Annotated in this window: 57 protein-coding genes (1 of these 57 cut by a window edge); 42 read left to right on the plus strand and 15 right to left on the minus strand. The window is 31.6% G+C overall.

Features of this window, described 5'->3' with window-relative positions; translation table 11 throughout:
- Positions 1-441: 441 nt before the first annotated feature.
- The 15 genes from IJ22_RS26315 to IJ22_RS09250 form a co-directional block, all read right to left on the minus strand.
- Positions 442-609, minus strand: a complete 168-nt coding sequence (locus tag IJ22_RS26315; protein WP_160327365.1) for a hypothetical protein — start codon at positions 607-609, stop codon at positions 442-444.
- Between the two features lie 73 nt (positions 610-682).
- Positions 683-1,000, minus strand: coding sequence for a hypothetical protein (locus tag IJ22_RS09185; protein ID WP_062408580.1), 318 nt, complete (start codon positions 998-1,000; stop codon positions 683-685).
- A gap of 311 nt (positions 1,001-1,311) precedes the next feature.
- The gene (locus IJ22_RS09190; protein WP_062408581.1) at positions 1,312-1,512 is read right to left on the minus strand and encodes a hypothetical protein; all 201 of its coding nucleotides are present in this window, start codon (positions 1,510-1,512) and stop codon (positions 1,312-1,314) included.
- Positions 1,513-1,578: 66 nt separating this feature from the next.
- Positions 1,579-1,947 (minus strand): hypothetical protein, encoded by a 369-nt coding sequence (locus IJ22_RS09195; RefSeq protein WP_062408582.1) that lies wholly within the window; start codon positions 1,945-1,947, stop codon positions 1,579-1,581.
- Between the two features lie 113 nt (positions 1,948-2,060).
- Positions 2,061-2,387: a hypothetical protein gene (locus IJ22_RS09200; protein WP_062408583.1), complete on the minus strand. Its 327-nt coding sequence runs from the start codon at positions 2,385-2,387 to the stop codon at positions 2,061-2,063.
- A gap of 176 nt (positions 2,388-2,563) precedes the next feature.
- Complete coding sequence (locus IJ22_RS09205; protein WP_062408584.1) at positions 2,564-3,100, minus strand: hypothetical protein; 537 nt, start codon at positions 3,098-3,100, stop codon at positions 2,564-2,566.
- 301 nt (positions 3,101-3,401) lie between these two features.
- Positions 3,402-3,824, minus strand: coding sequence for a helix-turn-helix domain-containing protein (locus tag IJ22_RS25680; RefSeq protein ID WP_082660746.1), 423 nt, complete (start codon positions 3,822-3,824; stop codon positions 3,402-3,404).
- A 38-nt stretch (positions 3,825-3,862) separates the two neighbouring features.
- Complete coding sequence (locus IJ22_RS09220) at positions 3,863-4,138, minus strand: DUF4258 domain-containing protein (RefSeq protein ID WP_062408586.1); 276 nt, start codon at positions 4,136-4,138, stop codon at positions 3,863-3,865.
- Between the two features lie 308 nt (positions 4,139-4,446).
- Positions 4,447-4,887, minus strand: coding sequence for a hypothetical protein (locus IJ22_RS09225; RefSeq protein WP_062408587.1), 441 nt, complete (start codon positions 4,885-4,887; stop codon positions 4,447-4,449).
- A gap of 75 nt (positions 4,888-4,962) precedes the next feature.
- Complete coding sequence (locus tag IJ22_RS09230; protein WP_062408588.1) at positions 4,963-6,120, minus strand: hypothetical protein; 1,158 nt, start codon at positions 6,118-6,120, stop codon at positions 4,963-4,965.
- Positions 6,121-6,793: 673 nt separating this feature from the next.
- Positions 6,794-6,979, minus strand: a complete 186-nt coding sequence (locus IJ22_RS09235; RefSeq protein ID WP_062408589.1) for a hypothetical protein — start codon at positions 6,977-6,979, stop codon at positions 6,794-6,796.
- Positions 6,980-8,250: 1,271 nt separating this feature from the next.
- On the minus strand, positions 8,251-10,176 hold the full coding sequence (locus tag IJ22_RS09240; protein ID WP_062408590.1) for a hypothetical protein: 1,926 nt from the start codon (positions 10,174-10,176) through the stop codon (positions 8,251-8,253).
- Between the two features lie 43 nt (positions 10,177-10,219).
- Positions 10,220-12,565 carry an AAA family ATPase gene (locus IJ22_RS09245; RefSeq protein ID WP_062408591.1) on the minus strand — a complete coding sequence of 782 codons (2,346 nt, stop codon included), beginning with the start codon at positions 12,563-12,565 and terminating at the stop codon, positions 10,220-10,222.
- Positions 12,566-12,589: 24 nt separating this feature from the next.
- The gene (locus tag IJ22_RS25685) at positions 12,590-12,745 is read right to left on the minus strand and encodes a helix-turn-helix domain-containing protein (protein ID WP_160327366.1); all 156 of its coding nucleotides are present in this window, start codon (positions 12,743-12,745) and stop codon (positions 12,590-12,592) included.
- Positions 12,746-13,009: 264 nt separating this feature from the next.
- Positions 13,010-14,059, minus strand: coding sequence for a tyrosine-type recombinase/integrase (locus tag IJ22_RS09250; protein ID WP_062408592.1), 1,050 nt, complete (start codon positions 14,057-14,059; stop codon positions 13,010-13,012).
- Positions 14,060-14,302: 243 nt separating this feature from the next.
- Between IJ22_RS09250 and IJ22_RS09255 the strand changes: the two genes are divergently transcribed.
- The 42 genes from IJ22_RS09255 to IJ22_RS09440 form a co-directional block, all read left to right on the plus strand.
- On the plus strand, positions 14,303-14,524 hold the full coding sequence (locus IJ22_RS09255) for a hypothetical protein (protein WP_062408593.1): 222 nt from the start codon (positions 14,303-14,305) through the stop codon (positions 14,522-14,524).
- Positions 14,525-14,551: 27 nt separating this feature from the next.
- Positions 14,552-17,314, plus strand: a complete 2,763-nt coding sequence (locus tag IJ22_RS09260) for a hypothetical protein (RefSeq protein WP_062408594.1) — start codon at positions 14,552-14,554, stop codon at positions 17,312-17,314.
- Complete coding sequence (locus IJ22_RS09265; RefSeq protein WP_062408595.1) at positions 17,295-18,062, plus strand: hypothetical protein; 768 nt, start codon at positions 17,295-17,297, stop codon at positions 18,060-18,062. The genes IJ22_RS09260 and IJ22_RS09265 overlap by 20 nt, the downstream gene beginning before the upstream one ends.
- Before the next feature lie 152 nt (positions 18,063-18,214).
- On the plus strand, positions 18,215-18,541 hold the full coding sequence (locus IJ22_RS09270) for an HU family DNA-binding protein (protein WP_062408596.1): 327 nt from the start codon (positions 18,215-18,217) through the stop codon (positions 18,539-18,541).
- A 110-nt stretch (positions 18,542-18,651) separates the two neighbouring features.
- Positions 18,652-19,893, plus strand: a complete 1,242-nt coding sequence (locus tag IJ22_RS09275) for a PhoH family protein (protein ID WP_062408597.1) — start codon at positions 18,652-18,654, stop codon at positions 19,891-19,893.
- A 30-nt stretch (positions 19,894-19,923) separates the two neighbouring features.
- Positions 19,924-20,121 (plus strand): YonK family protein, encoded by a 198-nt coding sequence (locus IJ22_RS09280; protein ID WP_062408598.1) that lies wholly within the window; start codon positions 19,924-19,926, stop codon positions 20,119-20,121.
- A gap of 4 nt (positions 20,122-20,125) precedes the next feature.
- Positions 20,126-21,313, plus strand: coding sequence for a metallophosphoesterase family protein (locus IJ22_RS09285; RefSeq protein ID WP_062408599.1), 1,188 nt, complete (start codon positions 20,126-20,128; stop codon positions 21,311-21,313).
- 16 nt (positions 21,314-21,329) lie between these two features.
- Positions 21,330-21,575 carry a hypothetical protein gene (locus IJ22_RS09290; protein WP_062408600.1) on the plus strand — a complete coding sequence of 82 codons (246 nt, stop codon included), beginning with the start codon at positions 21,330-21,332 and terminating at the stop codon, positions 21,573-21,575.
- A gap of 63 nt (positions 21,576-21,638) precedes the next feature.
- On the plus strand, positions 21,639-22,244 hold the full coding sequence (locus IJ22_RS09295; protein ID WP_062408601.1) for a ClpP family protease: 606 nt from the start codon (positions 21,639-21,641) through the stop codon (positions 22,242-22,244).
- A gap of 205 nt (positions 22,245-22,449) precedes the next feature.
- Positions 22,450-23,361 (plus strand): hypothetical protein, encoded by a 912-nt coding sequence (locus IJ22_RS09300; RefSeq protein ID WP_062408602.1) that lies wholly within the window; start codon positions 22,450-22,452, stop codon positions 23,359-23,361.
- Between the two features lie 2 nt (positions 23,362-23,363).
- Positions 23,364-25,205 carry a terminase large subunit domain-containing protein gene (locus IJ22_RS09305; protein WP_062408603.1) on the plus strand — a complete coding sequence of 614 codons (1,842 nt, stop codon included), beginning with the start codon at positions 23,364-23,366 and terminating at the stop codon, positions 25,203-25,205.
- A 35-nt stretch (positions 25,206-25,240) separates the two neighbouring features.
- On the plus strand, positions 25,241-26,830 hold the full coding sequence (locus IJ22_RS09310) for a hypothetical protein (protein ID WP_062408604.1): 1,590 nt from the start codon (positions 25,241-25,243) through the stop codon (positions 26,828-26,830).
- Between the two features lie 202 nt (positions 26,831-27,032).
- On the plus strand, positions 27,033-28,565 hold the full coding sequence (locus IJ22_RS09315; RefSeq protein WP_062408605.1) for a hypothetical protein: 1,533 nt from the start codon (positions 27,033-27,035) through the stop codon (positions 28,563-28,565).
- A 69-nt stretch (positions 28,566-28,634) separates the two neighbouring features.
- On the plus strand, positions 28,635-29,096 hold the full coding sequence (locus IJ22_RS09320) for a hypothetical protein (RefSeq protein ID WP_062408606.1): 462 nt from the start codon (positions 28,635-28,637) through the stop codon (positions 29,094-29,096).
- 34 nt (positions 29,097-29,130) lie between these two features.
- Positions 29,131-30,135: a hypothetical protein gene (locus IJ22_RS09325; protein ID WP_062408607.1), complete on the plus strand. Its 1,005-nt coding sequence runs from the start codon at positions 29,131-29,133 to the stop codon at positions 30,133-30,135.
- Positions 30,136-30,216: 81 nt separating this feature from the next.
- Positions 30,217-30,963 carry a coiled-coil domain-containing protein gene (locus IJ22_RS09330; protein WP_062408608.1) on the plus strand — a complete coding sequence of 249 codons (747 nt, stop codon included), beginning with the start codon at positions 30,217-30,219 and terminating at the stop codon, positions 30,961-30,963.
- A gap of 10 nt (positions 30,964-30,973) precedes the next feature.
- Entirely contained in the window at positions 30,974-31,459 is a 486-nt protein-coding gene (locus tag IJ22_RS09335) for a hypothetical protein (RefSeq protein ID WP_062408609.1), read from the plus strand.
- Positions 31,456-32,730, plus strand: a complete 1,275-nt coding sequence (locus tag IJ22_RS09340; RefSeq protein ID WP_062408610.1) for a hypothetical protein — start codon at positions 31,456-31,458, stop codon at positions 32,728-32,730. Before IJ22_RS09335 ends, IJ22_RS09340 begins: the two co-directional genes overlap by 4 nt.
- 17 nt (positions 32,731-32,747) lie before the next feature.
- Complete coding sequence (locus tag IJ22_RS09345) at positions 32,748-33,263, plus strand: hypothetical protein (RefSeq protein WP_062408611.1); 516 nt, start codon at positions 32,748-32,750, stop codon at positions 33,261-33,263.
- 21 nt (positions 33,264-33,284) lie between these two features.
- A complete protein-coding gene (locus IJ22_RS09350; protein ID WP_062408612.1) occupies positions 33,285-33,767 on the plus strand; it encodes a hypothetical protein in 483 nt (160 codons plus the stop codon).
- A complete protein-coding gene (locus IJ22_RS09355) occupies positions 33,768-34,499 on the plus strand; it encodes a hypothetical protein (RefSeq protein WP_235594291.1) in 732 nt (243 codons plus the stop codon).
- A 70-nt stretch (positions 34,500-34,569) separates the two neighbouring features.
- A complete protein-coding gene (locus IJ22_RS09360; RefSeq protein ID WP_062408614.1) occupies positions 34,570-35,346 on the plus strand; it encodes a hypothetical protein in 777 nt (258 codons plus the stop codon).
- A 123-nt stretch (positions 35,347-35,469) separates the two neighbouring features.
- On the plus strand, positions 35,470-35,619 hold the full coding sequence (locus IJ22_RS26530) for a hypothetical protein (protein ID WP_201023609.1): 150 nt from the start codon (positions 35,470-35,472) through the stop codon (positions 35,617-35,619).
- Positions 35,620-35,749: 130 nt separating this feature from the next.
- Positions 35,750-36,250 carry a hypothetical protein gene (locus tag IJ22_RS09365; RefSeq protein WP_062408615.1) on the plus strand — a complete coding sequence of 167 codons (501 nt, stop codon included), beginning with the start codon at positions 35,750-35,752 and terminating at the stop codon, positions 36,248-36,250.
- Complete coding sequence (locus IJ22_RS09370) at positions 36,219-36,656, plus strand: hypothetical protein (RefSeq protein WP_062408616.1); 438 nt, start codon at positions 36,219-36,221, stop codon at positions 36,654-36,656. Before IJ22_RS09365 ends, IJ22_RS09370 begins: the two co-directional genes overlap by 32 nt.
- A 12-nt stretch (positions 36,657-36,668) precedes the next feature.
- Positions 36,669-37,682 carry a tyrosine-type recombinase/integrase gene (locus tag IJ22_RS09375; RefSeq protein WP_062408617.1) on the plus strand — a complete coding sequence of 338 codons (1,014 nt, stop codon included), beginning with the start codon at positions 36,669-36,671 and terminating at the stop codon, positions 37,680-37,682.
- 18 nt (positions 37,683-37,700) lie between these two features.
- Positions 37,701-37,886: a hypothetical protein gene (locus tag IJ22_RS09380; protein WP_062408618.1), complete on the plus strand. Its 186-nt coding sequence runs from the start codon at positions 37,701-37,703 to the stop codon at positions 37,884-37,886.
- Positions 37,887-38,188: 302 nt separating this feature from the next.
- On the plus strand, positions 38,189-44,878 hold the full coding sequence (locus IJ22_RS09385; protein ID WP_062408619.1) for a phage tail tape measure protein: 6,690 nt from the start codon (positions 38,189-38,191) through the stop codon (positions 44,876-44,878).
- Between the two features lie 3 nt (positions 44,879-44,881).
- A complete protein-coding gene (locus IJ22_RS09390; RefSeq protein WP_062408620.1) occupies positions 44,882-45,466 on the plus strand; it encodes a phage tail domain-containing protein in 585 nt (194 codons plus the stop codon).
- An 18-nt stretch (positions 45,467-45,484) separates the two neighbouring features.
- Positions 45,485-46,120 carry a hypothetical protein gene (locus IJ22_RS09395; protein ID WP_062408621.1) on the plus strand — a complete coding sequence of 212 codons (636 nt, stop codon included), beginning with the start codon at positions 45,485-45,487 and terminating at the stop codon, positions 46,118-46,120.
- 16 nt (positions 46,121-46,136) lie between these two features.
- Positions 46,137-46,781, plus strand: a complete 645-nt coding sequence (locus IJ22_RS09400) for a phage tail family protein (protein WP_062408622.1) — start codon at positions 46,137-46,139, stop codon at positions 46,779-46,781.
- Between the two features lie 11 nt (positions 46,782-46,792).
- The gene (locus tag IJ22_RS09405; RefSeq protein ID WP_062408623.1) at positions 46,793-50,629 is read left to right on the plus strand and encodes a phage tail spike protein; all 3,837 of its coding nucleotides are present in this window, start codon (positions 46,793-46,795) and stop codon (positions 50,627-50,629) included.
- A gap of 98 nt (positions 50,630-50,727) precedes the next feature.
- Positions 50,728-51,456, plus strand: coding sequence for a stalk domain-containing protein (locus IJ22_RS09410; RefSeq protein WP_062408624.1), 729 nt, complete (start codon positions 50,728-50,730; stop codon positions 51,454-51,456).
- A 382-nt stretch (positions 51,457-51,838) separates the two neighbouring features.
- Positions 51,839-51,982 (plus strand): hypothetical protein, encoded by a 144-nt coding sequence (locus IJ22_RS26320; RefSeq protein WP_160327367.1) that lies wholly within the window; start codon positions 51,839-51,841, stop codon positions 51,980-51,982.
- The gene (locus IJ22_RS09415; protein WP_062408625.1) at positions 51,979-52,377 is read left to right on the plus strand and encodes a type II toxin-antitoxin system death-on-curing family toxin; all 399 of its coding nucleotides are present in this window, start codon (positions 51,979-51,981) and stop codon (positions 52,375-52,377) included. Before IJ22_RS26320 ends, IJ22_RS09415 begins: the two co-directional genes overlap by 4 nt.
- Positions 52,378-52,528: 151 nt before the next feature.
- Entirely contained in the window at positions 52,529-52,864 is a 336-nt protein-coding gene (locus IJ22_RS27175) for a PAAR domain-containing protein (RefSeq protein ID WP_145862523.1), read from the plus strand.
- Between the two features lie 10 nt (positions 52,865-52,874).
- Positions 52,875-53,201 carry a hypothetical protein gene (locus tag IJ22_RS09420; protein WP_062408626.1) on the plus strand — a complete coding sequence of 109 codons (327 nt, stop codon included), beginning with the start codon at positions 52,875-52,877 and terminating at the stop codon, positions 53,199-53,201.
- Positions 53,202-53,213: 12 nt separating this feature from the next.
- Positions 53,214-54,365, plus strand: a complete 1,152-nt coding sequence (locus tag IJ22_RS09425; protein ID WP_062408627.1) for a hypothetical protein — start codon at positions 53,214-53,216, stop codon at positions 54,363-54,365.
- A gap of 18 nt (positions 54,366-54,383) precedes the next feature.
- Positions 54,384-54,848, plus strand: a complete 465-nt coding sequence (locus IJ22_RS09430; RefSeq protein WP_062408628.1) for a hypothetical protein — start codon at positions 54,384-54,386, stop codon at positions 54,846-54,848.
- A gap of 85 nt (positions 54,849-54,933) precedes the next feature.
- Positions 54,934-55,548: a hypothetical protein gene (locus IJ22_RS09435; RefSeq protein WP_062408629.1), complete on the plus strand. Its 615-nt coding sequence runs from the start codon at positions 54,934-54,936 to the stop codon at positions 55,546-55,548.
- 64 nt (positions 55,549-55,612) lie between these two features.
- Complete coding sequence (locus IJ22_RS26030) at positions 55,613-56,278, plus strand: hypothetical protein (RefSeq protein ID WP_145862524.1); 666 nt, start codon at positions 55,613-55,615, stop codon at positions 56,276-56,278.
- 5 nt (positions 56,279-56,283) lie between these two features.
- Positions 56,284-57,671: the 5' portion of a discoidin domain-containing protein gene (locus tag IJ22_RS09440; protein WP_062408630.1), read on the plus strand. 1,039 nt of this gene lie beyond the right edge of the window; 1,388 of the gene's 2,427 nt are visible here — the first part of the coding sequence; it begins with the start codon at positions 56,284-56,286; its stop codon lies off the right edge, out of view.

Consider the following 57,671-nt stretch of genomic DNA (forward strand, 5'->3'; position numbering starts at 1 on the left):
AAAACGCAATACTATTATTATATATTTTACTCTTTAGATGTAATCAATTTAAAAGGCCAACAAGCCTATTTAAACGGATGCATATGTACAATAGTGGAATAATCGCGGAGCAGGTTATAAACGCTTAGAATGGTCTGTATAGGCTTTTGAGTGGATGGAATGAGATAAGATGAAGAAAAAAAGAAAAGCCACTTGTTAGGCGGTTTAATAATTATTTTTACTCATTAAAAATTGTAACAACTCATCTTGTGTTAACTCTTTGATCGATCCATCTACAATCAATTTATCAATGGGCAAAGTAAACATGATAGATTCTATATGACTTCCTCTTTTTGAGTTAAAAGCCATTTTTATCACCTCATCATTATTATACACTTTGAGTAATAAAATTAAATTTTATTGTTTTGTTAGACCACATTCTTTATAAAATCGTTCCCTCATTTATTCCTTTAAAGATTCGATATTTAATAAATCATTTTCAAGTTCATTTTTACGACTAATTAATTGTTTTTTGATGTTTATGTTTGATTCTGACTCAATACTTTCTCCAATTACTTTTAATTCCTCTTTTACAAACAAATACGCATAATGCAGAAATTTTTGATTCATATATGCTACCTCCCATTTTACAATACAATATATTTTAATCTTCACTAAAAATTAGAAGGGAAACAATTCCCCTCTAATTTGTTTTTCTTTTCTTCCCTGTACCATTGCACCTAAAGCACTTTCCGTTTTCGATGTGATGATAATGCATGATTCTTCCTTTGCCATTGCAAAATACGCACTTGTCATTTTTCGTTACTAATGGATGATTAGGGAAGTTTTTACCTTCCCAAGTCATTAAGCATTCAATGGAGCAAACTTCCCAACCGTCAGATGTTACAATGCCTTCCCCTTCATCAAATTGTTTTTTATTGCAGCATACACAAGTTTGAATAAAGATCGCGTTAGCAGGAATAATGCCAACATATGCAGGATTGTCATTATGAAAAAACATTCTAACCGCCTCCTATGTACAAACCTTATATCTACATTATATACTTTATATTTATAAAGTCAATACATAAAAAGTCATTTTTTATATTTTGTTTATTTTATTTTCAATTAAATAACGTCTAATTCCTTATATGTATCACTATAAATGTCCCAACTTTTGTGATCATGCCGATATCGCCAACTCGCAATGTATGTCCTTTTGTTTTACTCCGATAGATACGAATAGTTACTGATTTATCAGTAAGAGAACAAACCGTTCCTTTACAAAGAATATCGCCAAACATGCTATCTTTACATTTTTTTGCTTCCTTTTTATAACTCTATAATTCCTTTTAACTTTATTATCTCCTCATATGCTCCAGCAGGTAAAGAATTAAATTCTATAACATACCCGTCGTTATCCTGATATTCGTTATCACTGGAGATTTTAAATAAAAATGCGTGCTTATCGATAATGGCAAAAACCTTGTCATATAACTTCCCTGATTTATCCATAAGTTTGAATCTATACATTTTCTTTTCCTCCATTCGTCTAATAAAATCAATGTTTTAAAGGTAAGAGGGAATTAACTTTCCCTCTTATGCAACATTCAGAAACAATACATTTACATTCAATTTAGATAATGCATTAACCTTTTCCATCATCTCTTTTAATTCACTGTCATTTCCATAATTAGCCATTTTTGCAACTGCTTCATGATATTTTTGGTCAATGATATAGTAAAGTGTGCTATCCAATCCTATGTATAAGTTATCGAAAAATTTATTCAATGCGCTATTGAATTTTACGTTTAAATCAACTTTGCGATTAAATGGTAAGTTGCTAACCAGTTGAACATCGTTTATAACCGCCTTAGTTTTATTGTTAACCTTTGCAGTAATGCTGTTTTCGCTGAGTTTAAAAACTGTCTCGTTAAGGTTCAATGATCCGATTTCTTGAATCTTCATTTTGCTGACCTCCAATTGTATTATTTATTTATATTTCTATATTATTTCTTTATATATATAAAGTCAAGCATTATTTTTCATTTTTTATTTTTATATGAAATTAAATTTTATCTTCAATGGTTTATAAACTCAAACGAAACAATATCAACATAATCTATAATATTTAAATTTCCTGTATATTCAATGATTACATTCAAGCCTCTAAAACGGTCATTAAGATGTTTTAATACCTTTTGATCCTCCTTATCACTCTGCATGATATCAAGTACCCAAAACGATCCTGAAGTGTCTGAAACCGTAATAGCGTAATAGGTGTTAGATTGAGTATCATAATAAACATAATCGATAGTTTCAAGAGTTTTAGAGATTTGTTTGCAAGCGAATGCTTGAGATGAGAAAAAGGAAAATAGGATAAGAGAAATAAGAAATAGTTTTTTCATTTTGATTATCTCCTTTAATTTATATTATTTACTTTTCGTGATGTGCATAAGCTGCCAGTGATAACTCAATAGATCCTTTGCCATTTTTAGATTTAACATATAGTTTACCATTGAGCAGATAACCTGATTTATACATAATGTTTAACCTCCTATAATTGATTTTAAGATGTATTTGCTTATTCTCCGCTTGTAAGTCGTTTAACCATATTTTTATCGTTTAAAAGCCATTCTGGAATCATATCCGTAAACAATAAGACAAATATGCTTGCACGTTGACGACAAAATGAGATATTTTTATTGAGTGCATATGTAAGCATGGATTTGATGTGTGCTGTACGGTTGGCTCTTGTATTCTCGTTTGTGACATCAGATAAAAAAGAATTTATATCCTCTTGAGTAATGGAAATAGCGTCTTTACCGTTTAAAAACTCCATAAAATTACCGCAAGAACATTTATATTGCGCCCAAGATGATTTATGTTTCGGATCGGTTTCATAGTTTGGATATTTAGAGTTTCGGAAAGATTCAAGGTATTTTTGGTTGACATTGGTTAGCTCAAAAGTTTTAACTTGATTAGACCAAGCTTGTTTATTTGCATCTGTGACAGTATATTTTTTACGTTCGTTTGTTTGTGAAGAATCTAGAGGATTAGGTTTAACTGGGTTAAAAATGAAATCAAATTCGGCTTGAACCATTTCTATTGATTGAGTCATAATAGTATACCTCCAATATATTTTTTAGTTGCAACGGATCAAAGCATTACACATTTGATTGACAGTGATATCACCATTCTGGATGTCTTCTCGGATGTCGTCTATATCGCCACCATAAGCGTCAGCATAATCAAGGTAACATTCGATAAGATTAGAAACTGTTGGTTCAATGTCATAGTAACCAGAAGTTGTGAGAGCTTTTTGGATTATGTTTGTCATTTTAATCACTCCATATTTTTATATTTTATTTATATTTATATAATAAACGCTTGAGTTATATTTGTCAAGCGTTTATTTTACTTTAGTTTCTGTCAAGATAAAATTTATTGTCCTTTTTGATAACCCGATTAAAAGAAAATACATTTTGTATAGGCTCATTTATGGCTTTGCTAATTTTGATCATAGTTTTAACATCTGGATTATTATCTTTAAATATTTGATTGATACGCTGCTTAGATACTCCTAATAATTCACCTAGCTGTTCTTGAGTCAATCCTTTTTCTTTTGTAACTTCTTTGGCCTTGTTTTCAAATCCATCTGCTTTAAATATTTCAAGTTGTTTGTCAATATATTGATTTGCTTCATCATCATAATATTTTTCGTTGCATACTGTACATTGTTCGCATGGTATGTTTTCGACAACAAATATTTTACCGTCAATTTCAAATTCTAAAGTGTCTAAAAAGTTATTGAAGGATTCAGATCTGCATTTGATGCATTTCATTTTTATGCACTCCTTTTAGTTTATGATAAGGCTATGAACTATTTATTCATAGCCGTGATGATAATAATTAGTTCGTTATCTTGTATTTCTATTGCTAATCGGTGATTGTTTATTCCTCCTGCAATCTTATATGTATGTACTCCATCGCTTGATACATCTTCTCTTATTAGCCTTTTTGGATTTTCTAATATGTCTAGGATGTCGTTTCGAGTTAATTTGCGTTGCTTTAGTCTTATTAGTGCATGTGAAGTGAGTTTGTACTTTCGTTCAGATGCTAAACGTTTGATTAAGATAAATAGTTCATCCTGAGTCAATTATATCACCACCTTTTGTATAAGTCAATTATACACTTTACTATTTGATCAGTCAATATATTTTTATTGTTTTTGTATGTTTTATTTAAATGATTTATTTTGTGAATCTTATATAAAAGATCAGGAAATAAAAAGAAAAAGCCCTAGTGGTGGGCTTTATATCTATCTATTTATTCATCTTTTTTACAATAATAATAATAATTCAAATTTAGCATTGTTTTGAAGGTTACTGTTACACTAAATCTATCGACTTTACATACAGTGTGGTATGTATTATTCATTGACCGATCAAGACAAATTGTGGTATATTATACAGCTTCAATAATTTTTTCTATTAATTCTTCGTCAAAACATACTGCTCCGTCATATGTTCTAACAGCCATGATATTGTTTGGTTCTAGTACCATTTCCCACAACCAGCATACAATGTCATGATCATAACCTTCGGCAGAATCAACAATATTTGTAGGATTAAAAGATTCAAATATTTCTTCTGCATCGACAGTTAACCAATATCCCGTTTCAGACAGAGACCCAAAGTATTCATTTTCTTGACACTCAATCCATTTGTTGATAATCAAATCTTTTATATCATAAATATCAACAGTTTTATCTGATGTGATAGTATATTCATTTTTGCCGTAATTTTCAACTTTGTAACGATCTTCTGCGAACATTGCATGACCCCAATCGGACATGGGAGAGTTAGAGTTGGTAAAGCGATAATATGTTGTTAGTTGAGTTGACATTTTAGACACTCCTTTAAGGCACAGTAAAATTTTTTAAAAATAAGCCCACAACATAATAGTGCGACTGTTATAGGCTTATTCTTTATTGTTTATATTCTCTTTAAATTGATCAAAAACCTTTTCGGATTTATAGTGAGCCACGAAACTTTTGTGTAGTTCCAGTTCTTTTATTAATTGCTCGTTATCTTGCTTTATTTGACTTATACGACGTTTTTCCGACTCGGACATGATAAACGACATATCTGTGATATAATCCTCTATAATCGGCTCATTGTTGGCGTTATAAACGGTATAGTATATTGAGATATTATTATAATCATGGCTTTTATACAAGTTTGCTAATTCGTGCGCTTGCTGTAGGTTTTTACATTCGAATTTGATTATATTATCATAATTTATATTTATGTCTTTGTCATGTTTGGTGTGTTCGACTATGTATTTTACTGTATAGTTACCTTTTATCCATATTCCGTTAGTGATTGATACGTTGTTATCAATGGGAGATGCAAATAATTGTAAGTCAAGTCGTAAGGCGTTTTGAGAGGCTGGAGCACTAACAGCCTCTATATATTCGGGATCAAAGTCTGATTGAATGCAATAGTTATATGCCTCATCATAGGAAGAGAATGAACGGTTATATGCTGTGTATGTATTATTGTTTGTTGTTTCGTCTTGAGTGTTGGAAGTTTCTTGCATATTTTCAACTTTCGGAAATAGTCTAACATCTGACAACATTTCTTTTTTGACTTCAATCAATTTTAGTTCCATTTCTTCTACACTTGCACCAGCTTGATATAAGTCTAATATTTGATTGATATAACCGTAACATAGATTTTTATGAGTTGTGTTTGTCTGGTCAATCATAGATAATAATTCAACGTGACAACGGTCATAACATTGACTTTTTGCTTCCCTGATTTCAACGTCTAAAGCCTTTTGAGATTCAGAAACAAACATTTTCACAAGTTGTTCACACTCATATTTTACGTATGAGTTATATTTTCGTGATCCTTTGCTATTCTCGGTTACAACTTTAATTGAGTTAGTAACGACGTTGTAAGTTACATTAGCAAATACGTTGATCATATCAAGGGAATAATGGGCTTTATTAGCGTTGATACGAAAGCGGAAATAGATAGTATTGTTATGTGTATTAATGGACATTACGCGATTATTAAAGACATTTTCGTAATCTGTAGCAAAGTCAATTATATACTGAGTTAATGTTTTCATTTGGATAACCTCCTATAATGATGCGGACTAGACTCACCCCTAATTCTTGATTATTATATTACAGGATGTGAGTTAATTTGTCAAACACTTTTTTATATTTTTTATTTTTATTTGTTTAATGTTTTTATTACATTATATAGCGTGTAAAATGATAATGGATATAAAGAGTAAGTAAAGGCCATATAAGAGGATATGAGCAAGGATAGAAGCTTTGTGAGTAGATATAGATAGATAGGATTGTATGAGGAGTTTATATGTCCTGTGAGGTGGAGTTATGGATTGTCCATGTAATAGTGCTAATAAAAATATAATAAAAAAGCCTATAGAGATAGGCTTTAAACGTTTTATGTATTGTATTATCTCATTATGAGTCAATACTAACGGTTATGGGATCTAGTCCGTAAAATTGATATAAAGCTTATAATGATTGTCATAACTGCTAGTATATAAACACTGTAACGTGTAATATCAGAGTCACTAGAGGATATAGAGCATATTAAAATGATGCTGGTAAGGATTGATAAATAATTAACAATATTGTGCTGTTTAAACATGGCGTTTCCTCCTTTTCGGATTTATTTAATGAATAGTTGCATATTGATACATAGGAGTTGTATAATAGAATGGAGGGAAACAGGAGAACCGAAGTTCTCGCTGTCTCCTTGGTTGAGCTTTAACGCTTGTGGTGTCTATCCTTACGCGGAGGGTAGGCGCCATTTTCTTTTTGCTGTTCTAGTTGTTCTAAGCGTTTTAACTCTGCCTCTTTTCGTTTATCCTTCCACCGTCTGTATTCATCTAAGATAAATTTAGTTAGTGTTAGGATAAAGGATAAGATTGCAATAAGGGTTTTTTCATCCATTCGAGTCCTCCTATGTATCAGATTTCCCTTACAAGATAATAATACCATTTTTATATATATAAAGCAAGTATATTATGTTTATTTTGTATATTTTATTTGTTTGTTGTAGGTGATGTTGTTGTGATAAAGTTGTGGATATAATGTGATATAGTGATAAGATGTGATATAGATAATGTATTTGTATATGTATGTATTTGCAATTGTATATATATAAAGTTTTGATGATATTATATGTATATATTAAGTTATTATATGTGTATATATTTATATGTATTTGCAATTGTATATATATGTATATGTATTTGTTAACACTTGTAAAAATGGACGCATGTTACTATACGATTTGTTTATCTATTAAACAAAGTTCTGGTAGTCTGCACTGGTGGTCATTAATGGTCTAGTATCATTCTGCACTGATCGATAAAACACTTATTTTAACCTAATTAAGCTGGCATCATAGACCAAAGCAAGATTAGTAAATTTTAACAAATGGTATCTATTTCCATAACCCATGACTAATAATTGTTAGTCATGTGTTTTTACTAGTGTTTACAAGGCTTTTTACATCTCTTACAATATAGGTATGGGGGGTATATTTACAACTAAATCAACCATTTATTTCCATTTTACGCTGTGAGCACTTCCATCCACACCTCCAACTAAAATTACCAATCGATTACACTATTACACTAAATTTACATCAAAATACCAATTTCACTTCTCATCACACTCTACTATAATCGTATCTATAATCGTATCTACTATATTCACCAATTACAAATATCCTTACAATTACTACATTTTTAACACTCATTACCTCATGGAACTTACCATATATTTCTTCACAATTTCTCCATAATTAACAAATTTCACATCTCTAATATCTAATTTTCCCTTGTTCTACCTATACTTTCACGATTAAAACTATCTATTTGACCACATAATGCGACTCTTAAATCACAATTTTACCATTATAATATCTAAGTTTTTTCCGTCCACATTCATCAAAAATTATATAATTGTCGATTATAGCTTTTCACGTTCCGATTTAACCTATATGAGGGGGGGATATTTTTAACAATGATATACATGAGTCAATGATATACATGAATATATACAGTATATTTAACAAAAAAGATGACTCACACTTAGAGTCACCTTGAAAGTTTATTATTCAACGTTACCAATATTCTTCAAAGTAGCCAGTATCTTATGCTTATAATCTGGATATATTTATATTTTTCTATTTTATAGCATACAATTTTTCACAATCATAAATTATCTACTTTAATCAACAAAAATGGATAACATTCTATTCCTTCATCATTATAAATCTTACCTATTCCCAACTCTGTCAAAAGAATTTTATTCGCTCTTTTTCTCTCTATTCCATATTTAATACATAATTCACCAATTATCTTTTTCATCTGTCTTTGCTTAGAGTCTTTACTTCCCTCAACTATTCCATCAATTAACTTCAATATTTCACTTTCGGTAGTCCACCCCTTTTCATCAATCAACTGTAAAGCAGCCTGCTCTAATTCCTTAGTTATCCTATGACTCTTTTCACTGACTTTCTTTTCCTTCATCTGAGGATATATTCTATTTGCTTCTTCTTCTCCTAATGCTCTAATAAACATTTCCTTAGAAATTCCTTTCATAGTGAAATGATTTCCTCTAAACTCTTTTGCCTTATTCTCTGTTTCAGACAGTGTTTCTTCTGAGTATGGGTGAATAGAATAAAAATTAATCAAATTCATGCTACTAATACTATTTTTGTTCTTATTCATAACTAATTCCTTTTTTGCTCTTTCTAATAATCTAACTGGAATCTCATGTTCATCTAATTTGTAAATATATTTTAAATATGTGAACAATGCTATTCGATCACCAACACGAGAAATATTGCTTTTTCCACATATCTTAGCGAAATGTCGAAGACTCATAAAAAATAAAACATTCGCATGTTCAATCGAATAATGTTCAGCAGGAATGTAATCTTTAGATATACTAATGAACTTCACTAAATCATCAAGATAATTTTTGATTAATCCGTATTGTATAGGATATTCTTGTGGAAAGTCTGGACTTTGTAAATATCGAATATTCTCGTCTAAATATTCAATTTGTTCTTTTTGCCATTCCGTTTGATGAAATTCAACTTTATATAATTCCCTTAAAAATTTTAATGATTGTATCCTATTACATTTTAAAATTCGCTCAATACATTTAATTACCATACCTGTCCCAAATGTACAGTTACTACTCTGACAACAATAAATATAATCACCAGTATCAGCATTTTTAAATATACTGGCACTCGGATTATTGTCTTCATGAAATATGCATCTAAAATTAGACGGAGTATCAATACCAAGTAACAAACCAATATCCTGTTTTTTAATATACTCCACAGTTTCACTGTATGTATAAAACTTAATTGGCTGAGGATTCAATATCTCATGTAATCTTTTGACATTCTTTGTTCTTATTAAACTCAGGTTTTTTTCTACGCTAATTAACTTTGGGGGGGGTTTTGGGGTTACAATAGCATTAAAGTATTTATCTAATGAATATTGTACTCCCAAAACCCCCTGATCAACAGATTGACTATATGTATTATGTATATTTAACTTATCTATATATGTATTAACATTTATTCTATTGTTGTAATCAAACACATATATCTCAGTGCCACCATATAACAGTCTGGCACGTTCAAAACACTTAGGATCGGCATCAGGATATCTGTCTTTATATTCCTCTAATATACCATCCATCAATTTATCATTGATAACTACCTCATCAAGCATAAACACAACTCTAAACTTATGATGATTATCAGTGTAGTTGAATGTTTTATACATGAAAGCAGCAGTTTCTTTAAATTCTTCTTTTGCTTGTTCCCATGTTTTTGTAATGCACTTTACTTTTACTCGCTTGCCATTGATTTTCTTGACAATTTCATTATCAAAGTCTAGACAAATCAATTGTTGTGACTTCCAGTATTCTTGTGATCTACTAATTTTTCCGTCAACTGTATGAAAATCCGAAAGTGTGAATGATTTTCCTTTTACAATTTCCTCTGCTAATTTTTCAATTGTTATATCTACAGGGTGATTCACAATACTATTGGTGACAATTCCAGCGTTGCTCGGTTTGCTTGTATAACATTTATCGTCTACTAATATTCGCATCACATCTCTCCTCACATTTAACAATCTACAAGAGAAGCCGTACTTACACGACTTCTCTTCTTAGTAATTCTTCTAACCTCGTATTTCTTCTCAAATTTTCAACTTTTCTCATAGCATGATTAATTACATCTGCTTGACAAACAATTACAACATAATCTGTTGCTCTTGTTACTGCCGTATACAACAAGTTTGCACTCATCTGAAATTTATGAGACTTATCACAAATAATTAATACCGCTTTAGCATTTCCACCCTGACTCTTATGCATAGTCAAACACCAAGCATGTAAAAGTTGAAACTTATCTTGTAGTGAGATTTTGATTTCGTCTGAATCAAATTTTACATACACTCCATTTTCATTAACTTCTTCTTCATCTCCAAATTCGTCTTCTTCTAGTTCATAGTTACTTTTGTTTCCATTGTATCTATCACGTTTAGGATTCCAGTCCGTAATAAGATCATAAACGATTCCCTTGTCTCCATTTACAATCTCAGTAACTTCTTTACTAACGTTCATGATATCATATGTATTTTTTATGTTTATTACATAGTCTCCAATACGTAATACCCCATCTTCCCCAAACTCAATCTCTTTTTTTAAAGGACTGGACGGATTTACAATTTGTTGTATTTCTTTATTAATAGTTATTGTTCCAAGCTTTCCTTTTTTAGTTGGACTGAGCACCATAATTTCTTCTGGTTTGTGATTGTCTAAAAATCTATTATAGTAATACTTATACCCATCACTCATCCACTCTTGCTCTGTACAATGAATCACCATGTTTTTTCCATATACAGCTCTACCATTGAAATCATTATCAATAAATTTTTCTCCTAGTCTAATTTTAGTGGCAATATCCAATATTCCACCTTCGCTTTGTCTAAAGACAATATCGAGTTTAGTTGTGGGAATAACTCCACTCTCAAGCATATCATGAAGGAGATTGCCACACTGGACGCTTGGTATTTGGAATGCATCCCCAATAAACAAGATTCTTGCTTCAGGATTTTTAATTTTTTTCAAAATTGAAGCATTAATAAATACATCGAGCATACTTGTTTCGTCAATGATAATATAGTCTTCAATAATCTCTATTAAATCTTTTTCTTCTTTATTTTGTCCATAGCCTATTGCTTTGTGTGCAGTAGATGCTTTTTCTCCAATATACCCTGACAGGATCTTGGCTGCATTTCCAGTCGGAGCAAGCCATTTTGCTGTAAGTCCTAGTTCTTTTAATAAATCACGTAACAATGATTGTAATTTTGATTTTCCACAGCCTGCGTAACCAACAAGTAAATGCACAGAATGATTCTTAACATTATAGAAAAAAGATTTCTGTTGGTGTGATAACTTAATCTGATGCTTCTCTTCCATTCGCTCAATAAATTCTTCTACATTAAAATTTAATTCATTTGGGTTCTTAAGTTTTTCTTTAATCCAGCTACTAATAAATTCTTCTGTCTTATATGTATTTTCTAAAGCAATCATAGTTCCTTCCAAATGTAATCCTTCTGTGTTTTTTATCTGTTGTTGAATCAACATATCTTCAACCTGTAATAATTCAACACTTTGTTTTAATAGTTCATCTTCTTCTATGTATGTATTTCCTTTTCCTTGTTCTTGTTCTATAACATGTCGTATTCCACTCTGGATTCGAAATGGACTTTCAAACACTTTTTCAACAAACATTTGTTCTGCTTCTTTTTTATTTATTTTTCCTGCCTCAAGCAATAATTCAATTTCTTCTTTAGCCATATTTCTAGCAATTGCGTCTGCTTTTTTAAATCCAATTCCATGAATTCTAGTCAATGTATATGGATTATTCTTTACTTTTTGAATGGCAATTTGAGCACTACCGAATTCTTTCATTAATTTAACAATTGTGTCATAGGTGATACCATATTTACCTAAATTACTCAACAGTTCTTGATAATCTAAATTCTCAACAATTTTCTGTCTGACTCTTTTATACGTAACTTCCCCAAAACCTTTAATTTTTTTGTAATCAATTTTATCTTCTTTAAAGAGTTTAATAATGTCCTGATCTCCATAAATTTTGTAAATTTCATAAATTTGATTTTCAGTTATAAGTGCTCTAAGATAATCTTTTTGCGCTTCGGTTGTTTTCGGTAATTCCTGATAAACAGAGATAACATTATAACTAACTCCATATGTAGGATGATTTTCACCAAATGCTATTTCAGCTTTATATGTAACATCTAGATCAAGTCTTTGCATCTTTCCTTTTATAGTAATAGTTCCATATCTATTTAACTCTACTTCTTCACTGTCTGTTTTACAAGAATAAATATAAAAATCATTTGTTGGGTTAAAAGTTTTAGGATACAAACATTTTATCGGCGTTACATCTAATTTAATATTTTCCATATTTCATCTCCTTTGGATTATCTATTATTTTAATAGTCTATTTAATTTCTTAATTTTTTCTGAAGACATTCCAGATTTACCACTTATATACATGCTAATCATCGCACTACTTACTCCCAATTTCTCTGCTATCCATTTTTGTTTTAGTCCTTTTTGTTTAATAATCTTCTGGTAGTCCAACGGTATTCTCTCCCTTGTTAAAAATTTTTAAGTGAATAATAAAAATCGCACCTATTCGGTACGAATTTAATATAACATTTTTTATTTTATCAAGTCAACGTTTTATACATATTATTTATTTCGCTTCTAAATTCATTTTAATTTAAACAAGATTTCTTCACATCTATCCAATCATACTTAACTATCTTCATTTCTCCATACACTAAGATATTATTTTAATTGAAGTAAAATCACAAAAAATAAAACGAAATTATCACATCCATTCTACTCCACCATCCTCTCTATCTTCAATGCCAATTGATTATATACTCCAATATTCATCTCCTTTAACATCTCCAATAGTTCTTTTTTATTAACTAAGTCAAAAACTTCTTCATTAGCCTCTTTCATCATTTGAATTCCAGCACGAGTACTAAAGTCTGTTTCAGTTTGTGTATATCGATCAATCATAACTTGAACAGATTTATGACGACCCTGTTCCTGAGCACCCTTAATATCCTTCATCACATTTACACCGTAGTTAATTGCTACTTTACGTAAGGAATGAAAAGTAAGTCTTCTTGTTTTAGAGAACCCTAATCTGTTATTAATCCTGTGTAATGACTTTTCTACTTTATCTGGTTTAAGATTAGGGAACAATTTATCTGAATTGTATCTATTTTTAATTTCAATTAGCCGATGGTGTAATTCTTGTTCAAATGGAGCAATAACTTCTTCATCGTTTTTGTCAATCGTTTCAATTATGTACAATCCACTCTTCTCATCTTTGCTAATATTTGACCATTTCAAACTTAACAAAGCATTAAGACGTATACTTGTTTGTGCAGCCAACAAGTAACAAATATATAACTCTTCCCCATAATGGAGTTCATTTAATGCTTCTTTTGCAACCATTTTTACTTCATCTGGAGTGTAGAATCCATAACTTTTAGGCTTATTTTTTAAAGCAGAAGAATCAAAAATTAAATGATCTACATCGTAGCCATTGATTCGCAAATATTTATACAGAGAACGAATTGCGTATATTTTTCTAATGATAGAAGAATCAGTATTTTTTTTCTGTTTTAAATATTGTTTATATTTTTCCACATGCATATTTAAAAGTTTGACTCTTTTTCCTGTCACATCGGTTACTGTTTCAATTTCCTGTTTGGTAATATTTTCAATGGTCTTCCCATGCATAAACATAAAGAATTCATTTACATTTCGTATATACTCCATTCTTGAATTTTCTTTATATTTATTTATCCAAGTTATGAAAGCATCATAAACGGAATCAATATTTAAACTTTGTACAGTCGCTAAACTTTGCACTCATTATCTCCTCCTTTATTCATGATTAACATAAATAAAATATACACCAGTCAGTTGTTTTTGTCAAGTTTTTTATATTTTTTACTTTCTTTTTTTGTATATAATGAAGAGATATTCTCTTTAAAAAGTATTGACTTTAAAATATAAAAAATGCTAAATTATCAATGTAAGAAGAAATAACTTCTTGCCGAATCTAAATATTAGAGGGGATGATAAAAATGACGAATACAAGGGAGATTACGGATGGGAAAAAGTTCGAGACTTAATTGGCAGGATGTTTATTATGATGGAACACTAAAAGATTATGATTATGCATTTTGTGAGGAAACAGAGAGAATATTTAAACATAAAATTGATGAAGGATGGGATAGTATTGAAGAATTAGAGTTAGACTATTTGGACGATCTTGGAGACGATACATATAAGGAATGGAAAAGAGAATACATAAAAAAGAATAGGAATTAGAATATAATGAATTGGAGGACAGAATTATTGGCTAAACAACAGTCGAGCCTAAAATATATATTCAAAATTCATTCTTCAAGATTGAGAAAATCTAAATGGAATTTAAATCTTACGATACAGCAAGCAATTGAAAACGAAGAAATTGTTTCTTTGGCAGATAGTTCAGTTTTGCGATTTATTAGAGAAATTAATAATAAAAATAATAATACATATAATGATATAGAAAAAAAGATCAAAGAAATAAAAAATGAAATTAAACAAATTAAGAAAAAAGAAATTAATTCAGAAAATAAAAAAAAAATTAAGAAATTATATGATGATTTATACAATTTATTATTTGTAAAAGATTATGTTTGTATTGTGATTGATAGGATTCAAGATTATGACAGGATGAATTCAAAAAAAGGATTTTATATTAATGGAGTAAAATTTAAAAGATTGCTTGCTACAACTGGTGGAGCAAAAAATAGCACAGTAGTTTTTGTAAGTGCTAATGTATATGAAGAACTACAAGAAAGAATTGAAAATGGAAGAAATAAAAATAAAATGTTAGTTCCAGCAAAATTTGAGGCATATAAATCATTAGCTTGTAGTGCAAGTATTCCAGTTTCAAATCCAAAAGGAGTATTAGTAGTTAAAGATTGTGAAACGACATTTAAAGCAAATGTTATTAAAATTGATGACACTAAAAGTCAATATCCTATAATTACCGAAGAAAAAGACTATCTATTATCTCTTGTGGATAGTGATGGATATGGTTTGATATTGCCTTCATTAAGTGAAAAATGGTCAAAAGAACTGGGAGAAGATTATATTGCTAGTGGGTTTTGTATAAGAAATAGTTTTTGTAAAGGTATGCTATTTACTTTTGATTTTTTAGATTTTGCAAAAAATATCGCAAAAAACAACATTGTAATTGATGCTTGGGGAAATCAAAAAGACATTACTCAGGTGGAAGTTGTACTCACTACTTCCATGTTGAAATTATGGGATTCATATAATAGTATTGAACATTACTTAGAATGTTGTGAGAAAAATGGGTATACATTCAGTGTGACAAAAATAACTCCCAAAGAACTAGAAAATGAACGTAATCTTAATTATCAGTTTATCCAATCTCTTGATTTGAGCGATGTTCAAATCGATAAATTGATTGATCCAACAGTTGAAGAAATTAAAGATGTTTTAGGCGGAGATTATAGAAAAAGTATTTTATTTTTAAAAGGCTCACACGTAAATGAAGATATATTTAATAATAATGAATCCGACTTTGTAAAAGCATTAATGATTGAAAAAGAAATGATAAAAGATCCATTTGTTAAAAATAAAATCCATAATATGATTAAAAAAAGAATTAATGAAGCAAAAGTTGGAGTATTGAAAGTGAGGGGAAATTTTTCAACAATCTCAGGAGATCCATACTCGCTATGTCAAAGTATTTTTGATATGGAAGTAACTGGTTTATTGAAAAGCGGAGAGTTTTATTCTAAATATTGGAATGATAAAAATGTGGATAAAGTTGCTTGTTTCAGAGCACCAATGACATGCCATAATAATATACGTATTTTAAGATTAAAGAATACAGATGAAATGAAATATTGGTATAAATATATGGACACTTGCACCATTTTTAATTCATGGGACACTACTTCTCACGCTTTAAATGGTGCTGACCGAGATGGAGATACAGTACTTACAACAGATAATCAAATTATACTCAATGCTATCGAGGAACTTGACGCAATTATATGTGTGCAAAAAACAGCAGAGAAGAAAATCCCAGAGGAGGCAGACTTAATTCAATCAAATAAAGATAGTTTTGGTGATGAAATAGGTTCAACAACAAATCGTATCACATCTATGTTTGATGTTCGAGCAAATTTTAGTAAAGACAGTAAAGAGTATAAAGAACTTGATTATCGTATTCGCTGTGGTCAAAATTATCAGCAAAATGCCATTGATAAGACAAAAGGCATTGAAAGTAAACCGATGCCTAAAGAATGGTATGATTATCACTCTAATAAAAATTTACCGTCAGAAGTTAGGGAATTTAATTTAAAAATCTTAGCTGATAAAAAACCTTATTTTTTTACTTATATTTATCCTGAATTGAGAAGAGTATATAGAAATCATGTAAATACATATGAAGAAAACTGTGTGGAGAATTTTCGATGTACGCTAAATGAGTTAATAAGTAAGTCAAATCACAATGAAAAAGAAAAAGAATTTTTACAATCATATTTTCGACATATGCCAGTTTCAATTAGTGATTCAGTAATGAATAAAATATGTCGAAAAATAGAAAATGTATTTGATAGAATTAAAGATAATTTTAAAACAGAAGATTTTGATTTTAACATTTTAAAATCACAAAAAAAATATAGTCAACATAGATATAATCAGGTTAAGAATTTATATGAAGAATACTTAGAAGATACAAAATTATTTATGCAAAAAATTAAAAAAGACCGAGTTTCTGATGAAGAAAAGCAACTTTCAAGGAGTTTGTTTAAACAAAAGTTTATAGCAAAGGCTCATTCAATATGCAATGATGCCGATGAACTGTGCAATATTGTTGTTGATATTTGTTATAAAAGGAATACTTCTAAACAATTTGCATGGGATATTTGTGGTGAGCAAATTATCAGCAATTTACTGAAAAGAAATAAAAATATTATACATATTCCTGTTCTAGATGAAAATGGAGATGTTGAATTCGGCGGAGAAACATTTAGTATGAAGAAAATTTTGATAGAAGGTGAGGAATTAAATGAATCTCATTTTAAATGAAAAAGAAGCGGCGTACAAAGCATTAAATGAAGGTTATATAGATAAGAAACCAACAAATACCATAAAAATACTAATAAAATATTATTACAATATGGGAATGAATAAAGAACAAGTAAGAAATTCAATAGAAGAATTTATGAAAAATAATTACAAGAGATTTAATTCGGTTAAATGGAACGATCTTCTTGATAAATTAGTTAAAAAAGAAGAAAAGTTAGAACATAAATTATTAGAAATAGATTATGTCAATATAACAATAAATGAATTAAAAACGATTCAAAATATAAACAATCTAAATCTAGAAAAACTCGCATTTGTTTTATTAGTGTACAGTAAAATTTATAATCAAATGAATGGTAATAATAGCAATTGGGTTAACGCAAGTAGAAAAGACATATTTGATGATAGTAAGATAAATACTTCAACTCATCAACAAAGACTAATGATTAATGATTTGATTAATTTAGGATTAATTGAAAAGTCAAAAAGAAAGAATTCTACGAATAGAAAAGTGTGTTTTGCAGATGAAAACAGCGAAGTGGAGATTAAATTGGATGATTTCAGAGATTTTGTGTATCAATATTTAAAATGGAAAGGTGAAAAAATAGGCAATTGTGAAAAATGTAATAGGCCAATTAAACCATCTGGTAAGAATCATAAGATGTGCCGTGAGTGTTGGAAGGATCGCAGAGAACAACAGAACAGAGAAAAGGCACTAAGATACTATCATAAAAACAAAAATAAATAACTTTACCATTTTTAAAAGTACCTTTTCCCCTACAGCCACAAGGATTTCAGCGTTTCGCCTTGATTTTTCTATTATGGATAGAATATATAAGTATTTTTCCTATTCTATCTTTTCAAAAAATAAACTATAATCCAAAAGGGAGAAATGTAAAAATGAACAAAACAGATATGATTAATGCAGTAGCAGGTAAAACAGGATTTTCTAAAAAAGATGCAACAACAGTAATCGAAGCAACTCTTGAAGTAATCACAGAAGCACTTGCAAGCGGAGAAAAAGTTCAACTGGTAGGTTTCGGATCGTTTGAAGTGCGTGAACGCGCTGCTCGTGATGGGTATAATCTTAAACTTCTTGACGAATTGAAGAAACAAGGTATCCCTGAAGAACAAACAAAAGAACAAGCAAAGATTCGTATTGAGTCTTCAAAAGTTCCTGCATTTAAACCTGCAAAAGGACTAAAAGATACTGTTGCAGGTAAATAATACATATAAATAAACTCACATACTCATAAAATTCATATATCATACGCAAGAGGTGTAGTCTTTGTAGACTATACCTCTTCCCCATTCTACCGTGAAAGGTAAATTTGCCTATGAAAAAAGTTTATGTTTATGACACAAATGCTTTGTTGTCAGATCTTCACTTATTAGACTTAGATGGAGAAAAAATAATCCCTGAGATTGTTCTTCATGAACTCGATAGATTAAAAATGGGTTCAAATGAAACTGCCTATAGAGCTAGACAGGCAGTTAGAAAGCTGAAATCACTTGCAAACATTTCCTATGATCATAAGTTTAATAAATTTCATCCATCTATTATTACAGGAAACAATGATGATTGCATAGTGGAATGTGCAAAAGAGCATAATGCCATTCTTATAACAGGAGATTTTTTAATTCAATTAAAAGCACAAGCACAAGATATTGAAGTGTTTGAAACTGAAAATAATGAAGTTATTGACAGTGATTATAAAGGAATCAAAGAAATTTTTATTGACACTAGATTGGAAAGCGACAATGAAACACTTGCTAAAATTTATGAAAATGAAGACAACTTTTTAAACTTATACATAAATCAATATTTAATTGTTTGGGATAAATCTAAACCAACATATGATGAAGTTGGTAATCTAAAAGGTTATGAAGTAATTGATAAATTTAAATTCAATGGAGAAAAACTTCAAAAACTTAAATTCAAGAAAATAGAAAATATGTTTTTAGGAACAATCAAACCTTTAAATATTAAACAAGAGTTAATGTTTGACTTGCTTCAAGATAAAAATACAACCGTAAAGGCTGGCTTCGGCTCATTCGGGGTAGGAAAAGACTTTCTTATGATTTCTCATGCTATTGACATGCTGATGCATCAGAAGATTGATAAGATTGTTTGGGTTCGAAATAACGTTGAAGTAAAGGATAGTAATCCAATTGGATTTTTACCTTCCGACATGGAAAGTAAACTTATGCCTTTTGCCATGCCTCTTGCTGACCACCTTGGAGGATTAGATGGATTAAGTTCTTTCTTAGATAAAGGCAAAATTGAAATTCAGCATCTTGGATTTATGCGCGGCAGAGATATTAAGAGATCGTTAGTATATGTTTCCGAATGTGAAAATAATACAAAAGAACATATTCAATTACTATTAGGGCGTATCGGATCAGATAGTATGATTTGGCTCAATGGTGACACAAGGCAAATTGACCATGATAAATTTAAAGTAAATAATGGTGTTAATGCTTTAAAAATGTTGAAAGGGCAAAAGTTATATGGTCAAGTAACACTTGATAAAACTGAGAGGTCGGAGACTGCAAAATTAGCAGACTTATTGGATTGAAATAAAAAATATTAAGGGAGAGTTTTGCAAATGGCAAAGAAAAATAACTCTATTGCTTTCAAAGGATTATTAGAAATTGAAACAATGGAAATTACAGAAGAGGATAAAAATGGAATTTTCGTTTATGATTTGCTTGCTGCTTTGAAAGAATATGATGGTAAGCAAGTTTCTTTGACTATTAAAGAAGAGAATCCAGTTCAGCCGAAAGAAACTGAAGGCGAGGAGTGATTGAATGGATCATTCCGATTTGAAACGTAAAGAATCAGAATCTATAGATGAATATCTACTTAGACTTGGCGACAATAAGGAACTATACAATCTTGATTGGTTAACTATTCGTCAATACATGAATGAAGCAGTTGACGAAGACTTTGGAGAATCAAAATGGAGAAAAGAATATCACATTCTAAAACGTGGGTACAATCTTGCTGTTGAGCGTAAAGTTACCGACAATGAAATATTAAATGAAATTGAAGAAAAAACAATTGCTTTTCAAAAAGAGAAATTTAAATTTCAAGACCAGAAACGAGAATTTACAAATTTAATCAGACAACAAGCTAGATTTGAGCACTTAAAAGAAGAAATACATAAATCAATAATTGATATTTCTAAACAAAAGCCATTAACATTCATTCAACCGCCCACCACTCTGTCAAATGTTCGAGCAAATGTACTTTGGAGTGACTGGCATGTTGGGGCCGATTTTTCTAATAGTTTGAATCGGTACAACATCGATGTATTTAAACAAAGATTGCAGATTCTTGTTTCTGAAATTATCTCAGAAGGAAAGAAGAATAATGTTGACACATTGACAATTGGTGCTTTAGGAGATTTTATTTCAGGAGCAATTCATGTTTCAACAAGGGTGCAGTCTAGTGAAGATGTGATTAAACAAATCCAGATAGTTTCTGAATATATGGCAGAATCAATAGCTGAAATTTCAAAACACTTTAGATTTGTTCGTTTCATTAATATAATTGGAAACCATGCAAGACTAATCTCTGATAAAACACAATCTATTTTTACAGAAAATTTAGAAAATCTTATTCCTTGGTATTTAGAAACTAGACTTAAAGATTTTAAAAATGTAGATATCTATAAAGATACGGATGGATATTTTATAGATGAAACATTTGAACAATCTCATGTTTATGTTCATGGTGATTTAGACCATGTATCGAGTGTGGCTAAATCTTTACCTCAAATTTTGGGTATCGTACCTCGTTATGTTTTCTGTGGTCATATCCATCATGACACTGTAAAAGAATATGGTCGAACCAAAGTTATCTCGAACGGAAGTTTGATGGGCATTGATGACTATGCTTTATCAAAGCGTTTTTATGCTGAACCAATGCAAAAAATGCACATATTTGATGATAATGATCGGATTAAATACACTGTTGATATTTATTTAAATTGAAATGGATGCGCTAATAATGAAATTATATGATCATGACATCCCAATTAACGTTATCATTTTAGATGATCCAGAACTAGCTGAGGAAAACTTAATTGAAGATTATCTTGATACACTAAAAGGTTGCCGAAAGATGAGTGAGTTTAGGTCGCTTTTTAAAATGTTTTATAAAGATGTTAGAACTAGTACTCTTCGAGAAGTGTTAATACGTGATATACAACTAAAAGCAAGCATTCTTGAATCAACTAAAGATGAAAATAGGTAAGCACACTCTTACCATAAAGAGTAGGCCAATGCCTCCATAAAAAGAATTTGGAGGAATGTAAACATGTGCAATTGTGAAAACTCAAAGGAAACTAATAAACTACCCTACTCTGTTTTAGATTTTGAAGAATATACATATTTTAAAGCACTAGAAAACCGTGAGATTATCCTTAATAGTGAGGTCGATGACTATCTGCTTGAACGTGTTGCATATCAAATTATTAAATGGAATCGTGAAGATAAAGATATTCCTGTGAATGAGCGAAAAGAGATTGAAATTATTCTCAATAGTCCCGGTGGTGACGTATATTTAGGAATGGCATTATGTTCAGTTATAGAGAAATCTGAAACCCCAATCACTATTACAGTAATTGGTAATGCTGCTTCTATGGGAGCTTTATTGCTTGTATCAGGTGCTAAACATGGGCGTAGACGAGCATATGAATTTTCAAATGTACTTTTTCATGATGGAAGTACAGTTCTTTTTGGTAGCTCAAACAAGGTTAAAGACCATGTAAAGTTTCAAGAAGAAAAAGATCAACAAGTTAAAGATTTTATTATTCGGAACACTAAAATCACGGAAGAAAAATATGAAGATATGAAAGATCGTGAATGGTGGTTAACAGCTTCTAGTGCTCTTGAATGGGGAGTTATTGACGAGATTATTTAAGATAAAATTTTCATTTTATTATAATACTTTAAGTGCAAAGATAGGACATCTCAGTAAGAATTGAGGTGTCTTTTTGTTTGCACTTATGTGCAAGCAATTTTCGGTGGAAGCATTCTGCTTGAAGGATGTGTAATGGTGGGCTTGATTCTCCCTGAGAGTTCCTGTCCACCGAATCTTAAATAAAAAAATGGGAGAAGGTGAAGTTATGGTCGTACGAAAAAAAGACGAAAAAGATACCGTAGAAAAAATTAAATGTCAAAATTGTGGAAAATTAAAGGCATCCACATCGGTTAATTATTATATGAATGGGCATCCATTATTTAATTGGGATAAATTCGAAGTATGCAAGGAATGTACTAATAGCTATATTGGTGAAAAAGGTTCGGAAGGATACTTACATAGAGTTTATTCTATGTTAGCACTTCTAGATAAGCCATTCTTAGCTGACTTATGGAAACAGCGTGGAGAAGAATGGCAAAGATATATTCCTACTTTATCTTCAATGAAGCAGTATAAAGAATTAACATTTAAGGATAGTATATTTTTAAATAGTAATAGTATATCAGATACCGATAATAATTCTTTTGATGAAATTACACTTCATGAAGATGATTTATCAGAATTAATAGAATATTGGGGAAGAGGATACTCCGACGAAGATTATCGGTATTTGGAAGAAGAAAAAATTAAATTAATGTCTAGCTTTGAGTGTCCAGACTATGGAATGGAAATGATTATGCGTGATATATGTTTTATCAATTTAGATATAGAAAAGTTAAGACAAAACAAAAAAGGTAGTAAAGAAATTGGTAATTTAATTAAAACTAGAAGTGACCTTATGAATGATGCAAAAATGAAACCAATTCAAGCAACTGGAGCAGATGCAAATGATCAATTATCATTTGGAGTCCTAGTTAAGAAATGGGAAAATGATAGACCTATTCCAAAAGGTTTGGATGATGAAATGAAAAATTATATTGACACGTTTATGATTGGTCATTTAGCAAAAATGGAAGGTTTAAATAATGAAATGACTGAAAAATATGATAAAGCTTTGTCTGAATACACTATCGACTTTAATGAATTAAATAAAAATGATGAGTATGAGGATGATTAGAAATGGCTAGTTATCCTCATTTTCAGGTTAAACGGAATAAACAAACAAAGGCTGTGGGTGTATTTGACAAAGGAAGGAATTTTAATAAAGGATCAGATAATCTAACTAAATCTCAGAAATTAATGAATGGTATTGCAGAGTGGGCAGCATTTTACCGTTCTAGACCCGATATTTTTGCTGAAGAATATTTAGGACTATCTCTTAAACCTTTTCAAAAAATATTGCTATATTGCATGATTGTATACAATTACACAGCATTCTTTGCCAGTAGGGGCTTAGGTAAGAGTTATTTAACAGCCCTTTTTTGCGTAATAATGTGCATACTCTTTCCGGGAACTAAGGTTGTAATTGCTGCCGGACAAAAATCACAAGGCATGAAGATTGTTACTGAAAAAATTCCAGAGTTGATTAATCAATCAAAAACAGGGATGTTGAAACGTGAAATTAAAGGTTCGATTAGAACTTCAATGAATACCGATGATCCTAATGTTGAGTTTCTAAATGGTTCTTGGATAAAAGTAGTTGCCTCAACACAGGGAGCTAGATCTGCAAGAGCAAACATTTTAATACTTGATGAGTTTCGAATGATTGACCCCAAAATATACAAGAATGTGCTTAGAAGGTTTTTGGCAGCTTCAAGGCAACCCGGATTTTTGGAAAAACCAGAATATAAAAATAAACAAGAATATTTAGAAAGAAATAAAGAGATTTTTCTAACATCTTGCTACTACAAATTTAACTGGTCATATGAGAGATATAAAGTATTTATTAAAGCCATGTTAGAAGGTAAGAAATATTTTATTTGTGGTCTACCTTATCAAATAGCTATCAAGGAAAATTTGACTAACAGAGAACAGTTACTTGATGAATTATCAGAAGATGATCTAGACGAGATTGGGTGGCTCATGGAAATGGACTGCCTATTCTTTGGAGAAAGCGAAAAAGCATATTTCAAAACCGAAGAGATACAAGAAGTAAAAGTATTGCAATTTCCTGTATACAAAAAAGAAGTGCAATTTCTTATTAAAAATAAAAACATGATACGTAAGAAAGAAGAGAATGAAATACGCGTACTCAGTTGTGACATTGCACTATTAGGTGGAGACGCTAATGACTCCTCTGTTTTCACTTTAATCTCAGCTAAAAAAAATAAAAATGGTACAAGATATAAAAGAGAAATATTGAATATTGAATCGCATCAAGGACTTCATCCTGAAACACAGTCTTTTATTATAAGAAGACTATTTGAAGACTTTGAGTGTGATTATATTGTATTAGATAGACAGGGTAATGGTATAAGTGTATATGGTTATCTATGCAGAAAACAGTATGATGAAGAAAGAAAAAAGGAATATATGCCATTTTATTCAATGAATGAAAAAGATGATATAAAATTATCAGCTTTTCATACAGAAGATGAATACGAAGAAAAAATATATACTGTTTCTCCTTCAGAAGAATTTAACCATGATATTGCACTAGATTTAAAAGACAAAATTATAAATAAAAGAATTAATTTTTTAGTTTCAAGAAATGATATTAGAGAGTATTTTACAAGCGAACCTTGGTTTAATAAACTTAGTGTGGAAGAGCAGATTGAATTATTAAATCCATATCTTCAAACTGTGTTATTGGAAAATGAAATGGTTCTTCTTGAGAGGATAGAACATCCAAAATTTGTAAAACTAAAAGAACAGTCTGGGAAAAGAAAGGATCGTTATGCTTCTTTAGCTTATGGAAACTACTTTATTAGCATAAAAGAAAAAGAATTGGAATCAAAAAGAGATGAAGTTGATTTATCTAAACTTCCAACTCAGGTTTCTTCTTTGAATATCAGACTATAAAACTGTAATATATACGAAAGAGAGGTGAAAAGTATTTGCCTGATAAAATTTTAAGTCAAATAGATCAAGATACATTTTTAATAACAACTTACAATAATGAAAAAAAAGCACTTGAACAAGCAATGTTTGAGTATGCAAATAAATCTAATTTTCATTCTACTTATTTTAATGAGAATGCTGGTAATGTAACCAATTTTAAAATTGAAGATATTGACAGACTTGCTTTAAATGCACAAACTAATTTGTCCAATATTATACAAATTAATAATATTGTAAGGTATTTTGTTAATAAAAATGATATTTTAGGGAAAGTGTATGAAGCAATTGAAACAAACGTAAATTCTGAATGGACAATTGCACATCCAAAATATACAGAAGAAGAAAAAGAGATAGTTGAATTTGTAGACAAATTAATAAGAGATTTTAATGAAAAGATTAATATAGAACGTTTAATTATTGAGGCTATCCCTATGACTTATCTTGAAGGTAATTATGCAATTTATTTAAGAAAAGACATAGATAGAAATAATTATCAGGTGGATTTTTACCCATTAGGAATATGTGAAGTTGCTGACTATGAAGTAAATGGTGAACCATATGTTTTAATCAACATAAAAGAACTAGAGTCAAGACTAAGAAAAATTTATAGTAAAAATAGAAAAAATAAAGCCCTGTTCTATGCAAATATGGATGAAGAAATTAGAGATACATATCCCGAGGAAGTTTACAAAGCTTTTAAAAATAAAGAACAGTATGCAGTTTTGAAGATTGAAAATTCAGGATTGATCAGAATTAACAATCTCAAAAGAAAATATGGGCTTTCTCCGATTTTTAAAGCTCTGAAATCAGTAGTTCGTTTAGAAAATATTGAATTATCAGATGATAAAAATACTCTTGTGCGCGGAAAAAAAATCATATTTCAAAAATTAGTTAAAGAATTAATTACTCAGTCAAAAGACATGCCGAATATAACATGGAGTAGTGCTCAGGCTAAAGCACATACTGATTTAATGCAAGCACTAAGTGCTAATGGTGTATCTGTATATACAGGTTTGCCTTGGACTGAGAAGATTGAATTTATTGAACCTAAACTCGAACAAACAAACGTTCAAATTAAGAGAAGTTTTAGGGAAGAAATTATGACCAGTGTTGGTATTGCTTATTTAAGTGCTGATAAAGGTTCTTTTGGTAGTGCAAAAATTAATCTCACTGAATTAATGAAAGTAATAAATCGAATCGGTAGTCAACTGGAAAGAATTCTCCAAAAATGGTATAAGGGACTTCTTATTGATCATGGAATCGATGAAAAGTTTACTCCAAAAATTAAAGTTATTGATTCAGAATTATTAGAGCAGGAATTAAAGGTTTCCTTGGCGACTTTTGTGTTTGATAAATTGGGAGCAAGTTATAAAACTACATTTGAAATTCTTGGTAAGGACTATGAAACAGAATATATGAGAAGGAAAAAAGAAAATGATGAAAATGCAGATTTGATATTTTATCCAAGAGTTAATGCTTATACCGTTGCTGACTCAGAAAATAATCATTCAGGTAGACCTGAAAGTAATAAAGATAAAAGTAGACAAGAGTATGATAGCTTATACAACAAGGAAAATGAGAGGTAATAATTAATGAAAAATAATCAAAAAGTAATATGTCCTTGTTGCAATGAAGTTTTAATAGTCTCATTAAATTCAAATGAAGTTGTGCTGAGTAATGAAAAAATAAGCTCTACATCGAATACAGAAATTAGTAATATCTTGGAAGAATTAAATATCGAATTTGGATAATTAGTTAATTAGTCAAAGGGGGTGAATATGGATAAAGATGGATCTAGAAACAATAAAATTAACAAGTAGTTATACCGTTATACTTAGTGAAGAAAATAATAGTGACTCTGTTGATGCAAAGTTTATTATTTGTGATTTTAAGCCAAATGGAAATAATATTTCTCTTAACAGAAATACAATTGAAAATTGGTTAGATACATTACTCAATAAACCAGTGGTAGGTAAAGTTATTACTCGCTATGACGGAAAAGAAGATTTTTCTGGGCATAATGCAAAAATTGTTGAAGAAATAGATGAAGATGGAAATAAAATTAAGACCATCGAATTTGATACACAAGCATTTGGTTCTTTTTATAGTGTGCAAATCGAGACCATTGATGATATTGAGTACATTACAGCTAATGCTAAAATATGGAAACGATTTAAGAAAGCCTATAAAGTATTCAAGAATAGAGTTGAAAGCAAAAAAGGTCTGAAAACTTCATGGGAAATTAATGTCCATGAATCACATAAGGAAAAAATTAAAAATAAAAATATCAAGGTTATTGATTCAGGAGAATTCATTGGGCATGCTGTTTTAGGAGAGAATGTTCAACCAGCTTATAAATCCAGTGGAGTTATTGACGTTGCAAGTTTAGAGCAAGACAATGAGTTCTTTGAGGCATTGTCACAAGATATGTTGTCATTATCTAAGGGGGATTATAGCGAAGATAAAGAAGACGATGTAAGTATAAAAGATAATATTAGAACAGACAAAGGAGGACAAGAACAAATGGGGAAAGAAGATAAAATTCAAACGTCCGATGTAACACATGAAGATTTATGGACGAAAGTAAGGCGTGCAATCAATAACGCTAATAGTGATAAATATTATTATTTGTCAATTATTTATCCATACAATTACACAGCTATTGGCTATTACTGGGATCGTGAGTCCCAAGAAGATTTTGTGAGATTCACCTATACAGTTAATAGCGATGACACTGTAAGTATCACTTCTCAAGAAGAAGTAAAAATGAAATTTGTTCCAGTTTCAGAATTAGAATCGCAGGTATCGGAACTGCAAGGAAAAATCGATGAGGCTGAAAAGCAAATTGCTGAAGCAGGTAAACTGCTCACTGAAGTATCTAAAGAGAAAGAAGATTTAGAGGCGAAAATTGCCGAGCTTGAACCATTTAAAGAAAAAGTTGAACAAATGGAACAGGCAGAAAAAGAAAGGGAACTTGCTGAAAAGAAAGTAGAATTAAGAACATTTGCTTTGGAAGATAGTCTAATTAGTGAAGATGAACTAGATTCTGATGAAAAATTAGCACAAATCTTTGCTGAATTGACACTTGAAACTTTTGAAGCATCTCAAGAAAAGATTGAGATCATTAAAGGTAGACGTGCAATTGAAAAGTATAAAGCAAGTAAGAATTCTCAAAAAGACTTAAATAATGAATCTACAGACTTAGAAACAAGTGAAAAACATAATAATGTTAAACCTAAGACTGATCTAAATAATGGTGATGGTGACAAAATTTTAGTTAGTGCCACTGATATTATCAAAAGTCTGATTGGTCAAAAGTAAAATAATATTTTTATATTATTAAAACAATTTCAAAAATAAATAATAATTAATCAAGGAGTGGATTTTAAAATGCTTAGAAATATTATTACTGGTTCCAAAGTTACAGAAATTTATAAGGTAAGTGCTGACTTGAAGCGTGGTTCTGTAGTAACAAAAAATTTGAGTACAGGAAAGGCTGAACCAGCAGATGGTGAGGGTGTACAAATCTATTTTTTAGATAAGGATAATCAACCACAAGGACATCTTAGTGATGTAGAAATTAGCCAATATGATAGCTCTCTGGATACCGTAAAAGCAAATGAGCTTGGGGTACTTGTGAAACCTATTGTTGGAACACAATGGGCAACCGATCAAGTTTCTGGTACTTTTTCTGTTGGTGATTATGCGGTTGCAGGAACTGCTGCAAACAAAGGTAAGCTTATCAAGGCTGTTGCCACAAAAGTATCTACGTTAAAGTATGTTGGTACTTATGATGATGCAGGTCACACACTATATCAATTTGAAGTAGTAAACCCTTTCACAGTAGCCTAATAAATTAAGTTAATTCAAGGAGGAAATATATATAATGAGTAAATTATTTACAACCGAAATCGCTTCTGCAATTAAAGAAACAAATATTATTGAACTATCTGAAAGAGCAAAAACAAACACACTAGATGCAAGTGACAAGGAAATGATTGAAGTGCTTGATACTTTTGCAAAAGAGATTGGTACTTCTGGTAAAAGCTATGATAACAATTTTGTTATTAGTGAACTTATTAAACGTACAGTAGAGCCACTCGTGTTCCAGCCTGAAACTAGTATTCTCTCCAGTATCTTTAATATGGGTTCTATTGGTGAATTTGATGAAGCCATGTATACTGGCCTACCTAAAAATACAATTAAAGTGTATGATGCCGTGCGTGGTGGTAATGTACCTAAATCTTATGTCGATCCCGGTGTTTTTCAACCGGTTAAAACTTCTCTGCAAGTTGAAACTGAATTGAATTATTCGGATCTTCGTCGTAATGGTTGGAAATCGATTGCTAAAATGACTGAACTCACTCGCGAAGCATTTGAACAAGAAATGTTTTATCGCTTGTTTGCTGGTGTGGATGGTGCTCTTGACGCTTTGACTGGTGAGCAAGACATTGATTCTGGTTCTGCTCTAACTCAAGCCAACGCAGAAACACTGGCACGTTATTTGCGTGACATGTCCGAGGGGAATCCATTTATGGTTGGTCTTTCGAAGTATATTGATGGATTTGCACGTCTTAATGGATATGAATCGTATTTGAGCGACGACTTGAAAAATGAACTAAATCGTGTAGGACGTTTAGCAATGTTTGATGGTGTAAAACTGTCTTCCATTCCAACCGCCAAGAAAACTGCAAAAGGTAATACTCTCGTTCCTGATAAACGTATCTTCGGTATTGCTGGTATTATTGGTGATGCTCAAATTCGCGGTGAAATGCGTTTGTATGAAACTTACGATAACAACGCTGAGAAGGTAGAGTTGAAGTTTACAGGATATGATTTTGATTATGTAATTTACTATCTTGACAAAATTGCACGCATCACATTTTCTTAATTAAACGAGAAATATTAAAGACGCTGATTCTTTTAGATGAAGCGTCTTTAATATTTAAAAATAATAATGGGAGAGATTAGAATGAGTATAGATTTACTAAATGGAAAGATTAGAGTCTACAACTATGAATTATCGCCAGTTGGGTTTCCAAGTCAACATAGTCAACAAGGAGTATTTCTCCGTGGACGAGATGAAGAAGAGGAATTCGTTGTAGAAAGAGTTGCTTTTGATGATATTGAAGCTGAAAATTCCAAGTCCGATCTATTTAAAGTAGGAAGGATTCGCTTCCATCCTGATGAAGAAGATGAAGTATATCAAAAGTTAGGAATTGAAGATCGTGAAAATATAATGACAGATAAACAATTAGCTGAATTTCTTATGACGGATACTATTGAAAATGTAAAACGTATTAGTAATCTTAGATCAGTAACTTTGATTTCAAGAATGAAATCCATGCTTTTTATTTTAGAAAGAGCAGGTAAGATTCCTCCACACCGTATTTCTGCATCTGTGATTGAAAGAGGAAATGAGTTGATCAGCGGAGGAAAACGGAATCCAGATAGCGAAATTAATAAAATTCTAGAAGCAGAGAAAAAAGTTAATGAGGAAAACAAACTTCAAAATACTTTAAATGAGCTAATGGAAAAAGTTGCTACACTTGAGAAAGAAAAAGAAGCAGAAATTAAAGCAAAGAATGAAGTAATTATTCAATCTCAAGCTGCCATAGAGAAATTGCTTAAAAAAGTTGAAGAATTAACCCAAAATAATCAAGTGTCCTACGATACTCAAAGTAAAAAGCAAGCAGGAAGACCACCTAAGAACGGGTAGGTGATATTATTTGGCAACTTCATATGAGTTAATTTTTAAAAAATTTATAAAGAAACTTAAAAATGATGAAAATTTTTTTAATTATAAGAATTTGACAGATGAAGAAGTCGAAGAAATGATTAATGACCACTTAAACAGTCTATTGGATAGGTCTGTTTCATTCATTTATAAGTTTGGTAATCCAGACATCAACTTATATGATAGAAATGATGAATTGCAGGAGTTTAATGTTGATTTAGTAAATCAAGAGATTGATCTGCTTTCTGATTTAATGTATTTTTCGTACTTTGAAGAGCAAAAAAACAAAGTAACTGCCTTTGAATTGACTTTTCGTAGTAGCGAATTAAATGTGTTTAGCCCATCAAATGAACGAAGAACTGTTTTAAATATGATAAGCGATCTAGAAAACTCATCCGTGGATGCCATTCAAAATTACTTAAGTAGAGATAGAATTACTTGGAATTATAAAAGTATCTACGGTAGTGGTTCGTCATGAACATTTCGAATATTAATAAATATAAAAAATATGTAGAAAATGGCACATACCAAAATAAAACTCTACAAAAATTAGCAGAACGTTACAGCAATCAATATCATTCGACAATTTCTCATTTAGATATCATTATTCATTCTGACAGAGCAAACACTATTATTAAAAATGGATTAGAATACAAATGCATTGTTGATTATGGGAATCTACCAAAAAAATCAGCATTGAGTAATATTCAGCTTGTATTTTACAGAGAAGTTATAACTAAACATGAAGACAATATTAGAGCTGGCGACATTGTAGAATTTGCATTTAATAATGAAGCAAGAAAAACATATTTATTTTTGAAGACTATTGAAATAAGAGAAGATGGATATGATTTAAGTATAATGCAGGAGTGTAATGCTGAACTTAAATGGATAGATGATAATGGAAATATACAAATATTTCCTTGTATCTTTTTTTCAAATAGTCGATCAAATTTTGGGATTAGCAGTGATAAACTGATGATGCTTCCAAATGGCAGAAGACAAGTTATAGTTCAAAGGAATGAGCACACTGTTAAATTTAAAAGGCATATGAGATTTATGTTTGGTGGAAGTGTGTTTAAAGTGATTGATTTTGATGCTATTAGTGACGATGGAATTGTGAATCTTAATATGCAAGATGACTTATTTAATCCTGCTACAGATAATGAGGATCTAGGAATTGCTGATTATCGTGAAAGTAATTATAGTCTGAAAATTTTAAATGATAACAACATTTCTGTTGAATTAAATCAAACCTTACAACTAAGTGTTGAGGCATTAAAAAATAATACTCCTGTAAACATCAATGAAATAACATTTGTATCAGATAATCCGAATGTGGGAATTATTGATAATTCTGGACTCTTTACTCCTGTTTCAATTGGAAGTACACTCATAACTGCTGAGTACAAGGGTATTACATCGTCTATAGTAATTTTTGTTCGGGATATTCAGTACAATAATTATACAGTTGATTTGGAAGGAAATGACTCTATCTATTATAACAAATCGTCTAAATATACTCCGATATTCAAAAATAACGGACATGTGATTGATGAGCAAGCCACATTCTATATAACTGCAGACGATGGATTTTCTCCTACGAATTTGGCAACCCTCTCCTCTCAGGTTAGTAATGAATGTGTTATATTAGCTGGCAATAAAACAGGTTATATTAGACTTCATGTTAACAGTATGAATGGATTGATTTCAGGACACAAAAGAATCTACATAAAATCATATACATAAGAAACGGATGGTGTAAAATGGCAGAAGCTATAGTAAGGCTTGGTGAGTTGCGCGTAGAGAGCTTTGTTCAAGGTGAAGTGAATAATTGGCTTGTCTATGATGTACTACCTAAATCAAAACTCCATAGCAGTGGATTAGATGGCGATGTTATTCTTAAGGCTTCTACTCCTGCAATAGAAATTGTTGAGTCTGATTTGGATATACCAATTGAAGAAGGGTATGGATATGCGTTTTCTGTTGGGACTGATAATAAGTTAAAAGTTGCATTTAATAAGAGTTTGCATACAGACAAAACAAGTGCAATATCTGCACTATCTTGTGCTAGTGTAACTTATGAACAAGGTAACTTAACCCCAAATGGAAACAATTATATTGCGATTGCACGTAATAGCATGGGTGAAGAAATTCATCGTACTACTCCAATGCCACTTACTGCATTAATGAATGTGATCACTACATTAGATGACACACGCGCGACAGCTTTTGGAGGCAATCTAATATTTCATATTGAAAGGGATTATATTGTAAATTAAAAATAATTGTGAGGTGAGTAAATGTCTAGACTTAAGGAATTAACCAAGTATAAAAATACAATCATAGAAAGATTGGTTGGAAACCAAAATATATGTAAGGCTGTATTTTATCAAGATAGAAGTTTTCTTGAGAAGCCTGACGTTGCACCCGAACAATTATTATATGAGAATATCTATCCTTACAATTATATCCCAGAAAATGCTGATAATCTCAGTGTTGCAAAAACATATATAACAATATCTATAACGGATTATCGTAAAGCAGGAAGCATTAAATTTAAAGCAGGAAATATCTTTATTAATGTAATAACACATAAAGATTTATTTAGAACTGATTATGGATTTTTAAGAACAGACTATCTGATTTCTGAAATCGATGATTTGTTTGAAGGTAAAAGAGGTGTCGGTATCGGCACTCTGGAATTTATGGGCGCAAAAGAAATTACAATTAATGAACAATATATGGGAGCATACCTGCATTATCGTCCTGTTGATTTTGGATAGGTGATTTATTTGAATAATCGCTTACGTTATTTTCTTGGAAAAAGACCCGTAAAAATAAAAAATGTTAATATTTATTCTCCTACTATCGATGCAATTGACGATATTGGAGAAATTCAATATAACATTTATTTGGCTGTTGCAACATTCAATAAAGAAGTGGTATTTAAGAATTTATTCAATTTATCCAGTGAAAATTATGAGGAAATTGAAAATGAAGATGCTTATGAATTATTTGTATCTATTCCAGCAATCAGAGATGTATTAAAAAATGCTTTATGTTTTTTTACAAGAGAAAATGTTGAATTCGATAGTATATTGTTTGCATATGTCGCCAACAATCAAGTCATTATTGATAAAGAGAATTATGTTGAAGTGTCAAATGTAATATCAGAGCTAAATGGGATAGTTGAAGAAAAAAATAAGTCTGTTAAATTTAAAAATAAAAAAGCAAAAGAATTGTATGAAAAAAGAGAAAAGCTAAGGGTAAAATATAAAAAGAATACTACTGATGATTCGTTAGGACTTAAAGATATTCTTTCAATTCTTTGTAATGCCGATGGCAATGGAGTCAATGTGTTTAATGTTGGACAATTAACGATCTATCAAGTGTATGAGCATTTTGAAAGATTAAACATTAAAGAACAACACACTCGATTATTGCGCGTGTGGGCAAATGGATACCTTAGCAAAGACGATAAACTTCCAGAATGGATTACTAAAAGTAAATTATAGATACATATTTAATTAAAGTCTCCGAAAGGAGATTTTTTTTATTCTACATAATATAAGGAGGAACAAATAAATGCTAGATTTAGGTCGTTATGGTTCAAGGGAAGTTATGGATTTACAGCTTTTTAACTATTTAACAAAAGCTCCAATTATGACAATGGATTATGCTACTTCTTCGCAAACAGAAAATACTGCCGAGACTGTATATGCAAGAGGAGGCAGAGGGAATCCAAGACGTATTGCATGGCATGGAGACAAAGAAACAATTGTTACTGTAGAGACTCAAATTTTTACTATGCAACATTTGGCGCTTTTAGCTGGTGAAAATATTGTGTCTGGTGCAAATGAGATTTATAAGAGTGAAGTTCTTACGGTTGAAAATGGTGGAACAGGAACCAAAATAATCAATCTGTCCAAGATACCAGTGGGAACAGTCGATGATGTAGCTGTCTTTGTCTATAAAAACGGTATCTTGGGACAATCGCAAACAGTTGAGACTATTAGCAACAAAGAATTGCAATTAGCTTCAACTTCTACGGCTAATATCGGTGATGAAGTTCAAGTTTATTATAGATGGAATGCAACTAACACTCACAAACTTTCTTTTACAGCAAAAGGATTTCCTCCATATATATTTATGGTTGGTGACACTGTTTATAGTGATGAAAATTCTGGTGAAGTAGTATCTGCACAATTAAAATACTATAGGGCTAAATTGCAACCTAACTTTACGATTACCAGTGCCCCGTCAGGAGACCCTTCTACTTTATCATTGGTATTTGATGTGTTCCCTGTAAAAATCAACGGTGTGGATACATTATATGACATGACTATTTATGAGGACGAGTAATAATAATTATATAGAATAAATTATTTAAATATAACCAAACCTACCGAATAAGGCAGAGATAACCTCTGCCTTATTTTTTTAAAAAACTATGATAAAATTCTCATTTTATAGGGAGTTGTTATAATGGCTAAGTTTGAGATTTCTGATGCAGTATTAAATAATATTTTTTTGTTTCTTGATCGTGTTAAGTATGAGGGATTGAAGGAAAATCGAGCATTAAATGAAATTATGAGTGTTTTAACAAATCCAATTAAAGAAGAAAATGATAAATAGTTTCTATATATAAAGTCTGAATTCAATATGAATGTAGATTATTCTATTAAGATAGTAGTTTTATTATTTTTTTAGTTATGAAGACAAAAGAAAAAACCGAGAAAATAAAAAATAAGGGAGAATGATTTAGATGAGTAAAACTACAAAAAATCTTTCTATGAACTTGGTAAAAAAACAGGTTAACCAAAAATTCAAAGATAAGAAAAAGGTTATTTTTGATGGGGTTAGTGTTGATATTGATGTTGTTTTTCGCCCTTCCAGAAGAAATTTACTTACAGCAGAATTCATGGATATTGTACACACTGCATTGATTGATAATAAAAAAATAGACTCTGGTGTTGTCCTTGCTTTAGGTACTGCTTTAATAATCAAGCATTTCACATCTATTGAGACTGATGCAGAAGGCTATGATGGAATAATGGAAATGCTTGATTATTTAAAAGACGGAGGATACCTTGAGAAAATTATCAGTTCTTTTGAAGGAAAAGAATTGGAAACTATATTTGAAGAAATCGAAAAAACTTTCAAATTTGTTACACAAGAATTAAAAAAAGAAGTAGACAAAATAAGATCGACAGAAAATAATGCAGGTGAAGAAAATGGCAAACAAGAACTTCACGAATCTGAATGATTTGTTTAAATATATTCATAGCGAGAACAGTAAAGTGCTACAAAATGAAGTGGCAGACGCTGTTAAACAGCAAATGCATGAAGTAATTGAAGAAGTGACTTATGAACAATATACCCCTACTCAGTACGTTAGAACTCACGAACTATCCAATATTGCAAATATGGAAGTAACTGTGATTGATAATGATACAATACAAATTATTAATACAAGACATGATGGTGATAGAGATGTAGCTAGAATTGTAGCTAAAGGTATTGGCTATAGTTGGGTAAATTCTGCAATTTATCGTGCTCAACCATTTGAGCGTAATTTCTACGAAGATACTATTAATTTCTTGAAACATAATGGTAGACATATTGAATCATATAAAAGGGGTATGAAGAAAAGAGGGTTTGATGTAATTTAGGAAGGTGATTCAGTGAGCAAATCAGAACGTGGAACAGTATACAACAGAATTTTTAATATAGAAGAATGGAAAGAAGTAAATCAAGAAAATAAAAATATTATGGAAGATTTTCTTGAAGAATATACTCAACGCAAGATGAAGAAATCCACAATCGACCAGTATAAGAATGACTTGAGGATTGTTTTAATTTACATTAAACGTAAATTGGGTAATAAATGTATTTTTGATTTAGGTAAAAAGGATTTTAGACGTTTCAGTATTTGGTTAAGTGAAGAATTAAAACTAAGTAATGCTAGGTCAAACCGACTTATGAGCGCTGTACGTTCCCTTCTTACATATTGTGAAGATGACGATGATTATGACTATGATAATAATGTTGCAAAGAAAGTTAAAGGCTTGCCGAAAGAACCTGTTAGAACAAATGAAGATGATTTCTTTTTAACTTTCGAGCAAGTAATGAAACTTAGACAAGAACTAATTAATCGCGGTAAGTTGCAATATGCTGTTTTACTTATGGTAATGTTTGATAGCGGTGGGAGACGCAATGAAGTCAGTCAAATAGTTAAACATGGACTTCTTGATGGAAATAAGACAAATATTGTGGTAGGTAAACGAGGTAAGACATTTCCACTTGTTTATTTAAATGATACAAGAGAATTAATTGCTGAATATTTAAAACAGCGTGGCGAAGATGATATAGATTCTTTGTGGATTATTGGTAGCGGAGAAAACAAGAAACCTGCTGGTTATGATGTCTTGTATGATCGTGTTGTGTATATGTCTAAGGTGCTAAGTGAAATTGAAGGAAAAGATATTCAATTTTTCCCTCACAGTTTACGACATTCTAGGGCAGAATGTTTACTTCAAGGCGAAGATTTGAGAATCCTAGATGAAGAAGGAAAACCGAAAAAATTTAAGCTTGAAGAAGTTCAATTGTTCCTTCATCATTCTGACCCTAAAACTACGCAAGGTTATGCGAAAGATCATTCAGAAGAAATGATAAATAATATGTTTAATTTTGCATAATAGTGAGGTGTGAACCTAATGAAAGCCAATATTTATGGATTTGAAGTTGAGGGAACCCCTCAAGAAGTGATTGAATTTAAAAAACTTATTGAAACTCAACCTAAACAGACTTACACATATACCGCTTCTCCATATCTTTATAAGCCTTATATTAGTGACAATCCCATTAAATGGAGCGAAAACACTTGTAGTACTCAAAGTTAGCAAGTCACTAAGAATCAATACAGGATTGGCCATATAATTCTAATTTAATTTTTTTATTCTTTAACAAAACAGACCATATCTCTCTATTCTTGAGGTATGGTTAATTTTGTTAAAGAGAAGATAAAATGCTTATTTCATAATAATGTTGTTTACGTAGTCAAAGTGTTATTTTTTGTGGGTTCATAATTAGTGGCGTAATGCCACACTTTTTTGTTTGATTTTTAAATAAAATATAGTGATTTAAAGAAGCGATATAACTTAGTTCGCTTCTTTTTCTATTTTTTGAAAAGGAGTGAATTATTGTGTCAGATACACTAAAGATTTTAATACAGGCTGATTTAAATAAAGGTTTATCAGTTAAGTCCATCAATGAGTCCATTCAGGCAATTTCGAAGCATCCAAGTTTACAGAAAATAAAAGTTAAACTAGATGTTGACATTGACACATCATTTGTAAAAATACTTGATGAATTTGCCAACAACTTAAAGAAAATTGCGCAAGTAACCGATGTTCAAAGTAGTGTAACTAATAATGTAACACAGAAAATAAAAAATGAAACAGAAGCCATTAATCAGCAAACAAAAGCTGTAGAAAGTCTGTTACGAGTACAAGAAAGATTTAATGGAGTAAAAGAAAAAATTGGTGAATCAATCACAACTGGAAGTAAGTATCAAAGTGTAACTGAAAATAGATATATTAATCCTGATGGAACAATTAAGACCATTGGGTACACAAGTAATTATAATGCAGAAAAAGAACGTGCAGATGCCGAAAAACTTGCAAATCAGATTGCAGATGGTCGAATTAAAGCACAAGAGAAATTTGCTAAACAGCAAGAATCTCAAAGAAAAAAAGAAATTGATGCCGCTCATGCAGAAGCAAAAGAATTAAATGATCTCGCTAATCAAATGGCTGAATTTCGAATTAAAAGCCAAGAAAGAGTGCGAAATTTTGAAAAACAATGGAATGAAAATCAACAAGCACAAATACAGAAGAATGCAGAAATAGAAAGAGCGGAGATTGCTAAGATTCAAAAAAGTCGTCAAGCATATGAGGACTGGTGGAGTAAAGCATTAAAAAACAGAGATATTTCTGATGCAGTTAAAAAAACTAAGACACAAGAAGAATTATTAAAAGCAACTAGATCAAATCTTCTTCAGGAAGAACGTGAGTATCAGAATTTTGTAAATAAAGTAAAAAAAGATTATGACGATTTGCAAGCATCTATTAGAAGAAATCTATTGCAGGAAGAGCGAGATACTGAGAATTTTGTTAATAAGGCAAAGAAACAATATGATAGTTTAATTAAGAAACAAGAAGATCTTATATTAAAAATAGGGGAATATCAGCGGAGATATTCAGGAGATAAAAATCTTGTTAGTAACTTAAATAATTTAGCTGTTGACGCTAAATCTTTAAACCTTGCCCAAAATGGCGAACAGGTTTTAAATAAATTGAACCATCGATTGAATGAATATGTAAACCAAGCAAAATCCGCTACTTCTCACAGTATTTCTTTAAGAGAAGCACTATCAACTGCATTCCAGAAATTCCCCATATGGATGGTTACTGCCACCGCTTTCTATGCACCGTTTCGCGGACTCCAGTCAGCTATAGACATGGTGGTACAACTAGACTCTCAGATGGTTGAATTGAAAAGAGTAATGGATCAGGATACTAATTTTGAGAACATGCTTCGTGGCAGTATTGAATTGGCAAATGAACTTGGTCGCTCAATTACAACTGTTAATGAGGCTATGATAGGCTTTGCAAGACAGGGTTTCAGTGAAGATCAAGTTTTAGCGCTCACAAGAACTGCAACATTGGCAACGAATATATCTGAGTTATCAGGTAAAGAAGCAATGGATGCCATGACAGCCGCGATGACCATTTTTAATATCGAGGCAAGTAAATCGATCAGAATCGTGGATGCGTTAAACGAGGTAGACAACAATTTCGCGGTTACTACAAAAGACCTAGCCATAAGTTTAATGAAGGCAGGGAGCACAGCCAAGACATTTGGCGTAACCATGGAAGAGACAATTGGAGACGCTACTTCTATTATGTTGGCTACAAGAGAAAGCGGAGCAATTGCGGGAAACGCCTTAAAAACAATCTATAGCCGACTTACTACTATGCAGCCCGCTATAGATGCATTAGCTTCAATCGGTATTAACGTAAAAAATGCTAGCGGAGAAATGAAGAGTGCAACGGAAATTATCGACGAATACTCGTCTAAATTCAATAGCCTAACAAAAGAGGAACAACAAAATACTGCTGTTGTGCTGGCCGGACGATACCAACTTAGTCGTTTTCTTGCTATGGTACAGAACAGAGCAGAAGCACACAAAGCCACTCAAACAGCCCTTCACTCGGAGAATAGTGCAATGCGTGAAAACGCCAAATATATGGAATCTTTGCAAGCTAGAATCGAAAAGTTAAAGGCAGCTTGGCAAGAGTTTAGTCTAACGATAGGTGAAGCGGTTATTAACGATGGAATTATTGCTATAGTTGGCTCTTTAACATCTCTAGCAAATACCTTTTCAGGAGCGGTAAGCACTATTGGTTTTCTGCCGATTATTCTCGGGGCAGTTGGAGTCGCCGCTGCTGGTTTAAACAGAAATTTTAGAACTCTAACAATTTCTGTGTTAACTTTAGGTAAAGGTATAGATGCATTAGGTGTATCTTCAGCGAAAGCAAAAGTCGCTCTTAGAGGCTTGGTTGCTTCTACTGTTGTTGGAGCCGCTTTTGTTGCATTAGGAATAGCATTAGAAGGCGTAATTAGAAATTGGTCAGAGTTACAACAGGTAAAAGAGAAACAAGAACAACAAGACAAAATATCTATTCAATCGTTAAGTTCTCAAGAAGATAAAGTAAGATTTCTTGCTGAAAGATATAAAGAATTATCATCAATAATTAATCCGACAAGAGAACAAACAGAAGAGTTATTGAAAATTCAAAATGAACTTAATGACCTTATGCCTTCTTATACTGCTGGAATTGATGCAACTGGTCAGGCTCATTTAAAAAGTGCTGAAGCCATTGAACTAGAAACTGAGAGACTGAAAGAGCTTCAAAACCAAAGAGATAAAGCTAATACGGATAATTTTGACAAAAATGCACGTAAGCAAATAAGGGAAATTTTCCAAAATATTGAGTCGGCTGCTCTCAATCGTTCATACCTAGACACACTTGGATTTGCATTATCTGAAAAAGCAAAGACTGGTTTATTGAACGATATTAGTAAAATTGATTTTAAAAATAAGGAAATATTTTTAAAATTAGCTGGTGATATTGAAGAGTATAACAAGTCTGTTCTTAGAACAAAAGGAAGTATTGATGCTTTAACCAAAGAAGATCAAAACGCAATAAAAGAGAAAATTAAACTGGGAATGGAAACAGTTAAAAATACTAAGAGCAATGAATCAATGATTGATTCATATCAAAACTTAAAACGCGAAACTGAAGAATATTCTCAAAAAATTGTTGAATTGCGTAATCAAGTAGGTAATGTTGGAAACATCTTTTCTTTTGATGAATTAAAATTAATGTCTCCAGAACAACTAGATTTTATTTCTCGACTTAGTAAAAAAAATATAGAATCAGCAGACTCTTGGAATGCACAGAGAAGATCTATGCTTAGTGCAGGATTTACATTAGAACAAGTAAACAAGATTATTGATGCAGGAATTAAAGCACTGTTTAATCAAAAGGCTGCTATTGATGCCGCTTCTGGTGCAATGGAAGATTCTAATGATGTTAACCAAGAGTCATTAAATAAACATGAAGAATTATATAAAAAGATAGGCGATACCTTTTCAAGAATAAATACACTTGCTTCAGCTTATCAAAAATTACAAGAGGGTCAACAACTATCATTAGATGAAACACTGAATCTAATGGAGAAATACCCTGAACTTATAGACTATCTTTCTGAGCATAATGGCATTATTCAAGATAGAGGTGCTATTCTTCAATGGGTTGCAGAGAAAGAACGTAAAGCTCACTTAGCTGAACAGCAGAGGCTTTTAGATAGCGTAAATAATACATACAATGCTCTTGAAGCTAAACGAAAGATGTATGAGATTTTTTACACTAAAATAAACCCTCTCTTAGTATCCGAATCTTTTACATCTAAATGGGGCAATCCAACTGGTGTCACCGAAGATAATAATTTCTTATTTGCAGATTCATATAAAGGTAAAAAGTTTGGACTTACAGAAGCTGACGAAAAAGCCCTCAAAGATGCAGAAAAACGCAAAAAAGAGTTAGAGGTTGTGATTGCCTTGTTGTCGCAACCAATTGATCTTGCTACATATGGCGGGAATAAACCTAAAAAAGAACGTGACAAACAAGATACACAGGCAACCCTACACACACTAACCGATTTCACCAAAGAAGAAATAAACAATATCAACCAAGTCATATCTGCTCGTGATAATAACATCAAATCTCTTGAGCGCCAAATTAATATTGCTGATAAAACTGGAAACTACAATAAAATAATCGAGTTTACCAATCAACTTTTAAATGAACAAAAGAGTAAAATCGACGACATTAATACAGCGAATTCTCGTCTATCGTCTTCTGCTAATAATATTCGCTCAACTTATCAATCCTTGGCAGATCAGTTTGCTAAAGACGGTATAGGATTTGATGCTTGGTTTAATGACGATGCCACCGCTTCTAAAGTTTTTATAAAAACAATCCAAGATATCGATAAAACAATACAAAAAATTGAAGGAGATGGACTTAATCTAACTGACACCCAAAAGGTTCAAATAAAGAAACTTGAAAATCAAAAATCTTTATATGAAAAAATATTTAGTCAGATTCAATCTATTAAACAAGCATGGAACGGTAATACTGAAGAAATTCAAAAGATTTCCGATGCTATTGATGGTTTGAGTGAAAAAGTAGTAGACGCTAAATTTAATTTTTCCAAATCTTGGATTGAAAATAGTAAAGCGTTTGGAATGCTTGACTTAGAAGGTGAATTAGCGGCTTGGAAGCGCATGTTAGAAAATCATAAAGACAATGAGCAAGATATTCAATATATGCGCGAAGCAAATGCTGCGAAAAGAAAAGAGATCGAAAAAGAAATATTTAAGTTATCTTGGGAGTTATTAAAACAAACAATCGATAAATCGGTTGAAGAAGTAAAAAAATATGATGACCAATTAGAAATATCTAAAGATCGCATAGGATTATTAAAAGAAGAATCTAGGGAATATGCTGAAGAACTTCAAAACCAAATTCAAATTCTTCAAAATAAACTTAAAGCAGAAGAAGCGCATGAACAAGTTATTCGAAAACAAATGGAAACCGTTGGTCTAACTCAACAGCAATGGAACGAATTAAACCAACAATTAAAACAATCTATTCTCGCTCAAATTGATATTGCCTCTTCAATTAAGTCAACAAATCAATCCTTAAAAGAACAATTAAATACTTTGTCTGATGATGTAGTTGATATATATAAAGAAATGTATAAAAAACAAAAAGAAGTGGCTCTAAAGGGGATTGAGAATGAGCAAAAAGCTTTAGAAAAATCGCATCAAAGAAAAATTAATATGCTTGACGAGGAAATGAAGAAATATGATGAACTTGTTCAAGCTAGGTTAAAAGCTCTTGATGAACAAGCAAATGAAGAAGATTATCAGCAACAACTTACTAAACTTACTAAAGAGCGAGATGAAATCCAGAAAGAAATTGATAAGCGGAAACTAGATACTTCTCTTGAAAACAAAGCGAAAACTGCCGAATTATTGAAACAACTTCAAGAAAAAAATGAAGAAATTGATGATTTTCAAAAGAAACATCTTAGAGAGGCAGCAAAAAAGGCACTTCAGGAACAATTGGCTGACAAACAAAAAAGCATTGATTCTCAAAAAGAAATTGAGGATAAAGCATATGAGAATGAAAAAGAACGACTTGATAATTTAAGAGAAGTTACTGATCAATACTATGAAAATTTAATTCAAGATGAACGCAAATACAGACAGATTCGTGAAGAAATACAGCGAGGATATTTTGATCGTGTAAAAGCAGATTTGAGACAGTTTGCTACTTTTACACAAAATAACTCTCAGATTATTGGTCAAAGCATTTCAAATAATTTGATTGATAAAATTGACGATGCTTCAAAAAGAATTGGCGAAACAAGTACCATTTTTAATACTACTTTTTCTAATATGGCAACAAATCTACAAGATACTATGATCTCAAAAGTTGATCAACTTATCTCTAAATTCAAAGATTTGGATAATTTGAAGTTTGGTAATCTCACTTCTCAATTGGGTGATATTAACAAAACAATAGAACAAATGAAACAAAATAGTATTAATTGGTACAATTCAAACAATGAAGATCAACAAAAATTATCACAGGAAAATCAAAGGTTGGGTAGTAGTATCGGGGCTACAATGGATTCAAATGGGGAATGGGTTAAAGATGGTAAGCAATTATATAGTATTTATTACCAACCTAAAGAAGAAGAAAAACCAAAAATCGAAAAAATGAAAGAAAACTCTAAGTTGTGGAACAGTGCAGACGCGACTCGCAAGAAAGAACTTGAACAAGCGAATCAATGGATGGGACAACAAATCGGAGCTACATATAAAAATGGTACATGGTTTAAGAATGGCTTACCTCTTTATCATAGCGGTGGTATTGTTGGAGGCAAGAGTATTCCATTGATAGAAAAACTTCATAAAATGTTCAATCTTGGTTCAGATGAAGAATTATCTATTTTAAAAAAAGGAGAGTTAGTAATAAAAAACAAACCTGTTGATATTATTAGCAAACTTATAAATAAGATAAAGACTCCTGATTTTTCAAATTTTTCTCTGTCACCAAGAGCAGTTACCGCAGGAAATAATGTCTATCATGACTACACTTTTAGAATTGATAAAGTTATTGGGGATAAAAAAGGAGCCGAAAGTTTTGTTGAAGAAGTATTTAAAAATATGAAGAATAAGGGAAAGGTATAATAAATGAAAGAAGGTATTGATTTTTATTATAATGGGATATATTCAGTAGACATGGGTTTGATTAATTGTAAAATTGATTCAGGTTTTTTTGAGGAGCCATTTTTATCTGAGAGACAAATTAAAGAAATAATTATCAGGGGGAATGAAAAACCTTACTTTCAAGAGGTTCAACGTTCCCCTCTTGAGTTTTCTTTAACTTTTGCGTTTGAAGATTATTATGACAATGTTCGGATTCGTGAAGTAGCAAGATGGCTAGACCAAGATTATTATCGTCCATTTTATACTAGCGACAACCCAGAACGAATTTTTTATTGTATGCTAGTTTCTGATTCACAACTTCTACACAATGGACTAAAAATGGGCTATGTTCAAGTAAAATTTCGATGTGATAGTCCTTATAGTTATTCGCCATTTAAAACAAGCAAAATATATGATTGGAACGAAACTCCTTTTACCTTCACCGACAACAATTTCAGCAACGGAGAATTAGTAGGGGTTAAAGTAAATGATAATGGACAATTAATTCTCAATGAAACTAAACCTAAATGGATAAATATTCCCCCTTCTACAACATGGAACGACTTATGAAAGGAGTGAAAATAAAATATGTCAACACTTTCAAATAAACTAAAATTAATAATACCTTCATTAAATGATGAAGTACAGCAAACAATCCTAGACTTAGCTTTTAACTTTCAAAAATTAGATGACGCTTCTAATACATATGCCATACAGATTCCAACATCAGGTTTTTATAAATTAAATGAAAAAGTTTGGAATAGTAATCCGCAAACAGGTCAATATGTTGGGTGGGTTAATACAAGAGAAGGTCGAGCATCCCCAAAATGGACACCGCTATATGCATATAACGTAGGAGATTTTGTTGTCCCTAACGTAGACAATGGACACTATTATGAATGTATTCAAGCTGGAAGAAGCGGAGTAAATGAGCCTACATTCTTAACCAATGAAGGCTCTCTAATTGAAGATACAAAAAACGGTTCGACATGGCAACCCTCTAAAGTGTACAACTTGTATGATGTTGTGTTTCCCACATTAGATAATAATCGCTTTTACGTTTGTACTGTTGCAGGAACATCAGGCTCAAATGAACCAAATTGGTCACTAATTGATGGAGGCACAGTTGATGATAATATGGTTGTATGGACAGGTTATCGAAAAGTGATTTGGCAAGAGAAAGGTATTGCATGCAATTTTAAACCATTTGGGAAAATTGAATAGTGTTGGTGATAAGTAAATGAGCACATGGCTAAGTTTATCAAATCTTAGAGGTTATCGCACCTCACCTGAATTTCCAATTTATTTGGATGGAGATGGTGCTATTGCAAATATTTCATGGGTTTCGAGTGAACCAATTGGAACTAAGCTTTGGATAGAAACAAGGTTAACTTTTAATGACGGATTTACATGGACGGATTGGAAGTTGTGTGTAAACGGAGGATACATACCGGATATCAACTCTCAGACAGCATTACAACATGCTAAAATTCAATTCAGAGCTTTCTTGGAGACAAACGATAAAAATACCACTCCATCGCTTAATGAAGTGGTATTTTTCTTTGAGCCAGTAATTTATTTCTCCAATGACGGAGATGTGAAAATAAGACCGGAAATATGGATAACAAAAATCGGGAACGGGGATTTTTCAATTATTAACACATCTAACGGAAATGAGGAATTTAAATTTATTGATTTAATCGATCAAGAAACAGTTTATGTGAACGGAGAGAGGGAACAAATTGAAACTTCTCTTGCTGCTACATACAGATATGCAAATTTTAATGACAATTATCTTGAGTTGCCGACAGGAGAAAATGTATTAAGGGTGATTGGCGATGCAAAAATTCAATTTAGATATCGTTATCGACTTTTACAAGGCTAGGAGGTGAATTGATGCTAAGTAATCTGGGCGAGGTTAATCTTTATAGAAAACCAATAGAGCCTCAAATATTTTTAGCAAAGCCAAATCGAGAGATAATTTCAAAAATAAGTGAAGCTTACAATATCAAACAACGGGATTTAATATTACAGCTTAATGATATCACTTTTGATCTACCATATGAGATTGACTTCAATGGAGAACAAATCAGAAATAGTAATGCAGATCTTTTGAAAGAACGTTACCTGCTCAAAGTTGTTAGAGGAATTAAAATTGAATGGTTTGTTATTACAAAATTAAATGACAATATGGATGAAGATAAAGATTATATGACGGTTGAAGCCTCTTCATTGGGATATCAATTAAGAGGAAGGTTGCTCAAAGGATATCATAATGACTCGGCACATGCTAAAACTGTGCTAACAGAGGTTCTTGTTGATACAAATTGGAGAACGGATTACATTGACGCTGATTTTGAGCTAACATACCGAGAATTTGACTTTCAAGATACCAATGTGTTAGATGCTGTATATAAAATCGCGGAAACATATAATGCAATTATATTATGGGATACGGTAAATCGAACAATTAGTTTAGTAAAACCTGAATTATTTGGTATCAATAAAGGTCTCAAATTTTCTTATGGTCATTATCTGCGTTCACTTGGAAAAGAATCTGACTCCGACATGATGGTTACACGATTAAAAGCATATGGTAAAGACGGGCTTTCAATACAAAATGTGAATCCTACGGGGCAACCTTATATAGAAAATTTTAGTTACTTTATGTTCCCGTTTGAACGAGATGAGAATAGAAATGTGGTTAATCATAGTGAATATATGAGCGATTCATTGTGCCATGCTCTGATTGATTATAGTGAACTAATTGAAAGCAAGAAAAGCGAATTCAGTAGTCTGCTCACTCAAAAAGAATCATTACAATCCACATTAACAACAAAAGAAAATGAATTAAAAACACTTCAAATTCAGGAAGCAGCAGTTGATAATATTGTCTCTTTACAACAAGCAGACAATAATATGTGGTTTTATAAATATATTCATAGTGGTTCGTCAGTTTTAAATACAACATTATTAAATCCCTTGAATGCATATGTATTTATGATTAAAGTAAATGATACAAATAATCTCACTGTCAAAGTAAATGGAAATATTGTAAATACAGTTGCAGAACAGTGGATGGTGATTGGTAAAACAAAACTTTCAAGTATTGTAGCGATTGAAACTAGTGGAACCTCGATAAATAATGAAATTTATATACAGATTGCAAATATAACCGATATCGAATACTCCACTTCTGGGAATGAGACAGCATTAATCGAAAAATACTGCATTGATAATAAAAAAATGCAGATTGCTGCTAAAAAAGCAGAAATAGCCAATGTTATAAATCAGATTAATTCGGTTGAATCAAATATAACAACACTAAGAGAATTAATGTCATTTGAAAATAATTTTACTTCTGAGCAAATTGAAGAATTAAACGATTATATCATTGAGGGAACATTTTCAGATGAAAAATACATAGATGAACATGATTTATATAAAGATGCTCAAGAAAAATTTCTTGAATTCCAAAAACCCCAATTAGTAATTAATATAAGTGTTGTAGATTTTTTAAGAATTGTTGAGGAGCAACATAACTGGAATAAGCTTGTTTTAGGTGACATTGTTACTATCGACTATGAAAAAATCGGTGTAAAAGTAACTGCCCGAATTATAGGCATTGAATACGACTATGAAAACTATGATATAAATTTAACAATAGCAAATGTAAAAGAAATTACTGATAATAGAAAGTTATTTGAGAAGTATATATATAATTCTAATTATACTTCTATAGTTGTTAGTAGCAATAAAGATCGTTGGGGTCAAGCCGTTAAAGATTCGAGCGAAATTAGTCAGTTATTTGAAAATTTTTGGAATAAGGTTACTAATGAAGTCAATTTTGCAAGTAATGAGTATGTTACTATTGACCGTAAGGGTCTTACAATTATTGACCCAAATGACCCAAATCGTTTTCTTAGAGCAACCCACGGTGTGTTAGCTTTAACACGTTCAGGGGGATTGCGTTATGAAACAGCGATAACCCCTGATGGAATCATTGCAGAACGTCTCATGGGCAAAATTCTTACTACACAAAGAGTTATCATTGGTGACGATGATGGTATCTGGTTAACAGAGGGCGCTAAAACAATAATAACTGATCGTTGTAATCGAGAAGTAATGAAGATTGGATTATATGATGAAAATCCTGATAAATTCGGCATTAAACTTAATCGATATGCTACTTCTGATTGTGCCGATAATACAGTAATTAACAGGGTCATTGTTGACAGAGATGAAGGATTTGTCATTGAGCGCAAAGATGGTTCAAATTGGGATAAAACTGCATGGCTTGATATTGACGGTTATTTTAATGGTCGCGGCGTAAAAATTGATTATATGTCTGGCATACTCAATAATGGGATTACCCTCGACAATACTGACGGATTAGTGGTTACAAGAAACGATATTGCTTATAGGACAAAACTAAACGCCACCGAAGGAATCAAGATTCAAAAAAATATTGGGACAGATACTTCTCCTACATGGGTGGATAGATTTTACATTGATTTAAATGGAAATCTTACACTCAAAGGTTTCTTACAGGTTGGAGAAGGTAATGCAATTTTTACAGCCAACAACGAAGGTATTGCATTAGGTTCGGGAACATGGTCAACAGCCCCTTTCCGTGTTGATTTGAATGGAAATGCCTATATGAACAAACTAACCGCTGAAACAGCAGAGATTAGATCCTCATGGTTCAGAGATGGACATATTGTTGGTTCGGATTTAACAATTGGCAGTGGCAATAATGTATTTAAAGTGTTTCCCCTCCAAGGGATATGGGCTGGTAATCAAAATTTTGATCAAGCTCCTTTCTCTGTAACCTTGGATGGAACATTGAAGGCAAGAAAAGCTATCATAACTGATGGTAACAACAAATTACTTATTGATAGTGAAAATGCAAAATTGTACATGAATAATTGGGACATTGATGGTGTCGGTAAATTAACTGCTGAAATGATTGCTGTTACCACAATTACCGCAGCAGAGGGTTATATTTCCAACTTAACAGTGTCACGGCTAGTTACGCTTGGCAAGGATGCTGCTATAGGTCAATATGTCGATTATATAAAAATTGAAGACAATTACATGAAGTTTATCACTGCGAGGGTAAATTCAAAGCAACAAAGTAGAGATTCTAAAGGGCGCTTGTTATGGTGGACAGATTCCTCAAGACAGATAACAACAACTGAAGATATGGGAAGTGGACTTATTGCTTATTCATATAGTTTTGATGACATCAAAGAAAAGCGGATAATTAGTTTTGATGGATCAGGAGCCTTGGCGAATCCAAAAGACATTATTGGTAATGGAGACGGAGGACAAGGGAATTCAACTGATGGGTTACATGATTCTGGTAAAGCATATACGGAAAAGGGAAATGGCTTTTACAAACAGGCATATTACAATAGCAATTATGCAAAAGAGAGAAGTATAACTTTATTCGATGATAGTGTAGATTTGCTTTCTGAAGAAGGCGATATTAATAATTCATCGAAAAATTATTCTGTGTTTACTGATAATGGTTTTATAAAACTAGTTCATTCTTCTGGTTCAAAATTCGAAATAAATGCGACTGGTGACATGATTAGTTTAATTCTCTCTAATGGCAGTGCTTTCACTTTAAATTCTAATGGTTTATCTGCTGATATTACTGGAGATATTAATTTGACTGCCACAGGAAATGTAACATTGGGTGGTTCGCAAATTCATTTCATTGCTTAAAATAAAATATATAAATATTTTTTCGATTTATATATTCCTAACTCTCTTAAAATATGGTATATTATGTATGTCAATATTCTAAGAGAGGGGAATCATCAATGAAAAAATTTATTATGGGGGTTTTATTAGGAAGTGCTCTAACATTTAGTGTTCCAGTATTCGCAAATAATGGAGAAGTCGTTGCGACTTTAACTAAATTCAAAGTACTTCTTAATGGGAAATTTGTCGAATTAAAAAATGACATTATTGTAATCAATGGCACAAGTTATGTTCCGCTAAGAGAAGTAAGCAATTTATTTGGTCATGAAGTTGACTTTGATGGTGAGAATGGAATAATTGGGATTGAAAATGACGGACAAAAACATCTGGAAAAGTTGAAAAACAAAAACGATAGTGAAGTGAAATTGGAGGATACTAAACAATTGAGTGATACATCAGGACAATATATTAAAGATTTACAACTAAAATATTCTAAAGATGGTAAACTTGATCCAGAACTAATTAAAAGAGCAATTGAAAAAAAGAAACTCTCTGTTAATGCACAGGACGAAGATACTGGAAACAGTTTGCTTATTCTTGCTATTATAGAAAATAATTTTCCTGTATATCAAGTGCTGAAAGATAATGGAGTAGACGCAGAATTACCAAATAAAGAAGGTAATACGCCATTACATTTTGCCACTCTAGAAAAAAGTAGTTTTTATATGGGCGAACTTTTAAATCATTTTAACGTTAAGGCAAAAGTTAAAAACAATGAAGGGAAAATGCCAATAGACCTTACTCAAAAAAATTCCGCTGAATATAGAAAGTTAAGAATTAGAGATTAATATTTATAATAAATAAAAGAAGTTTCATTTTTTCGAAGCTTCTTTTATTTATTATTTAACTAAACTAACCTTCTGGTTAGTTTTTAATCAAAAAATCATAAAAAACTAAGAAATCTAATAAAATCTCTTAAAATATAACGAAATGTATTGAGAAACATAGGGAAAAGAGTGGTATATTGAATATAAGCGCCTCACTCCAAGATTTAACCTTTACCAAGTAAACAAAGTTTGGGTTCCATTTGTCTCAGATATGTAGGAACATTTTGACCATTTTCGCATGTCGGTTATTGTTGATAATAGTTTACTTTCATCATATAAAATGGTATACTTTCCTTAGAAGTTGCATATACTCAGCCTAACTTTTAAGCAGGAGGTATATGTGATGGATAAGGAGGGAAAAGATATGCTGGCTAAAAAATTAACTGATAATACCGCAAAAATGGCACACAAAGAATTGATCAAAAAAGCTTCTAATGAGGTTTTTAAGCAATATGACAACACTTTTAAGAAGTTGAGTAAAAATTGAGCAATATTATTTACTTAGACTCAGAGGATATAAGATATCTTCATGAAGAAGCTTTGATTAGATATGGTGGCATCTATGGCGAACATGAATCAGGGATGATTGATTATATGGCTGATAAACCATCAATGGTGATTTTTAGCCAAGATCAATACCCTGATTTATTTATGAAAGCAGCAATATATCTACATGGATTTGCTACCCATCAATATTTTGCAGATGGGAATAAACGAACAGGAGTTGCCTGCGCACTTACTTTTCTGCTAATTAATAATTATAGAGTTATTATATCTGAGAATTTATTATACATAATAGCAATAAGAGTTGCAAAGAAAAGACTTTCGATAGAGACATTAACTGAGTTATTACGAAGACATTCTATACCAGTCAAAATTTAAAAGTCACCCCACAGTTAGGGTGGCTTTTTTGTTGTGTCATGAAATGGGAATTTTATTAGTAATTTAATGGGGGTGAAATTGGGAATATATGTCATTTCAAGTTGCATATGTCGGTTCAACGATCAGTGGAACTACTACAAGTGGTCACTGCATGCGATCTTATGCGTGTGGTTGTGGTCAATTTGGATGTTCGACATGTTATGAATATAGTTCGGGGACAGTAAGTGGTTCAATTTCAAATGGAGCTTCAAATGTATATATTAATGGTTCAAGGGTAGCAATCAATGGAAGTGTAACTACTGAGTCAGTTATGTGTCCTTCTGGTTTTTCAGCTATAGGCGGTAGTAGCGGTTCAGGTAGTGTTACCGCAACTTCTCGCAATGTTTTCATAAATGGTGTTCCAATAGCCTGTAAAGGAGACACAGTTCGACATTTTAGTGGGAATGGAACAGTAACTTCTGGTTCAAATACTGTATTAATTGTGTAGGTGAAATTATATGAAGAAATACTATGATCATATCAATAAAATAAAATATGACTATTCAGCAAGTGATGAAACTATCGAAAAAGAAATTCAAGTTCTTATTCAAAGATTACATGATGAACAACATATGTCAATGGTTAGAAGCATTGTTGGGGACACGGAAATTATAATCATTAAACAGATTCATGAAGACAGCCGAGAATATCTAAGAATCTCAGTCAATCGAAATAGAGAAGAATTATTGATGAGGCTTTCAGATTTTAATTTATTGTTTAATACAAACATCCCATCTTCTCTACCTGAAAGCGAATGTGAGGAATGTAATAAAAAGAATGAATAAGGGGGTGATTTTTTGATTCAACAATATGTTCAATATAATAACCCAGTTACTATTGTATGGCGAAAAGGAACGCCAGATGATCCGTATGTTGACAAAGCAGATTCTTTAAAAATAATCAATAACATGATTATCCTCACAGAAATTCCTGCTGAAACATTTAAGGTTAACATTTCAGGGTTAATTGAAGTGGATAAATCTAATTTTGAACGTAAGAAAGAATTACTGCCCAATGAATACCTTGTTCATTATTCAAATGGTATTGTGCAGTTCCATCCCTCTCAAGAATTTAATACTGTATATGCGTCGTACAAAGGTAGAGGAATGATTCTTTATCCTGCTTCTAGAATTATTTCTTATAATAAAGACGCACCATTTGCTGAGAAAAACCTACAAGAGATAATTGATGAGATTTATCAGAGTATTAGTAAAAATCAAAAACTAATTGATGATTTACAAGTAGTAACACAAAATGCAATTAATGCAACAAATAATGCAAATACAGCTACAGACGGAGCAAACGTTGCCAGAGATGAGGCCATTGATGCAAAAAATGAGGCTCTTTTTGCAGCATCAAGCACCATAATGATTTATAAGGAACCAGTTGATACTTATGACGATTTGGATATCGTCTACTCTAATCCAGAAAATGGATGGCGCGTCACAGTTAATGATACTGGGGATGTTTATAGATATGATGGCTTCAGTGATAGTTGGGTGTTCTTAGGCAACTCTATTGGATCATTACCAATTGCTTCTGATATTTCCACTGGACTTTTAGATAAAGAAGATTATAAGCAATTTACAGTTAGAAGTATTGTATTTGCTATGCCTAAAATATTATCTGATGGCATTCAAAATTATATAGTTCAGTTCCCCTTTGAAGGTCAAATTATAAAAGCATATGCATTTTGTGTGGGTGAAGGAACTGTTGCTCCATTAGAGTTAGCTATTGAAAAAATATCTTCAAATGAATTTGATAATAGTGGGGCTTGGCAAAGTATTTTCAATCAGAATATCTTTATTAATCCAAACCAAACAAAAGGAACAACTCCTGTTTTAAAAACAAATAATGTAAATAAGAATGATTATTTTAGGGTTAATGTATTGCAACTAGATAATAACATAAGAGGAGTTACTGTTCAGTTAGATATAAAAATAAAATGATATAGGAGGAATTTTATTATGGCACAACCACAAGTAAGTTGGTGGAATTCTATAAATGCAGCACAAATTACAGATTGGGCAATTGGTCAAGTAGATGCAGGAAGCACATCTCCAGACACAACGTTTTTAATCTGGAATAATCGCGGTGGTTCTACAGGTGTATCGGATATGACGAGTTGTACAATAACAACAAAAGATAGTGGAGGCAACGATACAGGCGAGTTAGTGACAAATAAATGGATTCATGTTCGAGTAGATACAATGTCTGAATCAACATTTACACCTATTGGCGGTACTACAACAAAATCCATCAAAGCAGGAGGTAGTGCGCCAGCAGGTACAATTAAAGGTACTGCGAATGACGGTACAACGGCAAATGCAACAGAAAATTTTGCTCAAGTAACACTTCATGCTGTTCCTTTGGCGACTGCAACAGCAGGAAACGTAGATTTCCTGCTCAGGGTTGCCTATACATACGTATAAAATATAATTTTCAGTTTCTTTAAGAGTTCACCAAAATAAGGTGGACTCTTTTTTAATTCTCAATACAATGAGGTGCCATTAAAATATGAATAATTTATTTTTAGATAGTCCTGTAGCAACAAATCGTTTTATTTGGATTGCAACATATGCCGACAACACATTTTTATCAGAATTCTCTTATGATTCAAAAACTGAAAACAGTTTTTATAGCATTGATAAATCTAAATTAATTCGATTTGGCATGGTTGGATATGGAATGAATATGTATTATGAAGTTTTAGGTGGAATTTTTAAAATTGCAGGTCAAATGATTGAAGTTATATATAAAGATAAAACAAATAATAAAGAATACTATTTAACTGGTCAGCCTATGACAATGTATAATGATATTATTCAATATAAAAATGCTGAAAGTAACTTTGATATATTGGGAGGGGATTATTCAGTCACTCCTTCAATAACTCAATATAACTTTGGATATAAGAAAACATTAAATATAGATGGGGTTACTTTTAATTTTAGAGCGATTTGTTCTATACCTTATGGAAAACCTGTGTTTTTAAATTTGCGTTTGGTTTCAAGTCAAGAGTTTTCAAACGGATGTTTATTGATTAAAAAAAATGGGATAGTCGTATCGGAATATGATGCCAATGCTGAAGAAAATGTGGCATATGAGTTAAATTGGCAGGTAACAGTTTAACATGTTTTTGATTCTCATTTATTAATAAAAAATAAAAATCTTAAAAATGTGAGCGTGATTAAAAATGCCAGCACCAGCAACTGCCGGATCTTTAAGACAAGGTACTTCTGAGATGCAAATTGGAGATTATATAGTATGCAATTACACGTCAAGTATAAGTGGAATCGTAGGCACGTTTCATAATCTAGGGGGTTCTCCTGCAATAGAAATTCCAGTTACAGGAACAGCAACACCAAATGGTTCATTTTATTTTATTAAAGTAGATAAAGGATTGCTGATTGCTGATAGAGTGGTACAGCGTAGTATTTCATGGGCAACGTTAAATACAGGAAAGTTAATTCAAGGATTACCTTTGTCTCTTGTAGATGGCATAGGGAACACAGTTGAATGTCTTATTCGATCTCTTACAGGTGGAGTAGCTTATGCAAACGAAAACGGAAACCGACACACTGATGTTAATATAAGGCAATATGGAGGATACCCCACGAATAACGAGTTTGTTAAATATATTATGAGGTCTAATCTAAATGGTAAAGCGACACCAGATGATGATAACGTCTGGCATTATGAGAATAATTTTAGTTGGACACAGGACACAATTTTTAACGGTTCTACCTATAGATCTATTGTTGGAAAAGGAAATGTACAAGAGAGAATAGGAGCACAAATAAACACTAACATTTTAACCAACGTAGGATTTAGACCTGTGCTTGAATACAGGGAGGTGTAAGATAAGTGGCTATAGTTGGAGAACGTTTGACTACCCCCGAATCAGGATGGAAAAGATATGGATCACGATATTCTTCATTTAAATATAATGGATTTTCTATGTATGCTGACAGCAATAAATATGAAGGACAGTCGATGGTTTCTCCGTCCGTTGGGGGAACTATAAGTTACCTTTTTTATGGTACGAAATTAAGGCATATTCATTCTGTTGGTAATGGTGCGGGAGTCATAGAAATTTCGATTGATGGGGTAAAAGAAACTATCGACCTTTATTCGAGTTCTGCAATTAATACCGTTTTAGTATATGAAAAAACAAATTTAGAATTAAGAACACATGAAGTCGTAGTAACTCATAAGACTAAAGGAAGTTGGGGAAGCGATATTCACTTTGAGGCTATTGACATTGACTCTACAGGATATCTTCTTCATCCAGATGAAGTTACCAATATACATGATTTAGTTGTAGGTAAAAGGATACGTTGTCATTATCAAGCTTCTAGTGGACAAGTGGGAATATTTAGTGGGTTAGGACGAGAGACAAGCGACTTCATTCCGAAATCTTCCAGTTTAACACCTGATGGCGATTTTTATTTTATTATGACCGAGAACTGGAATGGAAAAAAATATTTGATCCCAGATCGTAATATTCAATCAGGAATTTCATGGGATACACTAAATAATATAGGTGTATCGAGTGGTAGTGGTCTACCTATAAATTATCTAATATACCAAAGTGTTGTCCCTATGATGACTTCTAATTCGACACCTAGTCCTTATGTAGTATCTTCAAACGGAAACTCTGGTAGTGCATACGAGCCTTACAAAGCATTTGACAAGAAATTTATAAATTCTTCGACAGACAGATGGGTTTCTAATACTACCTCACCAACAACTGATAAAATTCTAACCATTGATCTTGGTAATGGAAATGAAAAAAAAGTTATTGGATATACAATTATTTCTTTGACAAGCGGTGCATCAGCAACACAAGCACCAAAAACTTGGTATTTGGAAGGAAGTAACAATAACAATAATTGGATTCAGGTTGATTACAGAAATAACGAGGTAGGTTGGTTAACTAACGAGAAAAGATTTTACAATTGTCAAAATGTAGATTTTTATAGATACTATAGGCTACGTGTTGTCAATACAAATGGGGAATCTTATGTTTCAATTGCAGAGCTAGAATTGATAGATAACGCTATCGAATATAACCTATCTGTTCGGCTACCTACGGGTGGCGTTAGTGCGACAGATAGAGACAATGAATGGGATAAATACATTGTTAATTCAACTTTAAATGGGACAATTACAGCAGGAGATAATAATGTATGGAATTGGAGCGGATTAAGTAGTTGGACTTCTACGACATTTACTAGTCAAGCCGCAAACCG

Origin of the sequence: Paenibacillus naphthalenovorans, assembly GCF_001465255.1 — a bacterium.
GTDB lineage: Bacteria > Bacillota > Bacilli > Paenibacillales > NBRC-103111 > Paenibacillus_G > Paenibacillus_G naphthalenovorans.

Coding starts and splice junctions, on each gene's coding strand:
- IJ22_RS09295 (WP_062408601.1), top strand. CDS start 21,639: ATGTGCAATTGTGAAAACTCAAAGGAAACTAATAAACTACCCTACTCT.
- IJ22_RS09320 (WP_062408606.1), top strand. CDS start 28,635: ATGCTTAGAAATATTATTACTGGTTCCAAAGTTACAGAAATTTATAAG.
- IJ22_RS26030 (WP_145862524.1), top strand. CDS start 55,613: ATGCCAGCACCAGCAACTGCCGGATCTTTAAGACAAGGTACTTCTGAG.
- IJ22_RS09185 (WP_062408580.1), bottom strand. CDS start 1,000: ATGTTTTTTCATAATGACAATCCTGCATATGTTGGCATTATTCCTGCT.
- IJ22_RS09345 (WP_062408611.1), top strand. CDS start 32,748: ATGGCAGAAGCTATAGTAAGGCTTGGTGAGTTGCGCGTAGAGAGCTTT.
- IJ22_RS09395 (WP_062408621.1), top strand. CDS start 45,485: ATGTCAACACTTTCAAATAAACTAAAATTAATAATACCTTCATTAAAT.
- IJ22_RS09330 (WP_062408608.1), top strand. CDS start 30,217: ATGAGTATAGATTTACTAAATGGAAAGATTAGAGTCTACAACTATGAA.
- IJ22_RS09230 (WP_062408588.1), bottom strand. CDS start 6,120: ATGAAAACATTAACTCAGTATATAATTGACTTTGCTACAGATTACGAA.
- IJ22_RS25680 (WP_082660746.1), bottom strand. CDS start 3,824: ATGAAATGCATCAAATGCAGATCTGAATCCTTCAATAACTTTTTAGAC.
- IJ22_RS09410 (WP_062408624.1), top strand. CDS start 50,728: ATGAAAAAATTTATTATGGGGGTTTTATTAGGAAGTGCTCTAACATTT.
- IJ22_RS09245 (WP_062408591.1), bottom strand. CDS start 12,565: ATGGAAAATATTAAATTAGATGTAACGCCGATAAAATGTTTGTATCCT.
- IJ22_RS09430 (WP_062408628.1), top strand. CDS start 54,384: ATGGCACAACCACAAGTAAGTTGGTGGAATTCTATAAATGCAGCACAA.
- IJ22_RS09305 (WP_062408603.1), top strand. CDS start 23,364: ATGGCTAGTTATCCTCATTTTCAGGTTAAACGGAATAAACAAACAAAG.
- IJ22_RS09300 (WP_062408602.1), top strand. CDS start 22,450: ATGGTCGTACGAAAAAAAGACGAAAAAGATACCGTAGAAAAAATTAAA.
- IJ22_RS09405 (WP_062408623.1), top strand. CDS start 46,793: ATGCTAAGTAATCTGGGCGAGGTTAATCTTTATAGAAAACCAATAGAG.
- IJ22_RS09360 (WP_062408614.1), top strand. CDS start 34,570: ATGCTAGATTTAGGTCGTTATGGTTCAAGGGAAGTTATGGATTTACAG.
- IJ22_RS09350 (WP_062408612.1), top strand. CDS start 33,285: ATGTCTAGACTTAAGGAATTAACCAAGTATAAAAATACAATCATAGAA.
- IJ22_RS26320 (WP_160327367.1), top strand. CDS start 51,839: ATGGATAAGGAGGGAAAAGATATGCTGGCTAAAAAATTAACTGATAAT.
- IJ22_RS09340 (WP_062408610.1), top strand. CDS start 31,456: ATGAACATTTCGAATATTAATAAATATAAAAAATATGTAGAAAATGGC.
- IJ22_RS09240 (WP_062408590.1), bottom strand. CDS start 10,176: ATGCGAATATTAGTAGACGATAAATGTTATACAAGCAAACCGAGCAAC.
- IJ22_RS09280 (WP_062408598.1), top strand. CDS start 19,924: ATGGCAAAGAAAAATAACTCTATTGCTTTCAAAGGATTATTAGAAATT.
- IJ22_RS26315 (WP_160327365.1), bottom strand. CDS start 609: ATGAATCAAAAATTTCTGCATTATGCGTATTTGTTTGTAAAAGAGGAA.
- IJ22_RS09325 (WP_062408607.1), top strand. CDS start 29,131: ATGAGTAAATTATTTACAACCGAAATCGCTTCTGCAATTAAAGAAACA.
- IJ22_RS09435 (WP_062408629.1), top strand. CDS start 54,934: ATGAATAATTTATTTTTAGATAGTCCTGTAGCAACAAATCGTTTTATT.
- IJ22_RS27175 (WP_145862523.1), top strand. CDS start 52,529: ATGCGATCTTATGCGTGTGGTTGTGGTCAATTTGGATGTTCGACATGT.
- IJ22_RS09200 (WP_062408583.1), bottom strand. CDS start 2,387: ATGAAAAAACTATTTCTTATTTCTCTTATCCTATTTTCCTTTTTCTCA.
- IJ22_RS09235 (WP_062408589.1), bottom strand. CDS start 6,979: ATGGATGAAAAAACCCTTATTGCAATCTTATCCTTTATCCTAACACTA.
- IJ22_RS09225 (WP_062408587.1), bottom strand. CDS start 4,887: ATGTCAACTCAACTAACAACATATTATCGCTTTACCAACTCTAACTCT.
- IJ22_RS09315 (WP_062408605.1), top strand. CDS start 27,033: ATGGATCTAGAAACAATAAAATTAACAAGTAGTTATACCGTTATACTT.
- IJ22_RS09195 (WP_062408582.1), bottom strand. CDS start 1,947: ATGAAGATTCAAGAAATCGGATCATTGAACCTTAACGAGACAGTTTTT.
- IJ22_RS09270 (WP_062408596.1), top strand. CDS start 18,215: ATGAACAAAACAGATATGATTAATGCAGTAGCAGGTAAAACAGGATTT.
- IJ22_RS09285 (WP_062408599.1), top strand. CDS start 20,126: ATGGATCATTCCGATTTGAAACGTAAAGAATCAGAATCTATAGATGAA.
- IJ22_RS09400 (WP_062408622.1), top strand. CDS start 46,137: ATGAGCACATGGCTAAGTTTATCAAATCTTAGAGGTTATCGCACCTCA.
- IJ22_RS09365 (WP_062408615.1), top strand. CDS start 35,750: ATGAGTAAAACTACAAAAAATCTTTCTATGAACTTGGTAAAAAAACAG.
- IJ22_RS26530 (WP_201023609.1), top strand. CDS start 35,470: ATGGCTAAGTTTGAGATTTCTGATGCAGTATTAAATAATATTTTTTTG.
- IJ22_RS09420 (WP_062408626.1), top strand. CDS start 52,875: ATGAAGAAATACTATGATCATATCAATAAAATAAAATATGACTATTCA.
- IJ22_RS09190 (WP_062408581.1), bottom strand. CDS start 1,512: ATGTATAGATTCAAACTTATGGATAAATCAGGGAAGTTATATGACAAG.
- IJ22_RS09390 (WP_062408620.1), top strand. CDS start 44,882: ATGAAAGAAGGTATTGATTTTTATTATAATGGGATATATTCAGTAGAC.
- IJ22_RS09265 (WP_062408595.1), top strand. CDS start 17,295: ATGAATCTCATTTTAAATGAAAAAGAAGCGGCGTACAAAGCATTAAAT.
- IJ22_RS09205 (WP_062408584.1), bottom strand. CDS start 3,100: ATGACTCAATCAATAGAAATGGTTCAAGCCGAATTTGATTTCATTTTT.
- IJ22_RS09290 (WP_062408600.1), top strand. CDS start 21,330: ATGAAATTATATGATCATGACATCCCAATTAACGTTATCATTTTAGAT.
- IJ22_RS09275 (WP_062408597.1), top strand. CDS start 18,652: ATGAAAAAAGTTTATGTTTATGACACAAATGCTTTGTTGTCAGATCTT.
- IJ22_RS09255 (WP_062408593.1), top strand. CDS start 14,303: ATGGGAAAAAGTTCGAGACTTAATTGGCAGGATGTTTATTATGATGGA.
- IJ22_RS09370 (WP_062408616.1), top strand. CDS start 36,219: ATGGCAAACAAGAACTTCACGAATCTGAATGATTTGTTTAAATATATT.
- IJ22_RS09380 (WP_062408618.1), top strand. CDS start 37,701: ATGAAAGCCAATATTTATGGATTTGAAGTTGAGGGAACCCCTCAAGAA.